We start from the raw sequence: 57,671 nt of genomic DNA on the forward strand, positions 1-57,671 counted from the left end.
AAATATTGGTTTAGCCTATAAGTCCTCGTCACCACAGGTGGCGACTTTCCATAACTTATTATGGTCAATTAGGTGGCTTATAGGTTCTTCATCTCACTAACTAATTTTTATATACTTCAAAAATTTTCTTAGTTTCTATTAGATCAATATATTTTGAATTTTGATGTTCCACTTTTTGAAATACCGACCATGAGATTAAATCTGCAATTTGCAAACCTTTGTAATTTATTGAATCACCATGCAATATGCTTATAGTATGACCTTCAGAGTTATTTAATTTTGATGAAAACAAATCATTAAAACGATTAATGTAATCTTGATTGAATTTGGACTTGTCTACAATGATACAAGTGGGAGAAGTTATCTTTATTTTTTCAGCTAGTTTTGATGCTATTTCATCGTATAATTCATGATGATTGTAGAAATTTGGTATTTTATCCATGTTTTGTTTATCCAAGTATATTGCAAAGGCCTCATATTCACTATTATTGACTTTTTTAAGTATCTTTTGGATGATACGCTTATCTGTTTTGTTTCCTTTTATCTCAGGAGATTTATGCATAAATTTTCTATTATCTCTCCTTACTTTTTTAATAATTTTTTTAAGAGCCCCTGGACTATCCACTGCAATAGCACCCATGACAAAATGCTTAGTACTGGAACGACCCTCTCCCAAATCCCCACTTTCATCTATGTAAATATACTTCATCACAGTAAATATATGCCGACATTATTTAAAAAGGTTTTCAAAATCCCCATTATTAATTCTTAAAACAAAATTGATGCCCATTCATAAAATTAACCTCAATTAAACCCTCCCATACTTATATACTAGAACATGAATTAAAAAATATGGTAATTACTGATACATCACAAACTGAAGAAAGATAAACATTGTGAATAATATCAAAATAATAAAAAATAAATTGAATTAAAATCATGTAACTGACATTAACTCATCATTTGCTTTACAGTTTCTGCGAGTAAACAATAACTTCACCATCAACAATTTCCCAAGCGTATTTATGATAAAGTGAAACATTGCTCATGCATTTTATATAATCCAATTTTAAAACATCAGGATTATCCTTAAAATAGGCTTCCCTTGTTGATCCTTTCCCCCGACCCTGCAAATTATCAATGACATCCATATCCAATAATTCATTTTCCAATGAACCCTGATTCAACATTGACGCATGAAATTTCCTCAACATATGAGTCCTAAAACGCCTATAACCACCAATAGAACCCAAATTTAAAGAATCATTAACTAATGCAAATTTACGACCAATATAATCAACATTATACTTCAACAATGGATTACTTAAATCATAATCTTTTCTTTCAAGCTTGATTTTTGAAATAAACTGCACAGTTTCAGGATTAAGGAACGTATAATATGGCTTATCAGTCTTTGCCCGAATCAGCTTACAAGTACAAATAACATCATCATGACAAGACAAATACTTTAAAGCATCCCTGAAATTATCTTTCTTGTGATAACCATAAGTTCCTCTAAAAAGCATTTCATTAGTCATTGATTTAGATTCACTTCTAGATGAACCACTAGAAATCATTACCAAAATCCACATACGCAAATCATCATCAGCTACGCTGAAAGCCCTTCTAATCTCATCTTTAGATAATAAATCATCATAAGCAATACACTCATTCTTTTTTAAGAATTTATAGTTTAATGGTGGAAAATATGGTAATTCAATACGATTATAGTAATAAAAAGTTTTAATTTTAGTTATATTTGATTTAACACTATTCGCTTTATAATTGTTGATTAAATAATTTCTAAAATCCATAATACGATTAAATAATGATAACTGATTTAAAGGAACAAAATTTTCCTGCTCAAAAACAGCCTCATCCAATAATTGAGTTAAACTCATATTATGAAATCGACGATAACAATTAAAAGCACAAGCATATGCTTTTATTGAATTTTTAGAATGACCCGCATTCAAATGAAAATTATTTATTAAGTCAACATCTTCACAAAACATATTGTAGAAACACTCCTTTTTCAATAAATTTGAAAAAAAGAGTATTTAAAAAAAAGAATTAATAAAAGTAGAGGTTAAAAAACCCTACCCTTATTTTTTAACAGTAATTTTTACTTTTTTACTGGTTGCTTTAAAGTTTTTATTACCTGCAAATTTAATAGTAGCAGTATATTTACCTTTTTTGGTTAATTTGGTAATTTTAAAGGTAGCTTTACCTTTACTATTAGTAGTTGCCTTATAGGTTTTTTTACCTACTTTTAAAGTAACTTTAACTTTTTTAACTGCAGATTTACCAGCTTTTAAAGTAATACTGTATTTTTTAGTTTTCTTTTTAGCTTTAAAAGTAGCTTTTTTAGCAGTGATTTTAGTAGCTTTCTTAGTTACTTTAGCAGTGGTTTTAGTGGTTGTTTTAGCAGGAGTAGATGGAGTAGTATTTGATGCAGCAGGTTTAGTTTCTTCTTTAGGGAAAGTGAATTTTTGTGTAATATTTTTTGGATTGAAAGAATCACCAGCAAAACTTACAAAAATCTCATTATCCCCAACTAAATTAGAAATAACAAAAGAACCATTTTCATCAGTAGTAGCATTAGACTCTACACCATTAACCTTATAAGTAACATTAGCATTAGCAATAACTTCATTTAACTTATTTTTTAAAGTAACAGTAACATTACCATTTTTATCTCCAGTAACATTGTTTAAACTGATAACAACATCTTTAGCAAATTCTTTGTAATCCACATATGTTTCATTGTAAGCAGCACCATAAGATACAGAACGAGATTTCATCGCTTCAGACATAGCTACCCAAGTAAAATGATTTCCTGCCATATCACCATTTTCATAAAAAACAATACCTTCTTCGTTAGTATCAAGATACCAAATGAAACTAGCATCATAACTACTTGTTAATGATATTTTAGCTCCAGAAACAGGATTACCATCAGCATCTTTTAAAGTGAGTTTAAGATGAGTTCTATTAACAACTTCAATAGTTATTGTTGAATCTTCAACCGCAGGTCTAAAAGCATTTACAGTTTCAGGATTATTATTTTCAAATATAGCAATTTCATTTGCATCAATATCTATAACACCATTAATATTAACATTATCAAATTTAGAATTAGATACATTAACCCCATCTTCAGAAAGAGCAGTTTTTATAGATATTATTGAATCTGCAGTTATATTTTCAAAATTACAATTATTAAATTTAATATTATTATTTTCATATGATTCAATATATGCAAATTCAGTTTTATAATTTTTAAAGGTACAATCAATGAAATCAGTTGTATCAGTAACTGTTAATTGAACATTTCCATGATTATCATGAATTCTTTTACCAATTACCATTTTAGTATTATCAAAAGTACAATTAATAAATTTTTTACTACCATCTAATCTAACATCACCTACAATGGTCATATTAATAAAAGTATAGATTTGTTTTTGATTATAAGTACTCCACTCACTATCAAAATTTTTTATTATAACCTTTTCTCTATTTAAACCTATAATTGTAAATCCTGCATCAGGCATTGGAATATACATTTCAGGATTATTATAAGTACCTTCTTTAAGATAAGTTATTTGTCCCATCATCGCATCATCAATTAAAACCCCTTGATTAAATGAATTACTATCATATTCTCCAGATAGAATTTCATTATCAAGAATAGAACAAGATAACAAAGTATTTTCATTTAAAATCGGTGAAACAACATTTACATTATTAACAGAAGACGGAGTACAATTAATAAATCTATTGTTTGTTCCTGTTGCAGCTTGATGACAATTAACGAAGGTATTGTTTGTGAAATTATAAACCCCACTAATAGCTACAGTGTCAGTTGTAGTTGTTTTATTATGATTTTTAAAAGTATTATTAATAATTTGCAAATTAGGAATTCCACTTTCTATATCATCATAAGATGCGCTGTATGCAGCTATTGCTTGACCATATGCAGCATAATTATTAATAAATGTTGAATCATAAACTCTTAAAGCTCCACTATTTTGTGCAGAAATTGCTCCACCAGAACCTTGTGCAGGAGTTTCATTAGTCAAACTACAGTTATTTGTATTATCTTCAAAAGTAGAACCAGTAATGGTAATATCATAATTACCCATCCACCATCTTGAAGCACCAATAGCTCCTCCACCAGCACTTAACATACACCAATTTTTTTTGAAAATGGAATTACTAACTGTCAAAGTACTGTAAGTATATAATGCTCCACCATTCCATCCAGCTCCATTACCTGTGAAATTACAATTATTAATTACAGTATTAGCATTATAATGAGTATGGATTGCACCAGCCCATAATGCTGCATAATTATTAGTAAACTCAGAATCTGTCACAGTTAAAATCCCACAATTATTAATTGCACCAGGTTCTGATGATGCCCTATTATTAACAAATCTACATTTATCCACAGTCATAATAACTGCAGTGTATGAACCAGCTTTATAATTAGTAATTGCACCATAACCAACATTATTATTTGTAAAATTACAACCAACAATAGTCATAGTTCCATCAGTATTATAAACAATAGAATTTTGACCAGTACCAGTTTGAATGTTATTAAAAGTACAATTTTCTATTCTAGAATTACCCGCTAACTGAATAAGATTATTAACAGTCATATCTTTAAAATGAACATTGATAAAACTTATAGACAATGCAGAATTAGTATTTAAAAAAGGAGTTAAACTACTACTTCCACCAGTAATATAACTACTATCAGTACCAATAATAGTAGCATTATTATTAAAGGTTATTTGATAATTAGCAGAATAAGAGTCACCAGTCAATCTAATAATTTGGTCATTTGTTGATCTTGCAGCAGTATAAATACCATACCAATTACTAGCTTCAACTTCTGTTCCAGAACTTTGAAGTTCTTCTTCATTTGTTTCTTCTAAAATTTGTTGTTCCTCATTATCCCCTTGAGATATCACATCATTTGCTTGCACATCTTCAGTGATTATTTCTGAATCAGTGCTTGATGCAATATCTTCTATATCTCCAGTTGCACTTACTGCACTTAAACAACAGATAAGCACTAGGAATAATGATAAAATTAAAAGTTGTTTTTTTAATCTCATCTTATTTTCACCATATTAATTATAAAACTTAATAATCCTCCAATAAGTCGTTTATCATTAGAATAAACGACTTTAACTGTTCATTTTACATGAATTTTTCAAGAATTATTAAAGATGAATAAAAAGTATTTAAAAATTTACTTAGTATATTTAATCTAATTTTTTATCAATACTACTTTATTCATATGATATTTATTAATTTTAAATAATATAAATATGATGTTTATAAAAAAGAATAATATAGATTATTTAATAAAATAATCTATTATTTTAATTTTTGTAATCTTCTTTTTCTTCTTTCCTTCTATAACCTATAATTAATAATATTAATGCAGTTAAAACTAGTAATATTGTTTGAATATAATTTATATCTGAAGGAGATTCAATTTTTTTTGTTACTTCATATGATTTTAAATTAGAATCAGATGTGTCACTACTGCTTCCTCCAGTACCTGAAGATGAAGAAGAACTTGCAATATCTATCCCTGAAGAACCATAATTATAATTTGTTGAATTAATATTTCCACGTTTAGCTTGTGAATAACTGGATTTAGGATTATTTCCAAATAATTTAGTTTTTGTAACTCCATTATTACCACTACCAACTCCAATTACTGAATTTCCATCATTTTGTCCAATAAAGGAATTTCCTTCACCACTAAAACCTTTACCATCACCAGCATTTGGAGGATTGAAAAAATTCTTTAAATGACTGGTATATTCATCAGTACTCATCTTTTTAACTGGAAAAGAACCATCAGTATTATTGATAATAATGTTTTTACGATTTCCAAGACCTGTTATTAAAGCAGCTTTATTTCCACCAGCATGCGCTGTTTTTAAAATGTTATTTGCAATAATGGAATTAGCAACACGAGTGTTTCCTCCCAATAATGCAACTGCATATTGCCCATTAGTAGTTACGTTATTATATTGAACATTATAAGAATGTGAACCCCCAGTTTTTTGAGAATAACTTATTCCATAAATATTGGCTCCAGGAGTAAATTCATTAACTGAATTTACAATAATAGTATTATTCATTATAATGTCGTCTGAATCCTGCACTTCAATTCCACTAACTAGCGACCATGAATGTGAACTTGCATATCCAGTAACATTAATAAAATTACTAATAATTCCAACTTCTGTAGATCCATAATAATTTTGAGAATAAATACCAATATTCGGACCATTACTGATAGAACTTATATTATTAAAAGCTACTTGAATTCCACGAGCAGGGCCTGTTATTTGAACAGGATATGCAGTACCTGCTGCATCTTTACCTCCAGTTGTCTTTAAATGAATATTATTGTGGTAAATCACAACGTAATCAGATAAATACAAATCAAGACCATATAAATAATTAACGGTTCCTTTTGGAGTGATATAATCCTCTTCATATATATCATTATATTGGATAATAGCATTATTACATTCATAGATTAAACAGCTATCAAGAGTTGGTGAACCTCCAGTTCTTTTATTAACAATAGTTCTGATAGAATTATTTGACAATAATAAATTATTACAATTATCTGCTACAAAAGAAGCTACAGAATCCATACTACTTCCAATAAAAATTTCACCACTCCAATCAACATCTCTTAAAGGTAATTGACAATTAATGACATTGCCGGTAACTTTGGCGTTTTCTGTACGGATTAAAACTATTCCATAATTATATCCTTTAGTTGCGAAATTTCCAACATAATTGATAGTATTATTAATTAAATGTACATCAGTTATTTCATCATAACCTTTATTACAAGTAATTCCAAATCCAGTACCTCTTTCAGGAACATTATAATCCATAATTATGTTTTGAACAGTTACATTATTTGCTTTAATAAATATCCCTGAATATTCATTAGTTGGATATGTTTCATTTAAAACGAATTTTAAATTACTCAACATTATTCCATCAGCTTTTAAATTAAAAACAGTATTGTTAAATAATGTATTTCTTCCTGTAATTTTAGTGTTTGCGGAGTTAATGGTAATTGTTCCCTTGTCTGTGAATTCACCATCAAAAGTTATAATTTGACCACCATACTCTTTTTTTAAAACATTATCCTCATCAAAAAACATTTTATAGTTTCTTTGATTAACTACCCAATTTTTAACATCACTACTTAATTCTTCAGTGCTGATATTGGAAGAAGAATAGGGTTCTCCATTATCAACTTCAATACTTAAATTATCATTATTCTTCAAAGTCAAGTTGTCATTATCGACTTTTGAGGCAGAAATTAAACTAATACTAAATAATAATATTAAAAATATTGAAATCAATAATAAATATCTATTTAATTTCAATTTAAATCCCATTCCTTCCTTTTATTAATAATGATGAAGTCGTTTATTCTAATGATAAACAACATAATCATTTAAATTGTAAAGTAAAATTTAATAAAATTTTAACAATACGGAATAGTATTTACTTTAATAAATTATTAATTTACTTTACTATTTATTATATTTATTAATTACATTAATAAATTTTTACCCAAAAATGTTAATTTAATTCAATTAATTTTATTTCTTCAAATTTTTCAAAGAACTTGTCTAATGAAACTACACAATCCAGATTGAAGTATTTTAAAATTACAACACTTGAGCAGTCAATGTAACTTGCTTTATAAGTATTGGAATTATATTTTTTGAATATTGAAAATACTCTGTCGTTGTATCTTTCTATTTCTTGTTCGTTGAGTACTGTGAAGTTATCTACTAGGAAATAGTATGCTTTTTTGGTTATTTCGATGCTTTTGGTTTTCATCATTACGACTGTTATTACTTCCTGAAGGATCCCATTGCTTATGTAGCATTCATTTTCCAGTAGAATATTTTTATTCTTCTGGATTATGTCCCTGTTGGTGTCGTTTCTTTTAAATATTGGTATGATGAATGATGTGTCAAAAAACAGTTTAGCCATCGTAAACCAACTCGTCTATGTCCCAGTCTTCACCATCATCATCGATCATTCCAATTACATCATCCAAAGTTACCTTTTGTCTTGGAGTTAATATGATTTCATCATTTTTTATATCCCATTCAAATATAGTGTTTTCATCTATAGGGAACTCCTTGAATTCTTCTTTTATTATTTTTGGCAAATGTAGTTCATCATTGCCGTATAATTTACTGCTTGCTAAACTCATGAAAAATCACATCCCATAATATTAATATGATTATTAATATTTATTCGGAATAATATATATTTATCGGAAAAAAATTGGATTTTAAAAACTGATAAAATTATAAATCTAACTAAAAAAAATATTACACAGACAAAATCTTAACATGAAAAAAGGCATGTAAACTGATATTAATAAAACTATCTATTCGACTAAGAAAAAATAAAAAAAAGTTGTTGGTTCATAACGTTAGTTAAAACAAGCTTGAGTTTGTACCGACCAACATTTAAAGAAAAATTAATGAGTGCCTTTAATATTTAAAACATGTACTTGTCTTTTTAGAGTAACAGTTATTACAGCTTTGACAGATTGAAACTCCCTCACCATTCTCTTTCCATTCAGCCAAAAAGTCAGCTTGTGCTACAAATGGCTTTGACATTGACATGAAGTCTACTTTTGTATGGTTCAAAACATCATTCATGGATCCCATATCTCTTGAGTTTCCACCTAAAACTACTGGAATGTCAATTTCATCAATCAACTTATCGACATATACCAAAAATGGATTTTTTTCATTTCCATCATATAGATAAGATATTGTACGTGCTGTTAGCTGTATGCTATCTGCACCTGCTTTTTCAAGTTCTTTTGCAATGGCAATACTTTCATCAGCAGTTATTCCTCCTTTTCTAACGTCCCATGGATTTATACGAATGCTTACATGAAAACCTGGCATTGTCTTTTTGATGACCTTGATTATTTCTGATGCAATCCTTACACGATTTTCAGTGCTTCCACCATACTGATCATCCCTTTGATTAAAATATGGATTAATAAATCTTGTCAAATAGAAATTGTTTCCCATGTTGATTTGTATTCCGTCAAAACCTGCAAATGAGAATTTTTTAGCAGCCATTATAACTTCTGCCTGAAGCTTTCTTATTCCTTCAAGTGTCAAGTCATTTGCCTCTGCCTTCTGATTGTCCCCGTCATCATAGTAAAAGAATGCCAATTGTCCTAAAACAGGAACATTATGATTGTGGCAGATATCAGTTATCATTTGATAATCCTTGATAAAACCACGGTAATTGAGGCTTGTTGAATATGGTGCGAACCTGTCTTTTCTGTCAAGCGCAAATATTTCAGATACAATCAAACCGGTTCCTGAACTGGCAATTTTTTCATACCTGTCAAATATTGCTGGTGAGAGAAATCCTCCTTCTTCAGTTTCAGTTTCCCAAGTACCTGTCCTTACAATCCTGCTTTTTAACTTTAAATCTCCAAAATGACATTCATCAAAAATATCTTTCATAACAATCACACATTAACTACTCTTAATACCAATTAAGTTTAAAAAAATATATAAATCAATAAGTAAGTTAAAAATTACTAAAAAAAAGAAAATAGCCGGTAATCTACTTGATTACCATTAAACAATCATCAATACTTATTGCATCACCAGGGCCAATGAAGATTTCCTCCACGGTACCGTCATTTTCAGCCTGAATATCGTTTTCCATTTTCATAGCTTCAATGACACAAATGGTATCTCCTGCATTGACTTTATCTCCAACTTCAACATTGACTTTAATAATCATACCCTGCATAGATGATACAACAGCTCCTTCCTTATTCTTACAGTCGTTTTTAGGTTCTGCTTCGCCAATGTCAATGACTCCTGTAGGCAATATTTTAACCTCAAAAATATCCCCATCAACTTCAACGCTGTATTCATTTGGAATATCAGGAGCAATAATAACTTCCCCATCTGTAGGCATACGTGGACTGAGTTCTTCTTCCACTGCTTCACCTTTAAGGAATTTTGGAGCAATTGGAGGATATAAAGCATAAGTTAAAGCATCCTCATCTGATTTTACAAATCCTGCTTCTTCACCTTCTTTTTTAAACTTGTCAAATTCAGGTTCAAGCAAATCTGCAGGCCTGCAAGTAATTACCTCATCATCACCAATTATCTGTTTTGATATTTCCGGATCAACTGGTGCAGGAGGTTTACCATACATTCCTTTCATATACTCTTTAACTTCATTGGATACTGTTTTATATCTTTCTCCACCTAAAACATTCATTACTGATTGAATTCCAACTATTTGACTTGTTGGTGTTACGAGTGGTGGATATCCCATATCTTTTCTGACTCTTGGCATTTCATCCAATACATCAGTGTATCTGTCAATAGCGTTTTGCTCTTTAAGTTGTGATATGAGGTTTGAAAGCATTCCTCCAGGAATTTGGTATAACAATACATCAGTATCTACACTTTCAGATATAGGATCAAGTATTCCGCCGTATTTAACTTTAATATCTTCAAAGTATTTTTTAATTGCAGTCAATAATTTTAAATCAAGACCTGTGTCAAATTCTGTTCCTTGAAGTGCCGCAACCATACTTTCTGTTGGTGGCTGTGAAGTACCCCAAGCGAGAGGTGAAATAGCAGTGTCAAGAATGTCCACACCTGCCTGACATGCAGCATAATAACTGATTGGAGTCATACCACTTGTACAATGACAATGCAAATCTACAAGCAAACCAGTCTCTTCTTTTAATTTAGTGACAAGCTCATAAGCATCAGAGGGAGTGATTAATCCCGCCATATCCTTGATGGCTACAGAATCACAGTCAAGAGCTTCCAAATCTTTTGCAAGTTCAACAAAATTATCTAATGAATGTACAGGACTGATTGTGTAACTTATTGTTCCTTGAACATGAGCACCTTGATCTTTTGCCACCTTAATTGCTTTTTCCATATTTCTTATATCATTTAAAGCATCAAAGATTCTGAAGACATCCACACCATTTTCATAGGATTTTTCAACAAATTTTGTTACAATATCATCAGGATAATGCTTATAACCGACTAAATTTTGTCCCCTTAAAAGCATCTGTATTGGAGTGTGGTTAAATTCCGCTTTTAATTGTCTTAATCTTTCCCATGGATCTTCGTTTAAATATCTGATACAAGTATCAAAAGTGGCTCCTCCCCAAGCTTCAACAGAGAAATATCCTACTTTATCCATCTCTTCAGCAATAGGAATCATGTCCCTTGTTCTCATCCTAGTTGCAAGTAAAGATTGGTGAGCATCCCGAAGTGCTGTTTCTGTAAATCTAACTTTTGCCATTAATTACACCTCTTTCATATTTTTATTTATAAAGTAATCTTAAATTATCCAACTATAATATATGTTTTTATTATTATATAAATATACAGATTTATTTAAATAACATTTTAAAAAAATAGTTAAAATTCAAAAAAAGTAGTTAAAAATAGATATAATTCAATATCTAATCAAATAGTAAAAAAATAGAAAAAATGGGAAAAATTATCTTTCCAATTCACCGGAAATGAATTTTTCAACATTTTCATATGCTTCGTCATCAGTGTATTGAATCGGAGGATGTTTCATTGTGTATGAGGAAATTGAAGTCAATTGTCCGCCAATGCCTCTTTCCAAACCGATTTTACAACATCTTACTGCATCAATTACACAACCCGCAGAGTTAGGAGAGTCTTCAACACTTAATCTGAGTTCAATGTTCATTGGAACATCACCGAATGTACGACCTTCCATTCTAAGGAAGCATAATTTATTGTCATTTTGCCATGGGACATAATCACTAGGTCCAATGTGGATGTCACGATCATCCATTCTTTCAGTCAATACTGATTGAACAGCTTCGGTTTTGGATTCTTTTTTGGAGTCCAATCTTTCACGGTTGAGCATGTTTAAAAAGTCAGTGTTACCACCAGTATTGATTTGATAGGTTCTGTCTAATTTTACTCCCCTATCCATAAATAAACTAGCTAGTGTTCTGTGTGTGATAGTAGCACCGATTTGAGCCTTGATATCGTCACCTACAATTGGAATTCCTTTAGCCTTGAATTTAGCATCCCATTCATCATCACTTACGATGAATACTGGCATACAGTTTACATATGCAATTTCAGCGTCAAGTGCACATTGTGCATAATATCTTGCAGCCTCTTCTGAACCTACAGGCAAGTAGTTGACCAATATTTCAGCACCACTTTCCTTTAGGACTTCAACAACATCAACAGGTTCTGCATCGCTTACAACAAAAGTGTATTCGTCATCATAATTTGACATGTGTTCTGCTACACCATCCAAGACATGACCCATGCTTACTTTAACGTCATATTTTGGGATGTCTTTCTGGAATATTGTAGTACAGTTTGGTTTTGCAAAAATTGCTTCATCAATTGTTTTTCCAACTTTTCTTGCATCCACATCAAAAGCTGCAACAACTTCAATGTCACTAGGAGCATATCCGCCGATATCCCAGTGCATAAGTCCTATTGCATCTTCCGGTTTTTTACCATCATAATAATGTATTCCCTGAATTAAGGAACTTGCACAATTCCCTAATCCTACAATTGCTATTTTAATTTTATTCAATATAACACCAGCTAATATAATTATTAAATCATACTTTATAAGTTAAACATATTAATATTATTCTATTTAATATGACATATATAATTATTGATTGAAAAACTTATTTAAAAGAATTGTTGACCTTTTTTAAAAAATCAATTGCATTGTCAAAAAAATCATCCATTTCATGTTTTGAGTTGAATTGGGTTTCAATTAATCCCAATGTATCATGATTATAAATCACCTTAGGATAATCCATGTAATTAGGTCCAAACATTCTAGTTAGATGATGATTGCAATCCTTAGGGCATTTGAATTCATGTCCCTCAAATCTGATTGTGGTTAATGGGAATGTCTTATCATAATCAAAAATTCTTATCTTCCAATGAGGCACCCCTTCAATGGTGTCTGAAAACTGTTTTGTCCTTGAATCTGTAAATCCGACTTCTTTTCTAACAGAATCAATTTCATCAAGGAATTTTACCTTATCATTCAACAAATCATTGTGGAATTTATACTGCACGGCAGCAAATTTATCATAAATTTCATCCAATTTGTCATCCTCTATAAAATCAAAAGGAAAAATATCTATTTTGACATAAGGCTTTAGCCAGGCAATTTGGAGAAAATTATATTTTCCGTCAACCAAATCTCTGCCTTGTTTATCCTTAGCATCATAAGCACTCCTGAATTGATTGAAATAATTTTTTCGATTTTCCAAAAGCAAAGTTAATCCACAATATTCATCCAAACCATATTTGACAAGTTCTTCAGGCAAAACTTCTATTAACCTGTTGTAATCCTCTCTTAAAATCACCAAATCAATATCATCATCCCATGGAATAAATCCTCCATGCCTAACAGCTCCTAAAAGTGTGCCGAATCCCAACCAATAGTCAATTTCATGTTTTCTGCAAACATTATCAATAAAAATTAGCAATTCCACATATAATGACCGGAACTTAAGATGAGTGGCGCTAAAATTAAGCTCACCGTCTGATGATGACAATTCTGAAAGATATTCCTCCGTAGAAACTCCTGTGAAATTATTGATTTTATCAGTAATATCAAAACTTAATTTTAAAATTCTTGGATTGAATTTAATAAAATCAGGCAATTTAAGATAATACTTTTCTAAACCCATATTTTCACCAGATATTCAAAAATAGCTTTTTTTAAAAATAAAACTTCAATCATTATTTTTAATTACCTCCATATATAAAAGTATGGAAATATATAATATTAACAACTGAAAGATTAAACAGGAAAAAACTGTGAGATGAAATATGAAAAAAGTTCTTTACATTGCATTTAACTATAATCATGATACTGGAATTGCATCAAAAAGATTAAGGGGAGTTGCAAAATATCTGCCTTCATTTGGATGGCAGCCTATTGTAATCGTGCCCAGAACATCAAATGAAACAGTAGAAATTGATGGAGTAAAAGTCATTGAAACAGACTATCAGGACATGATTTCCAAATTTATGCCCAAATCAAATAGTACAGGCAGAAAGCGTGAAGTAAGCAGTAGAGACCAGACAAACAAGTTTATTTCCAAATCTCTTTCACTGGCAGGAGAAATATTTGCATACCCTGACAGTATGAAATACTGGAAAACCCCTGCAATTGATGCATCCAGCGAGATTATTGAAACCGAAAATATTGATGCAATATTATCCACTTCATCACCTGTCACATCCCATTTAATAGCTCATGAACTAAAAGAAAAATACAATATACCATGGATTGCTGATTTGAGAGACTTATGGAACTTAAACCCTTACATAAACCATAATCCTATTAGAAGATTCTTTGAAAAAAGATTGGAAATGAAAACATTTGAAAATGTAGATATATTAACCACAACAACTGAAATCGCCAAACAGACACTTAAAACAATACATCCTGACAAAAGAATAACACCTGTTGTGTCCGGTTTTGATCCACAAGATTTTGAAAAGACAAAACAAACACTAAAAAGTGAAAAATTGACATTGATGTATGCAGGTTCACTTTATAGTGGAAAAAGAGATCCTTCAATATTATTTGATAGTGTAAATCAGCTAATCAATGAAAACAGGATAAATAAAAATGAAATTGCCATTGATTTTTATGGAGATGAAACAAATTTAGAAGAACTTTCCAAAAAATACAATATCCAAGGCAATATTAATATCCATGGACGAATAACACAAAAAGAGGTTTTAGCTCATCAAATGAACTCGGATATTCTGCTTTTAATCTCATGGATGGACGAATCTGAAAAAATGTTCATACCAGGTAAGGTCTATGACTGCATCGGATGTAGAAAACCGATACTGTCAATCGGATATAGAGAGGGATCGCTTAAAGATTTAATTGAAAAAACAAATATCGGATATCATGTATCAGATGTTGAAGAATGTAAAAAAGCTATTTATGATTATTACACCAAATATAATAACAACAATTTAAAATATTGTGGAAATGAATTTGCAAGCGAATACTCATTAAAAAATACTGCAAAAAGATTTGCACAATTACTCGAGGAAATACAATGAACCCCTATATTGAAATTTTAAGACCAGGAAATGCATTGATGGGTGCAATATCAATTATCCTAGTTGCATTAATTGATAAAACCATAAGCATACCAGTCATACTTGCAATGATGGCCGTATTCTTTGAAACCGCCGCAGGAAATGTCATTAACGATTATTTTGATTATAAAATAGATTTAATCAATAAACCTGAAAGACCAATTCCTTCAGGTAAAATTTCACTTAAAAACGGCAGAAACTATGGATACTTTCTGTTTCTAGCAGGTACCATATGCGGATTTTTAATCAGCTTCATGACAGACAACTGGATTCCGTTTTTCATTGTACTATTCGCTGATGTCGTGCTTTACCTATATGCATATAAATTAAAATCAACACCATTGATTGGTAACCTGGCTGTTGGTTTTATGACAGGTTTTGGATTCGTATTTGGAGGATTCTGTATAAACAATCCAAACATCATAATGACTTCAATATTTTTAGGGTTCTTTGCATTCGTCATGACAACTGCACGTGAAATAATAAAAGACATAGAAGACATTGAAGGAGATAAGGCAGACGGGGCTAAAACATTACCTATAATGATTGGAACCAAAATTCCAGCATTGATTTCAGCCATATTGATTATAGTTGACAGCGCATTATGTCCACTATTATATTTTTATCACATATTTGGAATTCTATACTTAGCAATAATAGCAATTGCAGTCGTATTATTCATATATTGTGCTTTTATAATTCTCAAATCACAGGATGAAAAAACTGCAGCAAAAGCATCCAAATACTTAAAAATCGGAATGTTAATAGCATTTGTTGCATTCGCCATTGGATCATTTTAAAATAAGACAGATAAAATGTTGAAAGAGTTAAATTTAAATAAAAAGGATTATTATTACTTAATCATAATTACAATATTCAGTATTGTTTTAACAATCAATTATATAATATTTAATTCAAATTTAGGAATTTACTGTTCCGACGTTTATGTTTATCTTCTAAATTCACTTTACTATACCGGAACCAATATACGGTCAACAGGAACAATTTATTTATCCCCAGTGATATGCTTTTTAACTTCGATATTCTTCAGAATGGGATTTATTGATAAAATAGCAATATACATTGTAACCGGAGCATTTGCAATATTTGGAAACATTGGATTTTACATATTGCTTAAAAGATATTTTGATGAGACATTAAGCCTTACAGGATGCATAATCTATTCATCACTGACTCTTTATCTAACCTGGCTTGCAAATGGAACACTGGACATACCTGCAGTTTCAATGACAATATGGACAGTGCTGCTTACAATCATTGCAATCAAGGACAATCCCAAATTTTACAAATTTGCTATTTTATTTATCATTTTAGGAGTTTTTACAAGATATACTGTGCTTTTAACATTGCCAGCATTGCTTGTTTACTACATTTTTGAAAAAGGATTTAAAATAGAACGTGACGATTTTAATGAAATCAAAAAAGGAATAATTATTGGAGCGATAATTGTCATCATTACAATGGGCGCCATTTTTATCATGGGAAGTGGTCATTTTGGTGCCAGCGGACAAATATCCAATGGAATCAGCGGAGCACAAGGATCTCAAATTGATCCTGCATATAATGAGGACGTAAGCTATTACATATCCAATTTCGCGAATTTCATTTCAAATTCACATACAGTGATTGATGGAAATCCAATTCTTGAAAATCCGACACCCCTATCATGGGCAGTAATTGGAATTTTAATTGCCGGAATGGGATTATGGATATACTCCAACAGAAGAAAACTTGAAAAAAAAGATTCAATACCTGTTGCATTCTTTTTACTTGCAATTGTGAGTTTTACACACATCAGTTCCATGATAACCACCCTACTTGTTTTAGTTGGCATTTATTTCATGGGAAAAGACAGCAACAACAAAACTGAATATTTTATGTTGGCTTGGATATTTTCAAACCTGATTTTCTTCAGCTATTATACTATAAAAGTAAATCGTTACTTCCTACCCATATTTCCTGCCATAATATATTTTGTTTTGCTTTCAATAGACGCTATCAATGAACATACAAATCTTAACAAAAACATCATTCCATTAATATTGATTGCCCTTTTCATTGTACAGGCATTCACATTCACTTTTACATTTGATGAAACAAGTGAGTTTAAAACAATAGAAGACGTTTCCAATTATATCATCGACAATAATCCCGACTATAAAAACATATCAATTGGTGTTTATAATGTACGGGCATATAACTGGTGGTTAGGAGGAAATCTGCTTGCAATAGAAAGCAATGATACCGAAACGATTGATTCGAGTAATGCCACATACTATATCTCCAATAAAATATTGGATAACATTACAAACTATACAGAAATAAAAAATATTAATGACATACACATATATGAAAAAAGGGTTTAAAAATGAATATTTTACATGTTGTACCATCATTTGCTCCATGCTTTGCACATGGAGGAGTAGTCAATGCATCATACCAGATTGCAAAAAAACAGTTTGAAGCCGGACATAACGTTAGTGTCTACACTACAGACAGTTGCGATGAAAGATTGAAATATAAAGATAACTACAATGTGGATGTTGATGGAATTAAAGTATTCTATTTTAAAAATTTATCAAACACAATTAAAAACAAGATGACGATTGACACTCCGATTTCATCAATCAGATACATTAAAAAAACAATCAACAATTTTGACATAATCCATATCCATGAGCACAGACATTCCCTTGCGATTGCCACACACAGATATGCGAAAAAAAATAACATCCCCTATGTTTTACAGGCACACGGATCCGTGCTTCCATTTTTTCAAAAAGAGAAATTAAAAGACATTTTTGATAAATTATGGGGATTTGATATCCTTCATGATGCTTCTAGAGTTTTTGCCCTAACCGAAATTGAAAAGGAACAATATCTGAAAATGGGCATTTTAAATGAAAAAATTGAGATTGTACCATTAGGAATAAATTTAGATGAATACACCAACCTACCCAACAGAGGAAAATTCAAATCGAAATACAACATCTCTGAAAATGACAAACTAATACTGTTTTTAGGACGCATACATGAAATAAAAGGTCTTGATTTATTGATAAAAAGTTTCAATGAACTTAAAAATGAAAACATAAAATTGGCTATAGTGGGTGGAGATTATGGATTTAAAGAAGAACTTTTAAAGCTGATTGAAAAATATGATCTAACCGATAAAATAATATTTCCAGGAGTGCTGACTGGCAGAGATAAAATCGAAGCCATGGTTGATTGTGACATATTCATTATGCCATCAAGATATGAATCTTTTACCACAAGCGGACTTGAAGCAATGGCCTGCAGAAAGCCGTTGATACTAACAAAAAATAACCACATCCACACATGGGTAAAGGACAATACAGGACTTGTTTGTGAATTTAACGAAAAAGAACTATCAAATTCCATAAATAAATTATTAAATGATGAGGATTTATGTAAAAAATTTGGAAACACTGGAAGAGAACTGATAGAAAATAAATATAACTGGAATACTGTTGAAAAGCAAATTGAATCCATTTATGAAAAATGCATAATCAAATATTAGAAACATATATAATAATAAAAATTAAAAAGTAATATCATAAAAGCAATTTTAAGAGGATATTATGAAAGTTGTATGCTGTAAGAACTGTGGTGCAAAATACCAACTCGATGATGATGACGATATCACAACATTTGAGTGTTCTTCATGTGCTGGAGACTTAGAATACTTAGAAGATTATTCTGATAGTGAAACAGAAAATAAATCCTCATTTATTGACTCATTCAGATATGATAATTCATATATTGTTCAATGCCAAGATTGTGGATTAAAATATAAGATTAAAAGTAGCGACAGCATACTTGATTATGAATGTGACAGTTGTGGAGGATCTTTAAGATATTTAGACGATGAAATGAATAAAGAATTGGACAAATATCTTGAAGAAAGACAAAAAGAACTTGAAACCATTAGACAAGAATCTAAAGTTGAAAAACCAACATCTGAAGAACTGACAAATGAAGAACCCGACCGCTCTTTAAAATCATTTACTAATAAGCTTGGAGACTTTTTCTCTGAAGAAAATATGTTAAAAATTGCAGATGATGAAAAAAGAGAACAAGAAGTTGAAGAAACCAACCTTAAAACTGCACGAACCACAATACCTGATGCAGTATTATCCAAATTTGGAAAAGAATTTGCGGTGCCGAAAACAAATGATTATAATGTTTTAAAGAATTTCCTTAAAAATGAATTTTTCAAAAGCGTCAGCGCATATTATCCAAATGAAGAAAAAGATAAATCATCTAAAAGCATATTTGATAAAATCAGTTTATCAGAACCAGATAATGGTGAAATAATACCTGAAAAAAATTCCATTAAAAATCCCGACCCTGGTTTTGATGCAAGTAGCTTAGATACAAACAACATCATTTTGATTGTGGGAATAGGTATTTTCTTTATTAGTATTATTGAAATATTACTTATAAATAGCGGTGTGGGTATTGTTACAATATTCATTGGAGTAATAATGCTTTGTTATGGACTTTATAAGTCAAGAGATGTTAAACAAACTGAAGAAAGAACAAGAATTATCAGAGAACACTTATTAACTCTTTCTGATGAATATTATGTTTTTTATAATGTTAACACTCCTACATCCTCTTCCGGAATAAACCATGTAGTGGTAGGTCCAACTGGAATTTACGCTCTCTTATCACAAAAATACAATCCGAAACTCAGATTGGAAGCGGAAAATGAGAATTTGAATATGATTGGTTCTGCTGAACTTGATGAGGATAAGATTGAAGAGATTCCGTTTGACGGAAATAAAAGAAGATTTAGATACACAACCAAACAGGCTAAATTTTCACAGGATGATAAAATTAAACAAAAAGCATTGTCTTTAGGTGAAGATTTAATTAACTTCTTAAATGATAATAATATCAGAAATTGCTTTGTTGAACCATTAGTTGGTTTTATCAATAATGAAGTTGTTGTAATAAATATGCCATTGACTGATGAGGATTTATTTATTGAAGAGCTTCTAAATAAAATTAAAACCAGCACTATCAAATTAGATCAAGAAACCATTGACAAATGTGCTGTTTTGCTTAGTAAATATTCTGCAGACTGTTCTGCAGAAATTTAATTTCTTTTTTTTTGATAACATGATTTTAAACGAGATTAAGAAAAAGTTTTATCTACATAGATGCAAGAAGGTTGCAAAAAGCTATGGTGATAACTTCAAGGTAAATGGTGAAAGTTACACTACACCAAAAACCATCTTAGGGAACAATGTTAATTTTAATGGAATGAAAATTCAAGGAAACGGCAATGTAATTATCGGGGACAATTTCCATTCAGGCATCGAATGCATGATAATAACAAGCATCCACAACTACGACAAAGGAAATGCTATACCCTATGACAATACCATAATCTCAAAAGATGTTACAATCGAGGATAACGTATGGTTGGGAAATCGCGTTACAATTCTGCCCGGAGTTAAAATTGGCGAAGGAGCAATCATTCAGGCAGGCAGTGTGATCGTAAAAGATATAGAAAAATATGGCATAGCCGGAGGACACCCTGCAAAAGTCTTTAAATACCGTGACATTGAACACTACGAAAAACTGAAAAAAGAAGGAAAATTCCATTAAACCATACTTTTAATTAAATTAATCTCTTTTTTGTCAATACCTTTTAATAAAATCAATACTGCAAAGTAAATAACAACTGAAAGTGCAACTACAATCACTATACTGACGATGCCAACAGGATTTGCAATCACCACAAAGACACCCATAATAACTGATGCAATTATTATTTTAGCGATAGACTTATAGTCAAACGGCAGGCGAGCATATTTTTTTGAATAAAACAAAGTGACTGCAAAAGCAAAGAAATAACAAAACAGTGTTGCAAGTCCCGCTCCATAAATGCCAATATAAGGCACAGCGATAACATTTAAAACAATGTTTAAAACAGCAACAGCAATCCAAATATGAGCCAAAATAGTTGTTTTTTTCTCCAAAATAATGATATTATTTACAATACCATAGATTCCCATAAACATCGCTCCCAAAGCAACCAATGGAGTAATCATATAACCACTATCTGCAATAACAGTTGTGGTCAAAATATAAAGCAAAGGTTTTGAAAGCAGACTCAAACCGACACATGCAGGAATTGTAATCAGCAAATAATATTTCAGAGAATAAGTTAAAAACGTATCCACCTTATCCATATCACCTTTTTCGTAATATTCCGGTAAAACTGCAGGAAGCAATACTGCAAATGGAGTCAAAAACATTAAAATAAGATTTCCCAACGAATACCCTGGAGAATAGCATCCTACCGCAACAGATCCAAGAAATACTCCGATAACAATCCTGTCACTTGAATCTACAATCCACGAAGACACGTTATTCGGAACTGTTGGAATAGCGAATTTCAATTCATCTTTTAAGCCCTTAAGTTTTGTAGTAAAACCCAATTCCCTGACAATTAGAATAGCCATTGCAACAAATACCAAAAAGAATCCTGACAGACGTCCTAAAACAACGACATCAATAGGCTGATGCATCCAAGTCAATATAATACTGAATACAACACCAATGTATGTTTGCAATACCAAAAATGTGGAATATACAGTGATTTGCTGAAATGTTCTGAAATAGCTCAAAAGCATCAAATCCAGGCATGCAAAAAATGCCATTACAATAACAATATACATTATCTGCATACTTCCATCAAACAAAGCAACTGCTATTTGGTTTGAAAATACCAAAAGCACCACAATCATGACAATAGTAGATGCCAAAACCAACAGCATCATGGAATAGAAAGACTGTCTGATAATCGTTTTGTCCTTTTCTGCAGCTAAAAATCTAACCATAGTATACGGAAGACCTAAATTAACAATATTCGGAACCAAAGAAACAAAAGTATTTACCTGAGACCAAACACCAAAATCCGCAGTGGAAAAACTTTTAGTAATGATTGGAATGAATATCAATCCACTAATGGATATCAGGATATTTGCAATTCCAACTACCCCAATTCTTTTAATGAACTTCACATATTCATCCATTATCAATCACACTCTTTAACAATTTCTTATCAAGATTTTTAAAAAAGAAATTTTTATCATAATATGTCGGTTTAAAACCAAGCAAATTGTTATTTAAATCATCCACATTCTCAATTTTGAAAACATACTCATTTTCAATCAAATCGTCAAGATACTCTACACCAGGAACATCTAAAATGAATGTCTTGCAATTAAACATCAAACCTTCATAAATTGCTGTTGAAAATGCACCCACCTGATAACCAGATTCAGCCAAGAGCTTATACAAAGGAATTTCACTGTTATCGATTACTGTGAAATTATCAAATTTTGAAGCCTCAACCAATTCAGGATAATTTTGTCTCCATGTTTCATACTCTCCGGGATGGAGCTTATAAATTATTCTCAAATCCTTTTGGTTTTTAGCAAATTCAAATGCCAATCCTGAAAGATACTTTCCAATGACTCCCTGAGATATAAATAATACCTGCTTATCAAATGATTCAAGGCCAATAAAATCCTTAGACTGCTTTTGAAAATATGAAAAACCAATTGGAATAATATTTTCTCTGACAATTGGAGAAGTGTCCTCATTCATCCAATAGTCACCAAAAGACAATATCTTATCCGGAAAATAAGGAATTTCACCATTCAACCTTGTTTTTTTAGGATAAGAATACCCTAAATGATAATCCGTTATTGTTCCATGCTGAAGTTCTATAACTTCAATGCCTAATGATTTGGCTGCAGCCACAATAGCATGATTTTCATAAGCCACAACGACAAAAATCATTTTAGGTTTTCTTTTTTTGAATAGCTCCACATACTTTTTGAAATCATATTGGAAATTCAGAATGTGTGTAGTCAGCATCCAGCGAATGTTAAGTTTGATGTTGAAAATTTTTTCAAGCTCGTCTTGAACTTTTAAGATAAGATCCAATTCTTTTTGGCTAAATTTCACCTTATTAAATTTCTTATGAACATATGAACCTAATTGAATTGCATCGGTGTAGCGAACATAATCCTGTTTTTGAGTATAGTGATGATTCAAATAAGGGGATTCAAGAACTTCAAATGAATAATCCTCCTTTAAAAAATCAACTAAAAAGTTACTGTAAATATCACAATATTCCCCGTTAAAAATTACTTTACGAGGATGGTCAAAAATTAAAATATCCCTAGTATATTTACCAGTGAAAGGATTCTTCAATACGGAATTTTTAAAAAAAGGCAAAAATGTCTTAACCTTATCTGCAAGAGATAATGATTTTTGCTGAGGAGCATTGAATATCTGTGTTTTTCGTGTAATGTCATAGTAAAGATGCATTCTAATCAATTGCCAAGCATAACAGCCCTGAATCTGCTGATAATTTAAATTATACTTTTCTTCAAGGTTAAAAAATGCTTCACAGATTTCACGAACACTAACACTCATTAAAACACCAATCATTCTAACATGTCAAAATCAAGCAAAGTATCTTCCAAAATATCAGTTTTAGCAGTTTTTCCGACAATATTATCAATTTCAGAAGGATATATTCCAGTTCCAGGACGTTTAAATGTTAAATCTTCCTCAGTTATTACATCCCCTTTATTGATGTTTCTTGCTGCAACGATTGACCTTCTTGCCTGACGCCTAGAAGAAGACTCGCAAATTAACGGCTGCTTGTTTTTCATCCCATTTATTTTTGATAAAAAGTGAACATTCCATTTAAACTTGATTACATCATCAGGGTCCATTGCATGGTAATGATCATTACCCTGCAAAGTCTTATCCAATGTAAAATGCTTTTCCAAAATAGTTGCACCATAATTGTAAGCAGTAGTCAAAACCGCCATGTTTTCATCAGGTTTAGTGTGGTCGGAATATCCGATTTCATAATCCGGGAAATTTTCAACCAAATCCTTAATCATTAACAGATTGGCATCCTCATATGCAGTAGGATATGACAAAACACAATGCATGATAGCAATGTCAACTGTAGAAACTTCCTCAATGGCATTTACAGCTGCTTTAATCTCATTAATTGTGGATGCACCTGTTGAAAGCAATATTGGCTTGTTTTTACTTGCAATATATTTAATGAATGGAATATTTGTCAAATCAGATGATGAAATCTTATAGATATCCATAAATTCATCCAAATAGTCTACAGACTCAAAATCAAATGGAGTAGATAAGAATTTGATTCCAATCTGTTGGCAATACTCTGCAAGTTCACGATACTCGCCAACACCAAACTTGTCAAATTTTTTAAACAATTCATATTGAGATGTGGTTGGCTCTTCTGACAGGTCCCAATAGGCAGGAGAATTTCTAGAAGCAATAGTTTCTGCCTTGTATGACTGAAACTTGACTGCATCCACACCACATTCCTTTGCCTCATCAATCATGAACTTGGCAGCGGCCATGTCAGACATTCCCTCTTTTTTAGCAATGTCATAAAAGTTAACTCCAATTTCTGCAATAAGATATGGATATTTATTGAATATTTTCATCATATTGCCCCTTTAACTCAAATTTTCTATATTCTTCACGAATTATTGACCAGATATTTTCAAAACCATCTTTCAAATCAACGGATAACATCTTTTGATTCATTTCAATTCTTAATTCGTAGTTGTTAACCAAATCAACAAATTGATCAATTATATCCTGCCTTCCAACATCTGCTCCCAATCCCATGTTTATAAAACCATTTGTGTCATTTGCAAACACGTGAGTGAGTTCCCTTTCGTTTTGACACAAACAGATTGTCGGAACACCAAGTGAGCAGACCTCATACATTGTTCTTCCTGCAGAAGTGAAAATGATATCTGCCTTAAACATGAACTCACTTATGTCGGAGACATTCTGATAAATCTGGATTGACTGATTGGATTCGTATTTATCTATCAATTCGTCCAATCCCTGATATCCCAGTCCTAAAATAACATTAATTCTACCATCATAACTGGTTGATAAAATTGAATCTATGACCTTTTCAGTAAAATTATTCGGATCAGAACCTCCAAAGGTAATCAAAATATTTGATACCTGCTGAGAAATTATTTTTTGAGGTTGGAAATAGAATTCATCTTTTAATATGTAATATTTATGGCCTGTGAAAACGTTTTTTTCACCGATTTCATGCTCGTATAATGCATCAAAAACAACATCCGCCACTTCAGTACCTGTTCCCAAATCCTCGAAATTAACGACAAAATAACCGTCATTTTTTAAGCAGGTAACGTATTCTCTAGAAGTGTTTAAAATATCGTTGATAACCATCTGTGGAGAATATTTCTTTAAAATATTCAACAAATCATCTTCCCCATCATACAATTTAAACGGATAATTGTAATTGTCAACTATATTAATTCCAAGTTCATACTGCTCATCAAGTAAGAACAGCACATCGTGAAAGACCAATTTTGAAGCAATAGACAAACATCTGTAAACATGACCTGTTCCTATTTCATTATAAGCATTTACAACAATTGCGATTTTTTTCTTTTGCAAGTAATTCTCAGCAATCCACCAATCCTCATAATTGTCAATGTCGACACTTTCCTGACGTGAAACTTCTATCAAATCAAGATTTGTCCCCAAACGTGAATCCTCATGGACAAAGTTTCTGCGTGTTGCAAGAATTGCACCGGTTTCTCTAAAGTCCTTAGGCAGGTATTGTCTGTTTTTTCTCTCAATATAATTCGGGAAGTATCTCTGATTGGTCTCATCAAATCCCCAACTCAAATGTCTGTCATCAACAACGGACAATACGCTGTCAACTGCAAAATCTTCAAATTTTTCAATTGCCCTATCCAAAGTGGATGCCTTAAGCAATGGGGAAGTCGGTTGAAGCGTGATTACAATATCATACTCATCAAATGCTAATTTTTCCTTTTGAATCATTGCATCATATACCACAGGGTCTAGCGGAACTTCATCTCCTGCCAGTTCTTCAGAACGTCTTATGACACTTGCCCCGAATTTTTCTGACAATAATGCAATTTCAGAATCATCAGTAGTTACCACAACATCATCAACATATTCAGATGATTTAGCAATATCAATAGAATAAGAAATTAATGGTTTATTATTTAATAAACGAATGTTTTTGCGAGGAATTCCTTTTGAACCCCCTCTTGCAGGAATAACTACTAAAATTTTATTATTGTTAAACATATCTATCCCTTAAAAATTACAATAAAATTTAATTAATACAATTATAATATATTTACAATATAATATTAAATCTTCGGTGTTAAAATGAATATGAAAGATATGTCAAAAAAGTTATTAGATAAAATTAACGAACTAGCCACACCAGTTAAAATAATGCACGTGTGCGGTTCACATGAACACACAATTATGGAGAATGGAATTAGAAGTCTCCTTCCAGAGGAAGTGGAAATCATTGCAGGACCAGGATGCCCTGTATGTGTAGTTCCATCACGTGAAATTGATGAAGCATTGGAATTGATTGATAAGGGAGTTACAATAACCACATTTGGAGACATGTTAAGGGTTCCGGGTTCTGAAAAATCCCTAGCAGATGCAAAAGCAGAAGGAGGAGATGTGAGAGTAGTATACGGAATCAATAGAGCTATTGAAATTGCTGAAAAAGTGGACAATGATGTTGCATTTATCTCAGCAGGATTTGAAACAACCGCTCCAACAACCGCTGCAGAACTGCTTGCAACACCTCCTGAAAACTTTTCAGTGCTTTCATGTCACAGATTAATCCCACCGGCAATCGACTTTTTAATCAACTCCGGTGAAACCAGCTTAAATGCATTAATCCAACCTGGACATGTATGTACCATAATCGGAACAAAACCATTCGAGTACTTCTCAACAGACTACGGAATTCCACAAGCAGTAGCAGGATTCAACCCATTAGACATATTAATGTCAGTCTATATGATTTTAAGACAAATTCACAATGAAACACCGAAAATCGAAAATGAATACAAAAGAGCAGTGCGCGAAGAAGGAAACACCGTAGCAGTAGACATGATGGAACAGGTCTTTGATGTGGAATCAAGAGAATGGAGAGGATTTCCAAAAATACCAAATTCAATTTTAGAAGTTAAAAAAGAATTCAGTGACTTCAATGCACGTGAAAAATATGACATTGAAGTAAAAGACGTTAACGAAGCCCCAAAAGGCTGCATCTGCGGACCTATCTTAAGAGGTCTTGCAAGACCTGAAGACTGCAAGTTATTTAGAAAAGCATGTAATCCTTTACATCCAATCGGAGCATGTATGGTAAGTAAGGAAGGAACCTGTAACATTGCGCACAGATATTCAAGGGGATAAAATGGCAATAGAAGCAATAGCAGTAGATATCGACGGAACAATAACTGACGAAAAAAGACAAATCTGCATATCAGCAATCAAAGCATTAAGAAAAGCAGAAAATGCAGGAATTCCGACAATCATAGTTACAGGAAATGTTGTCAACTACGCCTATGCAACCGAAGTACTTATAGGTTGTAGCGGAGGACTTGTTTGTGAAAATGGAGGAGTCGTTTTCAAGGAAGGTGAAAACAACAATGCCGTTGAAATAATGGTGGATAAGGACTTTGTAGCATCTGCTGAAAAACACCTGAAAGAGAAATTAGGTGAAAAATTCAACAGACATGCATCCCACGACAACATGTACCGATTAACTGAAACAGTATTCTATAAAACAATAAGCAAAGAAGAAATTGCAGAGGCACTTGAAGATTTCAAATATTTGGATGAACTTGAAATCTATGACAGTGGTTTTGCACTCCACATTACAGATAAAAGAGTCAATAAAGGAACCTCACTTAGATACCTGTGTGAAAGAAACGGCATAAACATGGAAAATGTCATGGCAATCGGAGACAGTCAAAACGATGAAGATTTTCTAAAGGAAGTAGGTTATAAAATCGCTGTTGGAAATGCAGAAGACAAATTAAAAGAAATAAGCACATATACCTGTGAAAAATACTTTGGAGACGGCGTAGCAGAGGCTATTGAAAAATTTGCTTTGTAGTGATAATATGATTTATGAAATTGCAGAAGACATTAAAAAAGCAGTTGAAAACAAATGTGACGCTTACGAGATTTATATCGATGAAAACAAAACAATTGAATTGGATTCCCTGAAAGAGGAATTGAACTTTGCAAAAGAAGAGATAGAATTAGGAGTTGGAGTCAGAGTTATTAAAGACAACAAACAGGGTTTTGCATTCACTTCAAATATGGATGAAATTGCAAAAACCGGTCTTAAAGCTATTGACAACACCAAATTAACAAAAGTGGATGAAAACTATGCTTTTGCAGAAGTTGAAAAAGTAACAGAAGTTAAAAATGTTTATGATAAGAAATTCAATGATTTGAGCCTTGATGAAGCAGTTGAATTTTTGAAAAACACAATTTCTGCTGCAAGTGACAGTGGATGTGAAGTAACAGGCTCAGGTTTTAGTGCAAGCGAAGGAAGATCATTGATTGTAAACTCAAATGATGTTTCAATTGAAAACGAAGGCACAGGATTTGGTCTGGGACTGTCTGTAACCATCCAAAAAGACGGTGAAATCGCAACTGCATACAATTCACAATCTTCAAGATTGTTTGAACTTGACGGTGAAAAGTTAGCTAATGAAGTGTGTGACTTGGCAAAAAGCTCACTTAACACAAAACCTGTTGAAACTGGAGATTATGATGTAGTTCTTGATTATTATGCTGCAACTGGACTTCTTCAAACATTCATAAGTGCTTTTAATGGAGAAAACGTGAGCAGAGGAAGATCCATCTTAAAAGATAAAATCGGAACAGAAATAGCAAATCCAACACTATCCATTATTGACAATCCATTGCTTGAAAAAGGACTCTTTACATCAAAATGTGATGATGAAGGAAGCGTTTCACAAAAAACCGATTTGATTAAAAATGGTGTTTTGAATTCATTCATCTATGACATCTACACTGCAAACTCCGAAGGCGTTAAAACAACCTCCAACGGACTTAGAGGGTCTTACCTTTCAACACCTACAATTTCACCGACAAATCTTCAGTTTGAATTCAGCGAAATGAAAGATTTATCTGAAGTTGACAGCGGCGTTTTGACCACAAGCGTTTTAGGAGCACATACTGCCAATCCGATTTCCGGAGACTTTTCAGTTGAGGCAAGCAATGCTTTTAAAATTGAAAATGGTGAGCTGACAGACCCTATTAACAAAGCAATGATTTCCGGAAACATCTTTGAAATCATGAAAAGTGTAGAAGGATTAAAGTCTGAAATAAAACAATACGGTTCCTACATCATTCCTAAATTATTAGTACACAATTTAAGAGTCGTAGGCCAATAGAAAAAAAAGAATTTTTGAGAAAAATTAGATTTTTTTCAATTTTTCTCTATATCTGTCAATTGTGTCGTGTGCAAACTCGATGTCCTTATAATCTTCAAGAGCTTCCTTATTTTCATCGAACAATTTAATTTTATCATTTAAAACCTTATCCATTTCCTTATCTAATCTTTTTAATTGATTAGAATAGGAGTATTCTGTTTTTTGTATTTGAATATTGGTTTTTCGAGCGATTCTTTTTACTTCCTCATCCAAATCAAATTCATCTTTTTTAGCCATGATATCACCTACATTTCAATGATAGGCAATTGGATTTCAGTGATGAAATCATTTTCATCATCACAGTTATGGAAACCTCTTATAAGCACTTCTTTTGGAGATCCGATAATATCATAATGATTAGCCTGCGCGATTTCAACCAATTCAGCATAAGTGTCCATTATATTATCTGTAGACCCGTAATGAGTTCCTGCCAAAACCTTGTTTTCAATCATGTCCACAACACGAATCCTTTCTGTTTCATCAGGATCATCTTTTACAGGAATGCTTACATCATAAACAACATCACCTTCGTTTACTTCATGTCTTGGTGAGAAATAAACAATAAATGGTTCACCATCAGTTTTAATATCTTCTGTATCAACCCAATCCATCAATATGGAAAAAAATACGCCAATATCTGATTTTGGAGTTTTACAATTAATAACCGCTAATTTTTGTTCTGGAATTACTTTTACTTCATAATCCATAATAACACCTACTTAAATTATAATTTTAATTGAATAAATATACTTCTACTTCTTCGCCTTCATCTACAAGTTCAACTAGTTTTGGGATTTTCACATAACCATCAGCAGTGGAAAGGGAGAATATTGCTCCAGAATCCTTGAATATAGGTTGAATATTTTCATCTTCGACTTTTACAAGCTGATATTGCATTCTTCCAACTTGTGAGTGGATTCTTTTAGTTATTCTGCCTTTGACTGTTTTAAGCTCAAAGTTCTTGTCTATTCCTGCAAGTCTTGTTAACGGTTCGGCCACAAATGCATTGAATATCATTAATGCAGATACGGGATTGCCAGGTAATCCTATTACAATTTTTCCATCGATTACTCCAACTATTGTTGGTTTCCCCGGCTGAACTGAGATTCCATGAATGTGAACTTCACCCAATTCATCAAGAACGTGCTTTAACACATCTCCAAGACCTGCGGATGTTCCTCCTGAGCAGAATAGTATATCTACTTCCTCAAGAGATTTTATGATTTTCTCTTTTACTTCATCATAGTTGTCCCTCATTACGCCCAAGAATTTTGCATCTGCACCACAGGAAACGGCATCGTTTTTAATCATTCCGCCGTTTACATCATAGATTTTTCCATATTCCAATTCCTCACCCTGAAGTGTGATTTCATTTCCGGACGAGACTATACCAACACTTGGTTTTTTATACACTTCAATGGTTTCAAAGCCCTGTGACAGCAAAACTCCAATTTTACCAGGGTTTAGGAAATCTCCTTTTTTAAGGATTAAGTTGCCTTCTTCAATGTCTGAACCCTTTTTAGCAACATCCTGAGTTGGAGTGGCAGTGGTTAACAAATTAACTTTTCCATCCAATTTTTCAGCATATTCAACCATTACAACTGCATCTGCACCTTCAGGCATTGCAGCACCAGTACTTATTTCAATGCACTTGCCGACTTCAACAATCTTATCAGTAGTTGCACCGGCTTCGAGAAAATCAATGACTTCCAAAGTATTTGGAGATTCCTCTGATGCTCCAAAACTATCTGATGAAAGAATAGCGAACCCATCCTTTAATGCCTTGTCGAATGGTGGGAAATCCATTCTTGAGTAAACATCTTCAAATAAAACTCTGCCATAAGCTTCAGTGACTAAAATCTCTTCGCTTTCGGCTTTTAAGTTCTCATCAAATAATTCTTGAATAATATCAATAGCTTCATCGCATTCCTTAATTTTTAAAAATTCAGTTCCCATAAAACTCACTTATATAAAATCCAATAAATTAATATATAATATATTAATATAAATATAAATAATTTAATCTTATAGATATATTCTATTATTTTGGAGGAGAGTATTTGTCAAGACCTAATAACAATCAACAACAAGAGTACAGAAGAGTAAGAACTCCTAAAAAAGGAGAAATACCTGGAGTAGTCGAACAAATCATGGGACACGGTAAATTAAAAGTCCGTTGTGCAGATGGAAATATTAGAATGACCAGAATCCCTGGAAAAATGAAAAAACGTATTTGGATTCGTGAAGGAGATGTAATCCTTGTAAAACCATGGGATTTCCAATCTGATGAAAAAGCAGATGTAATTTGGAGATACACAAAAACTGAGTCCAACTGGCTTGAAAGAAAAGGCTACTTAAAAATGTAGTCTCACCCACTTATTTTTTTGATTATATGGATCCTAAAGTAGCCAAAGCAGACAAAAAGCATGCAAAAATTCATTCTGAAAAAAGAAGAAAAGACAATTCCGAGAGAAAAACCGGAAATGAAATTTTTGACAAGATTACTTTAGAGACTTTATACAAATTAGCTAACCAAGGATACATTGATATTTTAAACGGTGCAATAAGTACCGGTAAAGAAGCAAACGTGCTTACAGGCATTACAGATGATGAAAAGTTCGTTGCAGTTAAAATTTACAGGATTGCAACATCTGATTTTAAAAAGATGGATTACTACCTGAAAGGCGATCCGAGATTCAACGTCAAAACCAAAAACAAAAGGAAAATCATATATTCATGGGTTACAAAGGAGTTTAAGAACTTGACCCGTCTTTATGATGCTGGAGTGACTGTTCCAAAACCTATAACAAGTGCAAACAATGTTTTACTTATAGAATTTATCGGCGATGAAGATGGAAACCCCTCACAGCCTGTTAAAAACCAGCCCCCTGAAAATCCGGATGAATTCTGGAACTTATTATTGGTTGAATTGAAAAAATTCGTTAATGAAGCAAAACTGGTTCATGGTGATTTATCCAATTATAATATCCTTAATTTAAATGAAAAACCTGTTATTATTGACGTTTCACAGTCAGTTGTTTTAGACAATCCTATTTCAAAGGAACTGCTTGAAAGAGACATTAACACACTTGTTCGTGAATACACCAAACTCGGCGTTAAAACTAGTTTTGAAGAAGTTTGGGAATATGTTAATCCCAAATTTTAAATAATTTCAGATTAAATAACTATTATTAATTCTAATTAAAGGTGATATTTATGCCCGAAACAGATTATTTAAAAATACCTCAAAACAGAGTTGGGGCTTTAATCGGAAGCAATGGTAAAGTGAAAAAATCCATTGAAAATGCAACTGGAACCATCCTTGATATTGACAGCGATGAAGGTACAGTTTACATTACACCAAGAGATGATATGGAGGATCCATTAGGGGTTTGGAATGCAAACCATATCGTAAAGGCAGTTGCACGTGGATTCAACCCGGAAGTTGCACTTAAACTTGTAAGTGATGAAATTTATCTGGAAGTTATCAGCTTGCCATTATACATTGGAAAATCCAAAAAGGCCCTTGCAAGACATAAAGGTAGAATTATTGGAAAAGACGGAAAAACACGTGAAATAATTATGGAAATGGCTGAAGTCGACATGGCAATTTATGGAAAAACCGTTTCACTCATCGGTGAAATGGACAATATCATGGTTGCAAAAGAAGCCATTGAAATGATTTTAAATGGATCCAGACACAAATCAGTCTACGGATTTTTAGAACATAAAAAAGAAACATTGAAAATGAAGGAATTCAAAGACCTTGTTGGAATTGAAGACGATAAAATCGAATTCAAGGACGGCATAGACTTTGATGAAAAAGACTTTTAGGAGTTTAATACTCCTAAAATACTAATTATTTCTGAACATACTCTAACATTCATATAGAAAGGACATTGCTTCAGGATTAACAATAATTCCTCTTTTGGCAAAAAGTTCTTTAAGTTTATATTTTCCTGTTGGAATATTAGGATTTTTAATTTTATCTTGCACTTTTTTTCTGTATTCTTGAGAAAGTAATTTAGTTTTATTATAACCAGCATCCCTTACTACAAGCACAGGTTCAAATTCATTATTATTACTCATTTATATATCTCCTAACTAATTTAATATTTATAAAATCATTATTTAAATAATCTAGTAGAAAATCACCATAAACCTTGTTAAGATTATCTAAAAACAAATAATCTTTTCAAAATTATTACAGGAATCTTCATAAACTAAATTAAAATAACCGTCAACATTTTTTCGAATTTCTGCAATTGTTTCATCATCAAAAATCATTTCATTTGACTTCAAAATCCATAATTCCTCTTGAGAAGAAATCAATTCAAATTCTTCAAATTCTAAACCTAACATCTGAAAATTTTTGCTAGATGGAGGTGAACAGAATTGTTTCGGATGATTATGAAGAGATGCAATATGCATTGTTTTTAAAAACTCCGGATATACCTCAGATTCAACTTTATCTTCAAAATCATCTGAAAAATTGCATGATATAATATTTCCTGTTTCATAATCAAACAATATCTGCATTCATATGGCAAATCAATTGTTTTTCTTCTGAACATATCAACTGTTTTGACAGCCTGTGGAGAAAATTCATCCGGAAGATCATCTTTTGTTATAGGTGAAATTTCCCAATTAATCTCAAGATGCCTGTATCGTTCATATTCTGGGTCAGTCAGTTTAACAGTAACTGGAATCAAAAAACCTCCTCGTGTATCTTTTCTGCATTCATTCATTGATCTGGCCAAATCATCCAAATGCAACTTATGTACTATTCCTTTTAATGAACTTACAAATATCATACTAATTAAATTTATATCGGGTTTTATATAAAGGTTTACTTTTAAATCAAAGCAATTTTTCAAGGTGAAAACAATTTTTCAAACTCATACAACTTTTTCTTTAATGATAATATAACAAAATATTAAGTCAAATTTTTATTATCAAAGAAATATTACACAATTAAATCAATTTTAATGACACTTTACTGTAAAAATTATATTAATACTTGAAAACTTTTATATACTGTAACAAACATATATAGATAACATAGTGCAAATACTATATTTTCTACATGTTTTTAAATTATTATTTTACCACATATTTAAACAAGCCAGATAGGGTAGGGTATGAATATTACTTTTCAAATGCTCTCTCACTTTATTTAAATATAGTCATTATAATAAAATTAAACATATTAAAAATAAGGAGGAAAAATTTTGGCCGAACAACAACAATTAGGATTGGATTGGGAAGAAGACTTTCAAAGATTAACCCCATCACAATTCTTTAGAAAGAACAAACAGATGTTAGGATTCACAGGTAAAATCCGTTCATTAACTATCGTTTTCCACGAACTGATTACAAACAGTTTTGATGCAGCAGAAGAGTCCGGAATATTACCTGACATTGACATCGAATTAAAACGTGTCGACAAGGAACATTACATCCTAAGACACAAGGATAACGGTCCAGGAATTCCTGAAGACTATGTTATGCAAGTATATTGTATGATGTTTGCAGGATCCAAATTCAGAAACATCCAATCAAGAGGACAACAAGGTTTAGGTTGTAGTGGATGTGTACTGTTATCTCAAATGACTACAGGAAAACCTGCCCGTGTAATTTCCTGTTACAAAGATGGGGACCAAATCAAAGGAGTAAAAATGAAATTCCAGATGGATGTTGAAAACAACCGCGGAATTTTAATGGAAAGAGAAGATTATCCTGCTGAAAGTACCGGAGTATGTATTGAATTACAATTTAAAGACGTATCCTACTCACTTGCAGAACAAGGTGCATTCGAGTACATCAGAAGAACTATGATTGGAAACCCTCATGCAAAAATCACTTTCAGAGACCCGTCAGGACACAAATATATCTTCAAAAGAGCTGCAGATGTTGTTCCAGTGCAACCTAAAGAAGTATTGCCACACCCAAAAGGTGTAAGTGCTGATGACTTAATGACAATGGCTAAAAACACTGACAGTAGAAGATATAAAAGCATGTTAACTTCATCAATGTCCAGAATGTCTGCAAAAAGAGTTGATGAAATTGCAGAAATGACTGGAATAGATATGAACAAACGTCCAAAAGCTATGACATTTGCCGAAGCAGAAGCTATTGTTCACTGCTTTAAGAAAATGAAATTCATGGCCCCTCCAACAGATGGACTTATACCAATCGGATCAGAACAGATTGAAAAAGGTATGAAACAAATTCTTAAACCAGAATTTGTAACAACAATCACAAGAAAACCGGTAACCTATGCTGGAGGTGTTTCATTCATTATTGAAGCAGGTCTTGCTTACGGTGGAGATTCAGGAAGAGTTGTTAATGAGAAAAGAAAATCTGAAATAATGAGGTTTGCAAACAGAGTGCCATTAACATTCGATGCAGGAAGCTGTGCAATTACAGAAGCTCTTAAAAGTATCGACTGGAAACGTTACGGTTTAAAAGATATGGACAACACTCCGTTAACATTATTTGTAAACATTATCTCAACACAGGTTCCTTACCTTTCAACAGGTAAACAAAGTGTATCACCAGAACCTGAAATCGTTCACGAAATAAGACAGGCCACCATGAAATTAGCTCGTCAATTACAAAAACACTTAAGAGCAAAAAGAGCAGCAAAAGAAAAAGAAAAACGTTCAAAAGTATTTGAAGAATACGTACCGGTAATTATTGAAGAAGCTGCTAAACTTGGTGAAACTGGTGTTCCAGAATACCATGAAGTGCTTGCAAAAGTAACTAAAAGAGCTCTTGCAGAGTTACTTGGTGAAAAAGTTGAAGAAGAAGAGGAAGAAGAAGAACTTGATGCAATCATTATGGAAGAAGTTGATGAATACGGACATGCGGTTGAAGATGGTCAATCTGCATTAGACAACTTTGAAGAAGATGATGTTGAGGACGGTTTTGAAGATTAGGTGGTTTAAATGAGTGAATCAAAAGATAAAGTACAATCACATAGAGAAGAAAGAAAAGAATACACTCTTAACAAGCTTACCGGTTTAGGTCAGGAAATTATTGAAAAAATCGAAGAGAACAAAGTTCCAAGTATCAGAGTTCCATCAAGAGGTACAGGAAACATTGTTTACGATGAAGCTAAAAGATATTATGTATTGGGAGATAGATACGGAAAAAGGTCTCTCGGTAATGTTAAACAAATCAGAAAATTAGGTCAGATGGTTTATGTAGGTAATTTCTGTAAAGATTTAGTTGCAAGAGATAAAACCGCAACCATCAGGGAAATGTATTATGTTTCCGAAGGTTGGGGAATCAGTTTTAAAACACAACAGGAATCAAACATTGTTGGGGAAGATTTGGAAGTAACTTTAGGAACACAACGTGAAGAGTTAGGTTTAATGCCTGAAGAAGACGGTGCATCAGTTTACGGAGACATTACTTTATTTGATGATGTTGAATTCAATGCTACAAAAATGGGAAAATCAGGTTATACCATATCACCTACCATTGACCAAGTTGACATCGTAGACTACAATGTAGATAAAGTATTAGCTGTGGAAACCATGGGAATGTTCCACAGGTTAGTTCAAGAGAATGCTCACAAAAGATTCAACTGTCTGATTGTAGGACTTAAAGGACAGGCAGCTCGTGCTACAAGAAGATTCATTAAAAGAATGAATGAAGAAAAAGGATTACCAGTTTACATTTGTAACGACGGAGACCCTTGGGGATTCCACATTGCACAGGTAATTATTTCCGGAAGTGCAAAATTAGCTCACGTTAATGACCAGCTTGCTACTCCTGATGCTAAGTTCATTGGAGTAACAGCATCAGACATTATCAATTATGATTTACCAACTGATAAATTGAAAGATGTTGACGTCATGAGACTTAAAGAGCTTTCCAAAGACCCAAGGTATAAAGATGAATTCTGGCAAACCGAAATTAAAAAGATGCTTAAGATTGGTAAGAAAGCAGAACAGCAATCTTTCTCCAAATATGGGCTTGAATACGTAGTAGACGAATATTTCCCTGCTAAATTTGAAGAAATGGAAAATCAAGCATAGTCTTGATATTTTCCTCCTTATTTTTTTATTTTTTTAAAATGTTTTTATGATAACATTTATATACTAAAAATTTCATATACCCCTATAGGTATAGGTTGTGTTATTTTGAAAGAATGTATGGATAGTGAAAATTTACACAGAAGAATTAAAAAAATCATCGGACAATTAAATGCCATTGATCGTATGATTGATGAAGATATTCCCAGCGAACAGATTTTAATGCATGTCAATGCATCCAAATCAGCATTACATAAGGTCGGACACATTATAGTTGAAGGTCACCTCGAACATTGTGTTAAACAAGCTATTGAAGATAATGATTCAGATGAGGCAATCGGAGATCTTTCATCAATTTTAGAATACTACTCCAGACTTTAATTTTTTTTAAAATAACCTTATACCCTATGGGGTATACCTATACTATTGGGGCTGTTTAATATGAAATTTACAAGAGACGAAAAAATAGATATTTTATGCATAACTATCTCCTCAATAAGTTTAATTGCAAGTTTCGCACTATCTCTCGATTATATTGCTTGGATTGCAGTTATACTTTGTGGAGTACCAATAATTAAAGGATGCATAGAAGCATGGATTACAGAATTTGATATAAAGGCAGATTTACTTGTATCAATGGCAATCATTGCATCCCTTCTGATTGGTGAAGTATTTGCTGCAGGAGAAATTGCAACAATCATGGCGATTGGAGGATTTTTAGAAGAGTACACTGTATCAAAAACCCAAGGAAGAATTGAAGAACTTGTAAATATGACACCACAGGTTGCAACAAGAATTAAAAAGGGTAAAGAGGAACAAATATCTGTCGAAAATGTACAAGTCGGAGATATCTTAAAAGTACTGCCTGGTGAAAGTATTCCAACAGACGGAATAATTATAAATGGCGAAACTTCAATCGACCAGTCAACATTAACCGGAGAATCAGTACCTGTTGATAAAAAAGAATCAGATGAAGTGTTTAGTGGAACCGTTAACCTTTACGGATCATTTACAATGAAAACCACCAAAGTAAGTGATGACAGTTCCCTTCAAAAGTTAATCAGATTAGTTGAATCATCAGCACCTGAAAATGCAAAAATTGTCAGACAAGCAGATAAATGGGCATCATTGATTGTTGTAATTGCATTTACTGCAGCAGTACTAACCTATTTATTCACATTTGAAATTGCAAGGTCAGTTACTATACTTGTAGTATTCTGCCCCTGCGCATTGGTACTTGCAACACCTACCGCAATCATGGCCGCAATCGGAAACCTGACAAGATACGGCATTTTAGTAAAAGATGGTGAATCCATCGAAGAGTTAGCTCACATTGATGAAATAGTATTTGATAAAACCGGAACATTAACATACGGAACACCAGAAGTAGTTGATGTAATTTCTGAAAATCAAAAAGAAATGTTGTATCTGGTTTCATCCCTTGAATCAAAATCCGAACATCCATTAGCAAAGGCAATTGTCAAATATTATAATAAAGATAATTTAGCTGAAGTCACCGACTTTAAGATGCATATGGGAAACGGTGTAAGTGGAACCATAAATGACTCTGAAATACTTGCTGGAAATAAAAATCTCTTAAAACAAAAAGACATTATGTTAAATTATGATAATCCAGCAAAAAATAATGAAATTGAAATTTATGTAGCAAAAGACAGAGAAGTTATTGGAAAAATATTGCTTGCAGATACATTACGTGAAAACTCAAAGGAAACAATTAAACAGCTTAAACGCTTAAGAGTTAGAACAACACTACTTACAGGAGATAATAAAACTACTGCAAATGCAATAGCAAAAGAAGTTAAGGTCAGAAACGTGAAATCAAACTGTCTGCCTGAAGATAAAACAAATTACATCAAACAGGAACAGATTAAAGGAAACAAGGTTGCGATGATTGGAGATGGAGTAAATGATGCACCTTCCCTTAAAAAAGCCAATGTTGGAATTGCAATGGGAAGCATTGGAAGCGATGTCAGTGTTGAAGCTGCAAACATTGCTTTGACTAATGACAACATTGAGCATATCCCCCACTTAATTGGAATGGCCAGAAAAACCATTAAAACAATCAATATCAGTATCGCATTTGCATTAGCCGTAAATTTCATTGCAATGGCAATGGCAATATTAGGGCTTTTAGGACCAATAGCCGGTGCATTAATCCACAATATCGGATCAGTTATAGTAATCATTTATTCATATACTCTTGTCAACTACAAGATATCAAAAAAAGACTGCCGAAAATCAAAAAAATTAGGCATGACTAAAAGTTTAAATAAACCAACAACATAATATTAACTATCAAAAATAAGGTGATTTATTATGGCTGAAAAAGAAATCAAAGTAGTGGGTATGCACTGCAACTCATGTGTAAACGCTGTAGAATTATGTTTAAAAGACGTTGACGGAATTGAAGATGCTAAAGCTGATTTAGATACAGGCATCACAAAACTTACATTATCCGGCGACGTAAGCGATGCTGACATTAACGAAGCTGTTGAAGAAGCAGGCTTCAAAGTAGAATAATTCTACACCCCTTCTTTTTTTACTATTTTTTTCAATTTTCAAATATCAAATTATAAATAACTTAAAAAATAAATTTTAACCCATATAATAACTTTTTTAAATTATTATAAATTAAAAGGGATTAAAATGAAAACTGTTGCAATTAATGGTTATGGAACCATCGGTAAAAGAGTGGCTGATGCTGTAGCTGCTCAAGATGATATGAAAGTAATTGGTGTAAGTAAAACTAGACCAAACTACGAAGCAAGAACTGCTGTTGAAGAAAAAGGATATCCTTTATACATTGGAATTCCTGAAAGAGAACAATTATTCAAAGATGCAGGAATTGAAATTGCAGGAACCGTTGAAGACATGATTCAGGAAGCAGATGTTGTAGTTGACTGTACTCCTGGAAGCATCGGACCGCAAAACCTTGAAATGTATAAAAAAGCTGGAGTTAAAGCAATTTATCAAGGTGGAGAAGACCATGAGCTAACAGGTCTTTCATTTAACGCTATATCCAATTATGATGACTCATACGGAGCAGACTACACCCGTGTAGTTTCATGTAACACTACCGGGCTAACCCGTACATTATCAACTATTGATCCAATAGCAGACATTAAAAAAGTACGTGCAGTAATGGTTAGAAGAGGATCAGACCCATCTGAAATCAAGAAAGGACCAATCAACGCTATTGTTCCAAATCCTCCAAAAGTACCATCTCACCACGGCCCTGACGTAAAAACCGTAATGAACGGCATTGACGTGACCACAATGGCATTGCTCGTACCAACTACATTAATGCACCAACACAACATTATGGTTGAAATCAACAACGATGTTGAAACCGAAGAGATTGTTGAAGCATTGGAAAAACGTTCAAGAGTAATTGTTGTTTCTGCAGAAGAAGGATTAGGTTCAACTGCTGAATTGATGGAATATGCTAAAGAACTTGGAAGAAACAGAAATGACTTGTATGAAATTCCGGTTTGGAGAGAATCCATCAATGTTGTGGGAAATGAACTGTTCTACATGCAGGCAGTGCATCAGGAATCTGACGTAATTCCAGAAAACATTGATGCTATTCGTGCACTTCTTGAAATGGAAAGTGACAACGAAAAATCAATTGCAAAAACCAACAAAGCTATGGGAATATTCTAAATTCCCTCTTTTTTACTATTTTTTAATGATTTTAATGAAACATAAAGTACTTTTTGGACCAGCAGGCAGCCCAATTAATTATAAAGGTGCAGCATATAAGGCTCCAAAATATATTTCTGAAGAAGGTCTTGACTCCTATGAATACCAATCTCCATATGGAGTTAGAATTGGGGAGAAAGCTGCAACTACCCTAAAAGATGAATCTGAAAAGCATGACATTTTAGTGTCAATGCATGCACCATATTACATTAACCTGTGTGCTAAAGAGGAATCAAAACTTGACAAAAGTATCGGTCATTTGATTGCAGCAGCCCGTGCAGGAGAATGGATGGGAGCATATCGTTTAGTGTTCCACCCAGGAGCATACTTAAACAGGAAACCTGAAAAGGCAATGGAAATTTCTAAAAATACAGTCAACAGATTATTTGAAGAGCTTGAAGCGGAAGGAATTGAAGAGTTTACATTTGCTCCTGAAACCACAGGAAAGAGAACACAACTCGGAAATGTGGGAGAAGTTGTTGAGCTATGTGCAACATTTGACCATTTTGAACCTACAATTGATTTTGCACATGTTCATGCCCGTGGAAGAGGCTTCCTAAATAAAAAAGAGGATTACAATTGTATCTTTTCAACTATTGAAGACAATTTAGACATTGATATTCTGCATTGCCACTTTACAACCATTGAATATGGTAAGGGCGGTGAAGTTAAACATCATGTCTTATCTGAAAGCGACGAATACGGTCCTCAAATTGAGGATTTGTTAAGCGTTTTAATTGATAACGGTTGGAGTGCGAATATTATCTGTGAAACTCCATTAAGGGACGAGGATTCACTGAGAATGAAAAAAATATATGAAGAAATGATTTAATAGTCTTTAACGGAATCTATCAAATCATCCATATCCTTAAAAAGACTATTTATATCATCATCTTCATTATTGGAACTTAACTGAATCACCAGTTCATTGATTAATTCTTCCATTTTATCAACGAAAATGTTTAAAGTGATGATTTTGCTTTTAAGCTCCCTTTCAATGATTTCATTGTTTCCATCATCCAATTCAATCATTTTACGAGTGACAGCCAACTGATTGTCAAACAAACCGTTGGACTTTTTGATTGTCTGAGTGAATTTCTGATAAGACATATGAGTTGGATCAAAAAGCTTTTCAACCAATTCAATAGCTCTAGACTGTTTAATATTATACATTTGAGCTATTTTTTCAACATCATCAACATATTTAGATGGCTGTTGAATTGGCTGTGGCTCAGGGTCATGATAAACTTCATTACCGCATTGAGAACAAAAGTGTTGATTTGGAACTAATTTTGCACCACAATAAATGCAAAAATGATTATGATTATCTTCAGACATAACTATACCTTAAAAACTCATTTAATTAAAAATTTTACTCTTCTATATATTTTAAAAAACTTCTTCCCTTTTCAGTTAATTGATAATACCTATACTTGCGTTTATGCTCATTAACACATACAGCAAGGCCTCTATCTTTGAACTCTCTTAAAATTTTGGATACATGAAACACTCTATCATCCACATCATTTGATATTTGCGTAGGTGTTTTATTTTCATCTTTCAGAGAAATTAATATTTTACGCCTATAAGGAGAAACTTTAAGAAAGGATAGCAAATTCAATGTTTCTTCATCCATAATAATACTTCCCAATATACTATTTGAACTACTCAACTTATAGAAGTTGAAGATTCATAAGTTTATAATATTTTGTCGGTTATTTGATATTAATCTTATGATATTTTCCCTCATCCAAATGTTCGGACAATATAACATTTTAATGTTTTTTAACTTGCAAATAATAGAAAAAAGTTTTTATTGATATTGTCATTACAATCAAGTATTTATGGCATTGAATCTATTTAACGTCCATCTGAAAGCATTTAAAATGAAATATCCCTTTTGCAATTCATCCCTAACTTATGGAAGCAAGTATTTAAATAAAAAATATTTTAAATTCAACAATTCATCACCTCTTAAACCAACCGGTTCAATCAACAAGTATTTAAATAATCAAAACTAATGTTTCAATGTATATAAAACCTATGGAGGTGATTATTTTGAAAAGTGACAATAAACAATTGGAAATAAAAACAACCAATACGAAACCCTCAAAAATTGAAAACGAAAATAAAGATTATGCTGAATTAGTTGTAATCAAACCTGTTGGTTATCCATTTGATTTTGCATTAATGGATGAAAATATTGAGATTACAAACACTAACCTATTTGAAGAATATGCACGTGAACAATGGTTGGGTCTGGTTGTATGTGAAAAATCACATTTGTTTGACCAAAAAATAATCCCTGATTATGGTTTTGAAATTGTAACTGCAAAACCAAACAATTCAATAATTTCTGACAATACCCGAATTAAAATTATAACAGATGAAATTAACAAAAATCAAGAAACTAATGTTAAATCAAACATCACAATGGCAGATATTGTTGGCCAAGATAATGCTAAATCCAAAGTGAAAGTAATAAGTAAATTTTTAGAAAATCCGGAAAGCTTTGGCCCTTGGGCTCCTAAAAACATTTTGTTTTATGGCCTTCCAGGTACTGGTAAAACAATGCTTGTCAAAGCTTTATCAAACGAGCTTGATACACAATTGTTTCTAATCAAGGCAACATCATTAATCGGAGAGCATGTTGGAGATTCATCATCCAAAATTCATGACTTATACAAAAAGGCATCGGAAAATGCACCATCAATAATATTCATCGATGAGATTGATGCCATTGCCCTTCACAGATCATTTCAATCATTAAGAGGAGATGTGTCTGAAATTGTTAACTCCCTTTTAACTGAAATGGATGGGATTGATGAAAACCAATCAGTAATAACTATTGGTGCAACAAATAATCCGAGCAGCCTAGATTTGGCTGTGAGAAGCAGATTTGAAGAAGAAATTGAATTTAAATTACCTAACGAAGAAGAAAGATTGCAAATTTTAGAAAATAATCTAAAAACAATGCCATTAGAACATGCCTTGGATTTAAAAAGAATAGTGAAGATTACCAAAGGACTGTCCGGCAGAGACATAAAAGAAAAAATCTTAAAAACTGCACTTCACAATGCAATATCAAATGATGATGAAATAATCACCATGAATCATATTGATTATGCATTAAAATCAAGTAAAACTAAAAATACTGAAGTTAAAGGAATGTTTGAATAAAATTATTCCTTAAAATTAAATATATACTCAGCTGCATCAAGAATTTCTTTTTTATCATGCCTTGCAGCTGTCTTTAAATTTTTTGAAATGTCATGAAATATCTTATTTACCAAAGAATTTGTCAAATTATTCAATATTTTTGCACTGCCATCTACATCAGACAACTTAACAGTTGCTTTTTGAGTTTCACGTTGTCTTATATTTTCCATAGATGCTCTTAAATTACCAAGCATCTCGTCAAGTTCCATTATTTTAATCGATTCTTTGAGTAAAATGAACTCTTCATTGATGATATTTTCTGCTTCACCAAATTCCTTAATACGAAGATTAGTATTTTCATCAGCAATTTCACGTAAATCATCAATATTAAAAGATTTAACCCCTAATTCACTAACATCATCAGAAATATCCCTAGGATTAGCAATATCAACCATCATCACATTTTCATAATCCATATCAATATCTAAAAGACGTTTTTTATTAATGATAGGGTGAGGAGCACTAGTTGCACTAATTACCAAATCAGCAGTAGCCAGATACTTCTCCAATTCTTTAAACATTATAGCTTGACCACCTAAATCCTCAGCCAATTCAACCGCAACATAATAAGTCCTATTAGCTACAAAAATAGCATTCAAATCTTTTTCCGCCAGAGCTTTTGCAACCAACCTTCCCATTTTTCCAGCACCAATAACTAAAACAGACTTATTATCCAAGCATCCAATATGCTTTTCAGCAAGATCAATTGCAGCAGAACCTATAGAAACTGAACCCTTATTGATGTTTGTCTTGTTTCTAACAACCTGGCCAACATGAATTGCTTTTGTAAAAATAATATCTAGGAATTTTCCACAATGATGATTTTTTGAAGCCTTATGCTTAGCATCCTTAACCTGACCTAAAATCTGATCTTCACCAACAATCATGGATTCCAAACCAGAAGTCATCCTAAGCAAATGCATCACTGCAGACTGACCATAATCAATAATAATATTCTGATTTTCATGAGACAACAGCTCATCGTCCTCATGAATATACTCATTATTGATATAATACTCTTTACGGTTACAAGTTGAAATTTCAATATATTCCACAATTGAATACTTTTCCTGCAATTTAACAAACAGATCATCAATTTCAACTGCAATATTTTCCATTGATTGAATATCCGCTATTTTATGGTCAACTCTTAAATTAAGTATCAATTTAATCCCCTTATTAAATTATCAATATGATTTTTTGCCTCGTCAAATTCCCCGTCCTTAATAAACTGATTGACAGATTCATCCCCCAATATCTGATAAAGATATTTTCTGCGCTCCTTTTGGTCGGCCAAAACCTCTTTAAGTTTACTTCTGGCATAATCCTGAAGCTCTATTTCCATTATATCCTCATCAGTAATTATTGATTGAATTTTTTTTCTTAACTGGCGTGCCATCAATGGACTTTTGCCATTTGTAAAAATAGATATTTCAATATCACCTATGCTAAAACTGGTCGGAACGATAATCTCTCCCTCATAGGGGAAATCAGCCCGATTTATGAGTTTACCATCAGCAATACTGCAAACATAATCAGACAACTCTTTATCCCCACTGGCAACAACAACCAAATCTGCCCATTCAACAAGTTCATCGACATCATCAGTCAAACAGAGTTCAGCACCTTTTTTCTTCAAATCTGAAGAAATACTGCTTCCTGCCAATTTGACATTGGCTCCATGGTCCAAAAATTTGTTTGCCCGCCTTGTTGCAACTTCACCAGTGCCTAAAATAAAAACATTTAAATCAGATGTTTTAAGATAAATAGAAGTCCAATCCATTTTAATCAGAATTTTCTAATGATTTTGAGTGTAAAACTTTTACAGCAGCCCTTAAATCATTATTACATTCGGTTAAAACATTCATTGCTTCAAGTTTAGTTATATTGAATGTTTCAGCCAATGCTTCAGCTTTTTTATCAGGATTTGGTTTTTTTACACCAACCAATCTTTCAGATAATTCTTTTTTTAAGTCCAAATATTCCTCATGACTCATTCCCATATTTCTTAAAGTCATATCCCTTAACGGACAAGGTTTTGATGGTTTGCAACACCAAACAAGAGAACCGAAACAGGTTCCTGCGCCTTCACCTAATCTAGTTTCCTTTCCGAATTGAACTTTAATATCCACAAATTCCTGTGGTGTTAAATTAACTTCCTGTAACGCATTTAAAACTGGGCATGGTTTTACTGGAGGACAACAAAAAGCAAGTCCTCTTACATCCCCTCCCCTACAAATATGAGATGGTGCATCTTCCCAAGTCATGATAAGCCTCCAAAATAATTTTCATTCCTCATTAAATAAGTATAATATAATAATATAATTTATTAAAACTATCAATATATAACCTTTTTGTGAAAAATTTATAAACTTCAAATTCATTAATTAATTAAAGATACAAAAAAGGAGGTTTGAAATGAGACTTTGGAACCCTGCCGCTTTTTTCATAAGTTTGATGATGAGTATGATTATGGCAATAATCTTCGGGATGTTTGTACCATATCTTTTAAATATTCCAGGTCTTGAATGGGATTTATGTCTGATATTATGGCCAGTCAGATGGGTAACCGCATATCTACTAATCAATATCATAATTTATCCGATAGGATTCGGATTAGCAGAGATAGTATTCCATTTTAATCCAGACCGTGATGGAATGGGATTGTGGAATCCTGCTGCATTTTTCATAAGTTTTATGATGAGTTTTATCATGGCAGTAATATTCGGCCTTCCAATGGGAATGCCTGTGGATTTGTTGTTCTACTTATGGCCTGTAAGATGGGTTGTGGCTTATCTTTTAATCAACACAATCATTTACCCAATCGGATTCGGACTTGCTAAAAAAGTATTCGGATTCGATCCTATGGCACAATAAGGTTATTAAACCTTATTGACTAATTTTTAAACATGAAAGAAAAAATTTTAATCGAAGATTTAACCATCACATTATATCGCAAAAACATTAAAAACATGTATCTTCGAGTTGTACCTCCAAACGGTGAAATTAAAGTGTCTGCACCATTATTTGTTTCAGACAATGATATCATTGATTTTATCAAATCCCGCAAGGAGTGGATTTTGCAAAAACAGAAATATATTCTTGATAATGAAATAAAAGCACCCTTAAAATACACCAACGGCGAAACACATTATCTTTGGGGAGAAAAGTATACATTACAATTGATTAAAAACGATACCGTAAAGCATGTTTTAGTCGATAAAGAAAAATCAATACTTTATTTGCCAGTTCCTAAAAGAAGCACTATTGAAAAGAGAAAAAACATTTTAGATGAATTCTATCGCCAGAAATTAAAAAATGAGATACCGCAAGTATTGGATAAATGCACCCGGATTGTTGGGCGAAGTCCAAAAAGCATTAATGTAAGGAAAATGAAAAATTGGGGAAACTGCAAACAGGATGGTAGAATTACACTAAATTTAAATCTGGCAAAAAAAGATCCAATATGTCTGGAATATGTTATGATACATGAATTATGTCATTTGATTGAATTCAACCATGGTAAAAATTTTAAAAAATTAATGGACAAATACTGCCCTAATTGGAAAAAAATAAAAAAAATATTGAATGCATAAAGACTATCTGTCTTTAAGCATGTCTTCTTTTTCATCAGGAGTTAACTGATCTACAATTTCTTCAGGAGTACCAACATCTAAAAGTTTTCCTCCCCTCATTAAAGCAGCTCTATCACAAACATCCAATACAAAGTCCATATCGTGAGAAACGATTATAAATGTTTGTTCTAATTCATTACGAGCTTTTAAAATTGAGTCAGTAACATTTACACGAGTAATAGGATCCATTGTACCTGTAGGCTCATCTAAAACGATGAGTTGAGGCTCTTTGATTAAAACTTGTGCTAATGCAACCCTATGCTTTTCCCCTACACTCAATTGGTCAGGATATTTTTCTAGAATCAATGCAGATTCATGTTCATCAAAACCTACAGTGGTTAATGCATGAATTGCCTTAATTTTACCGAATTCAGCAGGCAAATTCAAACTGATAGCATCAGTTAAGTTACCTAAAATAGTTCTGTGAGGATATAAAGAATATTCTTGATGCAATAATCCTAAATATGGAACAATACGTCCACGATTGAGAGGTCCTCCTTCGGTCATGTCAATCCACTCATCACCAAGTTTAATTTTAATTTCACCACTACTTGGTTCAGTTAATCCGATTAACATTCTTGTAGTGGTTGTTTTACCTGAACCACTTAATCCTACAAGACCGAAAATCTCTTCCTTGTGAATTTCTAAGTCAATTCCATCAACCGCTTTAACTACACCACGTTCAATGGAATAATAATGTTTTTTAACATCTTTTAAAATAACTTCTTTTTCTCCGAATTCTGGAATTTCAGGTTTTTTAGGAACAGGAACTGTTTCTAAGAAATGATCAACAACTTCATGAGGATCCCCTTCCTCTTTGATTTGACCATTTTCTAACCAAATTACATTATCAGCTAATTCAATCATTACTTCCGGCCAATGTGAAGTAATTAACATGGTGATTCCTTCATCTTTAACACCTTCTTTTAAGGTATTGTGAAGTTTTACTGCAGTTTGAGGATCTAAAGTACCTGTTGGTTCATCTGCTAAAAACATCATTGGGTTTTTAGCTAATTGTCTTGCAAGAACTACTCTCTGTTTTTCCCCACCACTTAAATCACGAGCAATGTGGGTTATCCTATGGTTCATTTGAACCATTTCCAATAATTCTAAAGCAGCATATAAACCTTCTTCATATTCAACATTGTCAGGCATTGCCCTCATTACATTCTCAATTACTGATTCTTCATCATATAATGCGAAATTACGTTGTAACATGATGGAAATTCTTCTTTTAATACTTGCAAATAATTTTCTCTCAGCATTAAAGAAATCCACTTCTTTTGCCTCATATTTAGCACCACATTCACATGTCTCACCAACATGAGAAGGTGATTCTACAGCCAAACAATCCGGACAAACAGCAAGATTCATTATAATGTTACCTGAATCTGGAGTGTATTCCTTTGTTCCTCTGAGCATGTTAATTAAAACAGATTTTCCACTTCCACTACGTCCCAATATACCTAAAGTCTCTCCTTCATTAATCTTCAAATTAATATCTTTAAGAACATCAACACCATCAAAATTTTTAGTAATATTCTTAAGAGTAATAAAATCCATGAAATCACCTATTAAATAATTGTTTATATTAAACTATTAATAATACTTTCTAATAACAATTGTTTTAAATTTTTTAAAAATTAGTTATATTAAAATCTAAATTGCCAGAAATAACTGAACGAGCAATTGAAAAACCATCAACTCCAGTTTCAATCATTCTTTGAAGATTTTCCTGACTGTTTACAGAATTATTCCCGATAACCTTAATATCAACATTATTGGAAATTTTAGTTAATAAATCCCAGTCCGCTTCAAAAACGCCTTTTTTCATAGCATCAATATGCAAATAATCGGCACCTGCATCTTCTATTAAACCTGCCAATTGTAAAGTATCTGTTCCATCAACATTTGCCCTTATCTTAACTGAAACTTCACTTTCCACATTATCAACTATCTGTGAAATAAAATCAGATAAATCTGGACGATTTAACATTTCTTGTCCACAACCAATATCTAAAATTTCATTTTGGCGACAATGACAGTTTATTTCAACAATATCTAAATTTTTGATATTCCCCACTTCAATAATTGGTTGAGGAGTTGTTGATCTCACATTAGCAGATACTTTAACATCACCATGAACATTTTTAATTGAGTTCACTTCATTTTCAATATGTGTAAAAATTTCATCTAAAGAAAAATCAAATTCTTTTCTTCCTCTTTCGATGATTTTTTTACTTGCTTCAATAGTTGCTGAATCCAAACTATATCCGCCCAAAGTAGCTACATTAAAACCATAAGGAATAACCTTATTTAAAAAATCAGAATCAGTTATTCCTGCCATTGGTGCAACTACTTTAATCATAATATTCCCTTAATATTCTTTTTCGATTACCCAAGTCCACATTTCATTATTATGTGCTCTAATCTCTTCAAGACCAATATCTGCCATGTAAGCAGCATCTTCAGCATTTTTTCCTCTTCCAATACCAGCTTTGAGTTTAATACCTATTTCTTCATCGATTTCAACCATGATTTCCTCAATGTCTTTTTCAGACAAACCGTTACATGGAGACATGAAATTATCTCCACCAATGAAGAATAATAATGCTCCTTTTTTAATTAATTTTGTCATTAAATAATGTTGAGCCTTATTAACCATGAAACTTGTATCAAAAGCGGACTCAATATCAGTTAAGGTTTCTGTTACACTGTTAATATCAATATGGGCTGCTTGAACAAAACTGTCCTCTTCAGAAACTAAACTGTCAATTGCTAAAATTTCTTTTCTTTCACCAGATTGTGCACTACCTGCTTTTTGAAGAGCAATTGTTGCTAATTTTTGAGCTTCATGAGGAGTTTCAGCTGCCCCAACACCCATACTAACTGTTATTGGGTATCTGTTTCTAATTGATCTTTGAATTCTTAAATGATCTTCTTCATCCAATCCATTAGAAATAGCAAGTAAGTTGTCAAATCTTGTAAAGAATACTAATCCTTTCTTATTTCCAAAATGATTATTTAAATCTGCAAATAAATTTGCTTGTAGCATTTGTAAGTCTGATTCAGTTCTTGGTCTTGGAGTTACAGTCCAAGGCCCATAATTGTCAATTTGTATTAATGTCATTTGTATCATTTGATAATCGCCTCTTTCATTAAGGAATACTATCTATAATAATTTGTGCTAAATTTTTTTTAACACCCAAACTATTCATTATAGTATTTGTAATTGTTACCTTATTAACTATTTGATTTAATTGTGATTTTAGATTTGAATCTTCATTATCTATAACAATATTATCCAAGAAATCATGGTATAAATTTGCCACACCAATTGATGAAACATCAACTCCTAAAGCTTTCATGAATTTACTTGCAGGACCTGAAACAGCATCAGAACCAATAATTGGTGAAACTGCTACAACATATGTATCTTTTAAAGCATCACGAACTCCATCAAGTGACAATATTGGTAAAATTGAAGTGATTGGATTGGACGGTCCAATAATTACTGCTTCAGAATTTCTTATTGCTTCAATGATTCCATCACTTGGAGCCACTTTAGAAAATTTAACATCCAAAACTTCCGGTTTTGATTGATGTTTAATAAGAAAATCATGAAATTCCAACTCGCCAATATCAGTTACAATACTGATATCTGAATTTTGCTCACTCATTGGAATAATCTTAGATTTAATTCCCATGCCCTTTGCCTGAATTTCACATGCCTTTAAAAGACCATATCTCTGCATCAATTGAGTCTTTTGTATTTTAGTTGCACGGTCAATGTCTCCAATTCTGAGCAATTCAGTACAACCCAACTCATTTAACCTATCATGAGTGATAAAAGTGTCATCCTTAACACCATACCACAATTCATCATTAATCATGTCAGACATTGTGTATAATACTGTATCAATGTCTGCTGAGACATAAACCCCCGAAAAATATTCATTTTCCAAAGTATTTACAATAATTGTCAAATCAATTGGATCAACGATTTCCTTAAGTCCTTGTAATAATTTTGGAGTACCGGTTCCTCCAGATAAAACAGTAATCATAATATCATTTTCTGAAAACATCTGCTTTTTTAGGCATTAAAACAGATTTAATATTTGAATTAGTATCCCTTAATGTATCAAAACTATTGAAACCACGTACAATAACTACCGGAAGTCCTTCATCTGCTTGACCCATAATTAAAGATGCTGCAGATGCCAATTCATCACATGTTGCAATTTCAGTTGTTTCCAATTCTCTACCATATAAATCCTTTTCACCAACACGCTTCCAGATAGGTGAGATACCAGAACAACCAATTGCAGTACCAATTGCACCAAATCTAAATGCTCTTCCTTGAGTGTCTGTGATTATAACAGCAATCTCTTCACCAAATTGTTCCTCTAAAAATTCACGAATTTCACAAGCAGATTTATCCGCATCCTTTGGCATTGGAGTGGCCAAACCATCTCCAACATTTGACTCATCAATTCCTGCATTGGCACATACAAAACCATGTTTTGTTTCAGTTATGATAAAATTAGGTCCAATACGAACAACTTCCTCAGATTCATTTAATATAGCTTCAACCAATCTAGGATCTTTTCCGGATTCATTCGCAAGCCTAATTGCAAATTCTGAAGGAATTAAATCATCTAATTTAATGAAATTTTCTTCAGCCTTTGAGATTAATGTTTCAGCAATCAGAACAATATCTCCATGATTTAATCCGCAACCCTGTTCATCAATAGCTTGCTTAATAATTTGAGAAATATCACTATTCCCATCAATAATAGGAATATTTTCTAAACCAAATAATTCAATACTCATAATAATCATCTAAAATAATTAAAAAAAAGAAAAAATTATGGATTATAGACATCAATAGTCCATTCCCCATCAAAAACAGCAGCACAGGAAGTTACTGGTTTTTTATAGTTAGCAAAAACCCCCTCATCAAAAATGTATTTTGCAGCTTCTTCAGAAGTTTTAGCTTCAAAATCAACTTTATCCTGTACCTGACTACCATAAGTTGAAATAAACACTGCTTCACCATATGGTACTTCTTCAACCAATATTTTCTTATCGTTAGCTATACCAACATAACAGCCATATTCTTCTTTTTTGTTTGTTGATGTGACAACAGCCGCAATTCTTGGAGTATTATAATCATCTTTTTCATAATCCATAGTTAGTAATGAATAAGCAATAGCATCTTTAATATTCATTCCTAAACCTATCTTATCGGCTATAACATCAGTATGAGAACCATTAGATACAATTGCCATATCTCTAACAATACGAATACTATTGTATGTAATGTAAGTATTCTCATATATATCCTTTTCAAAACCTTCTTTTGGAACGATAGCTGCACGATTATCAAATTTTAAGCAGCGTCGATTCGGAAATGACCTACTTGATACTCTGTATGCCACAAAAGGTTTACCATCACAATTCATTCCAGTTGATAAAATTCTCCCCGTATACATTTTAATCCCTCTTTTAAAGTTCTGGACGTTGAACAGCTTTTTCTGGTGATACTCCAGGAGGAGTGGTAATTACAATTTCACCAGGTTTAATAGTAACCTGTCCTTCATCAATAACATTAGCTTGTACACCCACGGCACTACCTGCAATTGCATCCGAGCGGTCTTGACCATTGACAGTAACTTTATGCAAATTAGCTACAGGCATAATATAATATTCCTGGTCTCCAGAAACATCAGTTACATTAGGCTTTCCACCAGCATCTTCAATATCATCTGCGGTATCCGCTTGAACATCAGTAGCTGAAAAATTACTTGTAACCACCAAGAAAATCATTATAGTGAAAAGAATATCAATGAATGGAACTAAATTAATACTTGGTTTTTGATCTAAAAATTTCTTTTTGTGTTTTTTTACATCAATCGCCATCTAATCACCTATTGTCTTAGTTTACTTTCAGTAATTTCAGCATTAACATTACATTTCTCTAAAATAATATTTGCAATACTTTTATCCAACATACTTGGTTTAAAAGAAACTTTAATATTAGCGTAAGGATCTGAAATTAATCTTGTATTAACAACACCTTCAGCTTCTTGCAAAGCTTCAAGTGCACATTCAACATTAGAATCTACTCTGACTTTTACTACTGCATATCCCCAATTTGTCATTTTTGTTGCAAGTTCAATTTTATCCATTTCAGCTTCAATAAGTCCTTGTATATAAGTATATACAGGCAATAAAACAATAGCAACCAAAAGACCCATAATAGTAGTAGTTAATGCAACATAAATACCTTCTGCCATAGCAGCAGTATCCGGATGAACCCCTAAAGCTTTAAATGTCATCCATATACCAATAACAGTACCAATCAAACCTAAAAAAGGAGCGAGTTCGGTAATTGTCTTGATAGTGCTTAAACCTTTAGTCATTTTTGCAACTTCCACAATGAAAATTTGCTCCATACTTTCTTCAACTTCAGTCTTATTTTTATAACCAATTTTTAAAGTTTCAGAAATAATTCTGGAAATAGGATTTTTAAAACCATTAATTTGTTTTAAAGCTTCCACAGCACCTCCTCTTTCCATGGATGCAGTTACAACACCGAAAATTTCAGTTGTATCAACTTTACTAATTTTTCTAAGATATGCAATTTTCCTCAATGCAATAATAAGACCATAAATTCCAACAAAAAGAATTATATAAGTAATAATTCCCCCTTGAGTGAAAATATCCATTATTCCATCAATGAAAGGCATAATATACTCAATAATCATATTTATCCTCTATATAGAAAATCGTTTATAAGAATAGTATATTATTTCATATACTTAAATATTATTTAAAAAAGAGTTAAAATTATTTCAATTTAGCAACAGTATTCCATGACCTTCTTACAAAATCAGGCATTTCATCATAAGTATAATTTGTTAGGAATTTTTTGGTTGTAGGATCAGATGGATAACCAGACCCAATTCCCCCTTGTTTGATGAATTCTTTGTTAATTTCAGCAATTTGAGCATCTCTTTCGGCTTTTGCAATAATGGATGCTGCACTTACCTGAATATAGTTATCATCAGCTTTGTGTTCTGCAATAACATCAAATCCAGTATCGTTTTGAAGATTTTCCTGAAATCTTTCCGCCTTAACATCTACCGCATCAACAATTGCTTTTTCTGGTTTTAATCTTAAAATAAGTTCTTCCATAGCATTTTTTTCAATTTCATTGAGATTAATGCCATCTGCCCTCATTTCATCAATTTCACGGGCAGTAATTATAACTACATCATATTCAAACATTTTTTTCAATTTACGGGACAGAATAGTACGCCTGTTTGGAGTTAATCTTTTAGAATCCTTAACACCCATTCTTTCAAGAACTTTTTCCATCTTTTCAGGTACAATTACTCCAGCAATTACCATAGGCCCTAGAACAGAACCTCTCCCCGCTTCATCAATGCCTAAAATATCCATAAAAATCAAAAATAATAAAAAAAGAAAAGAAATAAAATAAATTTATTTCATAGCCCTAAGACGGACTTCAGGTTCCAGTGCAAGAGGTTCAGCAGCAACAATTGCAGTACCTTTTGCCACTACAGTCATTGGATCTTCAGAAATTTCTATTGGTATGGAAATCTCATCAAATATTCTTTCTTTTAATCCGCGAAGTCTTGAACTTCCACCAACAGCAACAGAGTTATTATATACACCCATCATTAATTCTGGAGATAATCTTTCGAGAATAACATTTAAACCATCAACAATTTGTTGCATATAAGGTTCAACAGCATCTGCAACGAGCATTGAATCGATAACCACTTTTTTAGGCCTGTTAGTTTCTAAGGATTTACCAATAACTTCTACACTTAAGTTTTCAAGTTGTTCTGAACAATGTACCATTCCAACTTCAATTTTAGCGGATTCTGCATCATGAATACCAATAGCTACATCATATTTCTCTGCTACAAGCTCCACTATTCTGTTATCAATGTCATCTCCACCACATCTAACGGTTTCAATATCATTAATACCACCTAATGAAATGATTACAATATCAGTTGAACCTGCACCAATATCCACAACCATAGTACCATTTGGTTCTGCAATTGGCAAACCTGCACCAATAGCTGCAGCTAATCCTTCACTAATTACCAAAATGTTTTGAGCACCAGCTTTTCTACCAATTTCTTCAGCAGCATTTTTTTCTACTTCAGATGCATCTCCAGGAATACCAATTACGATTCTTCCTACAGTTTCACCTTCGTTAATACCTATTTGCATTGCTTTTATAAGTAATGCTTGTGCTTGAACAACATTTTCTATTACTCCTTTTTTCAAAGGTCTTACTGCAAGAATATCTTCAGGAGTTCTACCGAGCATTTTTTTAGCTTCTTCACCAACTGCTAAAACTTCTGCAGGATCATCTTTTTTTACAGCAACGACAGATGGAATTTGATATAAATCAAATTTATCACCTGAAGGTTTAGCAATTACAGTGTTTAAAGTTCCTAAATCAATTCCTAAACTGTTACTAATGACTTTAGTGTTTTCAGTTTGTGGTTCTTCTTCTTCATTTCCAAAAATATTCATGATTAATCCTCCGTTACAATATCTCTAAAATCAATAACGAAAACTCTATTAGATGTAGCTATACTCTGAACTTTATTAACATCACTTTCTTTATCAATTGAAATTAGAATTGTTGATAAAACTACTTCATTTGCATTATAAAATGGTTTTAGAAATGATTTAATAAAGTTTGGTAATTTGACCTCATTATTTAAATCAATATCAATGAATCCGGTAGTTTGAGATTCCTGCAATATTGCACATTGAATTTTTGATTTCTCAATTATAGATACAATGTTTCTAATTACATCATCCGGCGCTACTAAAACCATTAAATTTGGTTCTTTAGTTAAATGACCTTTAGAAACTTGAACATAAGCTCCACCACGTTGTTTGGTTTCATTTTTAAATTCATTTAATACCAATGCATTACCATGCAACATGATAAAATCAAATTTTTTATCAATTTTCCCTTCATTTAATATAACATGTTCCCTAAACAAAATTTTTACTTTATGATTGGATGCAATAGCCTTGTAAGCCATATCATCAACCAAATCCACATTCCCTGCAATGATGCACCAATCCTTTTCAATTCTATAACCATTATTTGATGAAACCCTTGCAGCTTGCCTGAGAATACGTATATTATCTTCAATCATTTAACTACTCGCAATTCATTAATATAATTTATCCAAACATAAAAAAACCCCATTAAATAGTATTAAATTTTATAAAAATTCATTACTTGAATAAAGAAATTTATTGATGTTTGATAAA

General features: G+C 32.3%; 59 protein-coding genes. 23 read left to right on the forward strand and 36 right to left on the reverse strand.

Annotation, left to right across the window (positions count from 1 at the left end; all coding sequences use genetic code 11):
* Positions 1 to 100: 100 nt before the first annotated feature.
* From IJ258_RS00750 to IJ258_RS00795, 10 genes are all read right to left on the reverse strand, one after another.
* Positions 101 to 709, reverse strand: a complete 609-nt coding sequence (locus IJ258_RS00750) for a DUF3800 domain-containing protein (RefSeq protein WP_292801650.1) — start codon at positions 707 to 709, stop codon at positions 101 to 103.
* A gap of 259 nt (positions 710 to 968) precedes the next feature.
* Positions 969 to 2,015, reverse strand: a complete 1,047-nt coding sequence (locus tag IJ258_RS00755) for a hypothetical protein (RefSeq protein WP_292801652.1) — start codon at positions 2,013 to 2,015, stop codon at positions 969 to 971.
* A 90-nt stretch (positions 2,016 to 2,105) separates the two neighbouring features.
* Positions 2,106 to 5,132, reverse strand: coding sequence for a carboxypeptidase-like regulatory domain-containing protein (locus tag IJ258_RS00760; RefSeq protein WP_292801654.1), 3,027 nt, complete (start codon positions 5,130 to 5,132; stop codon positions 2,106 to 2,108).
* A 270-nt stretch (positions 5,133 to 5,402) separates the two neighbouring features.
* Positions 5,403 to 7,454, reverse strand: a complete 2,052-nt coding sequence (locus IJ258_RS00765; protein WP_292801656.1) for a hypothetical protein — start codon at positions 7,452 to 7,454, stop codon at positions 5,403 to 5,405.
* 199 nt (positions 7,455 to 7,653) lie between these two features.
* Positions 7,654 to 8,073 (reverse strand): PIN domain-containing protein, encoded by a 420-nt coding sequence (locus IJ258_RS00770; RefSeq protein WP_292801658.1) that lies wholly within the window; start codon positions 8,071 to 8,073, stop codon positions 7,654 to 7,656.
* Entirely contained in the window at positions 8,066 to 8,299 is a 234-nt protein-coding gene (locus tag IJ258_RS00775) for a hypothetical protein (RefSeq protein WP_292801660.1), read from the reverse strand. Before IJ258_RS00775 ends, IJ258_RS00770 begins: the two co-directional genes overlap by 8 nt.
* 286 nt (positions 8,300 to 8,585) lie before the next feature.
* Entirely contained in the window at positions 8,586 to 9,587 is a 1,002-nt protein-coding gene (locus IJ258_RS00780) for a tRNA-dihydrouridine synthase (protein WP_292801662.1), read from the reverse strand.
* 103 nt (positions 9,588 to 9,690) lie between these two features.
* The gene (gene oadA, locus IJ258_RS00785) at positions 9,691 to 11,412 is read right to left on the reverse strand and encodes a sodium-extruding oxaloacetate decarboxylase subunit alpha (RefSeq protein WP_292801664.1); all 1,722 of its coding nucleotides are present in this window, start codon (positions 11,410 to 11,412) and stop codon (positions 9,691 to 9,693) included.
* Between the two features lie 201 nt (positions 11,413 to 11,613).
* A complete protein-coding gene (locus tag IJ258_RS00790) occupies positions 11,614 to 12,708 on the reverse strand; it encodes an inositol-3-phosphate synthase (RefSeq protein WP_292801666.1) in 1,095 nt (364 codons plus the stop codon).
* A 100-nt stretch (positions 12,709 to 12,808) separates the two neighbouring features.
* Positions 12,809 to 13,831 carry a phosphorylcholine transferase LicD gene (locus IJ258_RS00795; protein WP_292801668.1) on the reverse strand — a complete coding sequence of 341 codons (1,023 nt, stop codon included), beginning with the start codon at positions 13,829 to 13,831 and terminating at the stop codon, positions 12,809 to 12,811.
* Between the two features lie 142 nt (positions 13,832 to 13,973).
* Between IJ258_RS00795 and IJ258_RS00800 the strand changes: the two genes are divergently transcribed.
* The 6 genes from IJ258_RS00800 (at position 13,974) to IJ258_RS00825 (ending at position 20,930) form a co-directional block, all read left to right on the forward strand.
* Positions 13,974 to 15,230, forward strand: a complete 1,257-nt coding sequence (locus IJ258_RS00800; protein ID WP_292801670.1) for a glycosyl transferase GT4 family protein — start codon at positions 13,974 to 13,976, stop codon at positions 15,228 to 15,230.
* Positions 15,227 to 16,069: a UbiA family prenyltransferase gene (locus IJ258_RS00805; RefSeq protein ID WP_292801672.1), complete on the forward strand. Its 843-nt coding sequence runs from the start codon at positions 15,227 to 15,229 to the stop codon at positions 16,067 to 16,069. Before IJ258_RS00800 ends, IJ258_RS00805 begins: the two co-directional genes overlap by 4 nt.
* Positions 16,070 to 16,084: 15 nt before the next feature.
* The gene (locus IJ258_RS00810) at positions 16,085 to 17,656 is read left to right on the forward strand and encodes a glycosyltransferase family 39 protein (RefSeq protein ID WP_292801674.1); all 1,572 of its coding nucleotides are present in this window, start codon (positions 16,085 to 16,087) and stop codon (positions 17,654 to 17,656) included.
* A gap of 2 nt (positions 17,657 to 17,658) precedes the next feature.
* On the forward strand, positions 17,659 to 18,831 hold the full coding sequence (locus IJ258_RS00815) for a glycosyltransferase (protein WP_292801676.1): 1,173 nt from the start codon (positions 17,659 to 17,661) through the stop codon (positions 18,829 to 18,831).
* A gap of 61 nt (positions 18,832 to 18,892) precedes the next feature.
* Entirely contained in the window at positions 18,893 to 20,419 is a 1,527-nt protein-coding gene (locus IJ258_RS00820) for an NERD domain-containing protein (protein WP_292801678.1), read from the forward strand.
* 19 nt (positions 20,420 to 20,438) lie between these two features.
* A complete protein-coding gene (locus IJ258_RS00825) occupies positions 20,439 to 20,930 on the forward strand; it encodes a DapH/DapD/GlmU-related protein (RefSeq protein ID WP_292801680.1) in 492 nt (163 codons plus the stop codon).
* Here IJ258_RS00825 and IJ258_RS00830 read toward each other — a convergent pair.
* The 4 genes from IJ258_RS00830 to IJ258_RS00845 are packed head-to-tail and all read right to left on the reverse strand — an operon-like array spanning position 20,927 to position 26,510.
* Positions 20,927 to 22,363 (reverse strand): flippase, encoded by a 1,437-nt coding sequence (locus IJ258_RS00830; protein ID WP_292801682.1) that lies wholly within the window; start codon positions 22,361 to 22,363, stop codon positions 20,927 to 20,929. The genes IJ258_RS00825 and IJ258_RS00830 overlap by 4 nt on opposite strands.
* The gene (locus tag IJ258_RS00835) at positions 22,356 to 23,777 is read right to left on the reverse strand and encodes a sialyltransferase (protein WP_292801684.1); all 1,422 of its coding nucleotides are present in this window, start codon (positions 23,775 to 23,777) and stop codon (positions 22,356 to 22,358) included. The genes IJ258_RS00830 and IJ258_RS00835 overlap by 8 nt, the downstream gene beginning before the upstream one ends.
* An 11-nt stretch (positions 23,778 to 23,788) precedes the next feature.
* Positions 23,789 to 24,844, reverse strand: coding sequence for an N-acetylneuraminate synthase family protein (locus IJ258_RS00840; RefSeq protein WP_292801686.1), 1,056 nt, complete (start codon positions 24,842 to 24,844; stop codon positions 23,789 to 23,791).
* Complete coding sequence (locus IJ258_RS00845; protein WP_292801688.1) at positions 24,825 to 26,510, reverse strand: cytidylyltransferase domain-containing protein; 1,686 nt, start codon at positions 26,508 to 26,510, stop codon at positions 24,825 to 24,827. Before IJ258_RS00845 ends, IJ258_RS00840 begins: the two co-directional genes overlap by 20 nt.
* A gap of 90 nt (positions 26,511 to 26,600) precedes the next feature.
* Between IJ258_RS00845 and hypD the strand changes: the two genes are divergently transcribed.
* Genes hypD through IJ258_RS00860 form a run of 3 tightly spaced genes read left to right on the forward strand, consistent with a single transcriptional unit; the run spans position 26,601 to position 29,668 of the window.
* On the forward strand, positions 26,601 to 27,647 hold the full coding sequence (gene hypD / locus IJ258_RS00850; RefSeq protein ID WP_292801787.1) for a hydrogenase formation protein HypD: 1,047 nt from the start codon (positions 26,601 to 26,603) through the stop codon (positions 27,645 to 27,647).
* 1 nt (position 27,648) lies between these two features.
* A complete protein-coding gene (locus IJ258_RS00855) occupies positions 27,649 to 28,353 on the forward strand; it encodes a phosphoglycolate phosphatase (protein ID WP_292801690.1) in 705 nt (234 codons plus the stop codon).
* Between the two features lie 7 nt (positions 28,354 to 28,360).
* A complete protein-coding gene (locus IJ258_RS00860; protein WP_292801692.1) occupies positions 28,361 to 29,668 on the forward strand; it encodes a TldD/PmbA family protein in 1,308 nt (435 codons plus the stop codon).
* Positions 29,669 to 29,692: 24 nt separating this feature from the next.
* Here the strand turns inward: IJ258_RS00860 and IJ258_RS00865 are convergent, their stop codons facing one another.
* Genes IJ258_RS00865 through glp form a run of 3 tightly spaced genes read right to left on the reverse strand, consistent with a single transcriptional unit; the run spans position 29,693 to position 31,663 of the window.
* Entirely contained in the window at positions 29,693 to 29,944 is a 252-nt protein-coding gene (locus IJ258_RS00865; protein ID WP_292801694.1) for a hypothetical protein, read from the reverse strand.
* A gap of 8 nt (positions 29,945 to 29,952) precedes the next feature.
* Positions 29,953 to 30,414, reverse strand: coding sequence for a GyrI-like domain-containing protein (locus tag IJ258_RS00870; RefSeq protein WP_292801696.1), 462 nt, complete (start codon positions 30,412 to 30,414; stop codon positions 29,953 to 29,955).
* Between the two features lie 25 nt (positions 30,415 to 30,439).
* A complete protein-coding gene (glp, locus tag IJ258_RS00875; RefSeq protein ID WP_292801698.1) occupies positions 30,440 to 31,663 on the reverse strand; it encodes a gephyrin-like molybdotransferase Glp in 1,224 nt (407 codons plus the stop codon).
* A gap of 104 nt (positions 31,664 to 31,767) precedes the next feature.
* Between glp and eif1A the strand changes: the two genes are divergently transcribed.
* Genes eif1A through IJ258_RS00890 form a run of 3 tightly spaced genes read left to right on the forward strand, consistent with a single transcriptional unit; the run spans position 31,768 to position 33,541 of the window.
* Complete coding sequence (gene eif1A / locus IJ258_RS00880) at positions 31,768 to 32,073, forward strand: translation initiation factor eIF-1A (RefSeq protein WP_292801700.1); 306 nt, start codon at positions 31,768 to 31,770, stop codon at positions 32,071 to 32,073.
* 26 nt (positions 32,074 to 32,099) lie between these two features.
* Positions 32,100 to 32,873 carry a serine protein kinase RIO gene (locus IJ258_RS00885; RefSeq protein WP_292801702.1) on the forward strand — a complete coding sequence of 258 codons (774 nt, stop codon included), beginning with the start codon at positions 32,100 to 32,102 and terminating at the stop codon, positions 32,871 to 32,873.
* 50 nt (positions 32,874 to 32,923) lie between these two features.
* Entirely contained in the window at positions 32,924 to 33,541 is a 618-nt protein-coding gene (locus IJ258_RS00890; protein ID WP_292801704.1) for a KH domain-containing protein, read from the forward strand.
* 42 nt (positions 33,542 to 33,583) lie between these two features.
* On the opposite strand, the gene IJ258_RS00895 is transcribed toward IJ258_RS00890, so the two are convergent.
* The 3 genes from IJ258_RS00895 to IJ258_RS00905 all read right to left on the reverse strand — a co-directional run bounded on the left by IJ258_RS00895 (position 33,584) and on the right by IJ258_RS00905 (position 34,521).
* A complete protein-coding gene (locus tag IJ258_RS00895) occupies positions 33,584 to 33,796 on the reverse strand; it encodes a hypothetical protein (protein WP_292801706.1) in 213 nt (70 codons plus the stop codon).
* A gap of 87 nt (positions 33,797 to 33,883) precedes the next feature.
* A complete protein-coding gene (locus IJ258_RS00900; protein WP_292801708.1) occupies positions 33,884 to 34,138 on the reverse strand; it encodes a hypothetical protein in 255 nt (84 codons plus the stop codon).
* A gap of 5 nt (positions 34,139 to 34,143) precedes the next feature.
* A complete protein-coding gene (locus tag IJ258_RS00905) occupies positions 34,144 to 34,521 on the reverse strand; it encodes a hypothetical protein (protein WP_292801710.1) in 378 nt (125 codons plus the stop codon).
* 417 nt (positions 34,522 to 34,938) lie between these two features.
* Between IJ258_RS00905 and top6B the strand changes: the two genes are divergently transcribed.
* The 7 genes from top6B (at position 34,939) to IJ258_RS00940 (ending at position 42,307) form a co-directional block, all read left to right on the forward strand.
* Entirely contained in the window at positions 34,939 to 36,648 is a 1,710-nt protein-coding gene (top6B, locus tag IJ258_RS00910) for a DNA topoisomerase VI subunit B (protein WP_292801712.1), read from the forward strand.
* A gap of 9 nt (positions 36,649 to 36,657) precedes the next feature.
* On the forward strand, positions 36,658 to 37,755 hold the full coding sequence (locus IJ258_RS00915) for a DNA topoisomerase IV subunit A (RefSeq protein WP_292801714.1): 1,098 nt from the start codon (positions 36,658 to 36,660) through the stop codon (positions 37,753 to 37,755).
* A 105-nt stretch (positions 37,756 to 37,860) separates the two neighbouring features.
* Positions 37,861 to 38,133, forward strand: coding sequence for a metal-sensing transcriptional repressor (locus IJ258_RS00920; protein WP_292801716.1), 273 nt, complete (start codon positions 37,861 to 37,863; stop codon positions 38,131 to 38,133).
* A gap of 60 nt (positions 38,134 to 38,193) precedes the next feature.
* Positions 38,194 to 40,059: a cation-translocating P-type ATPase gene (locus tag IJ258_RS00925; protein ID WP_292801718.1), complete on the forward strand. Its 1,866-nt coding sequence runs from the start codon at positions 38,194 to 38,196 to the stop codon at positions 40,057 to 40,059.
* Positions 40,060 to 40,089: 30 nt separating this feature from the next.
* The gene (locus IJ258_RS00930; protein WP_292801720.1) at positions 40,090 to 40,293 is read left to right on the forward strand and encodes a heavy-metal-associated domain-containing protein; all 204 of its coding nucleotides are present in this window, start codon (positions 40,090 to 40,092) and stop codon (positions 40,291 to 40,293) included.
* A 126-nt stretch (positions 40,294 to 40,419) separates the two neighbouring features.
* The gene (locus tag IJ258_RS00935) at positions 40,420 to 41,436 is read left to right on the forward strand and encodes a phosphorylating glyceraldehyde-3-phosphate dehydrogenase (RefSeq protein ID WP_292801722.1); all 1,017 of its coding nucleotides are present in this window, start codon (positions 40,420 to 40,422) and stop codon (positions 41,434 to 41,436) included.
* A 34-nt stretch (positions 41,437 to 41,470) separates the two neighbouring features.
* Positions 41,471 to 42,307 (forward strand): TIM barrel protein, encoded by an 837-nt coding sequence (locus IJ258_RS00940; RefSeq protein ID WP_292801724.1) that lies wholly within the window; start codon positions 41,471 to 41,473, stop codon positions 42,305 to 42,307.
* Here IJ258_RS00940 and IJ258_RS00945 read toward each other — a convergent pair.
* Together IJ258_RS00945 and IJ258_RS00950 are read right to left on the reverse strand one after the other, a co-directional pair.
* Positions 42,304 to 42,813: a zinc ribbon domain-containing protein gene (locus tag IJ258_RS00945; RefSeq protein WP_292801726.1), complete on the reverse strand. Its 510-nt coding sequence runs from the start codon at positions 42,811 to 42,813 to the stop codon at positions 42,304 to 42,306. The two genes, IJ258_RS00940 and IJ258_RS00945, sit on opposite strands and share 4 nt — an antisense overlap.
* 34 nt (positions 42,814 to 42,847) lie before the next feature.
* Complete coding sequence (locus IJ258_RS00950) at positions 42,848 to 43,111, reverse strand: winged helix-turn-helix domain-containing protein (protein WP_292801728.1); 264 nt, start codon at positions 43,109 to 43,111, stop codon at positions 42,848 to 42,850.
* A 208-nt stretch (positions 43,112 to 43,319) separates the two neighbouring features.
* Here IJ258_RS00950 and IJ258_RS00955 point away from each other — a divergent pair, with 208 nt between their 5' ends.
* Both IJ258_RS00955 and IJ258_RS00960 read left to right on the forward strand, forming a co-directional pair.
* Positions 43,320 to 43,496 carry a hypothetical protein gene (locus tag IJ258_RS00955; RefSeq protein WP_292801730.1) on the forward strand — a complete coding sequence of 59 codons (177 nt, stop codon included), beginning with the start codon at positions 43,320 to 43,322 and terminating at the stop codon, positions 43,494 to 43,496.
* Between the two features lie 37 nt (positions 43,497 to 43,533).
* Positions 43,534 to 44,655, forward strand: a complete 1,122-nt coding sequence (locus tag IJ258_RS00960; RefSeq protein ID WP_366514552.1) for an AAA family ATPase — start codon at positions 43,534 to 43,536, stop codon at positions 44,653 to 44,655.
* A gap of 2 nt (positions 44,656 to 44,657) precedes the next feature.
* Here the strand turns inward: IJ258_RS00960 and hemA are convergent, their stop codons facing one another.
* The 3 genes from hemA to IJ258_RS00975 are packed head-to-tail and all read right to left on the reverse strand — an operon-like array spanning position 44,658 to position 46,961.
* Positions 44,658 to 45,860 carry a glutamyl-tRNA reductase gene (gene hemA, locus IJ258_RS00965; RefSeq protein ID WP_292801734.1) on the reverse strand — a complete coding sequence of 401 codons (1,203 nt, stop codon included), beginning with the start codon at positions 45,858 to 45,860 and terminating at the stop codon, positions 44,658 to 44,660.
* Positions 45,857 to 46,477, reverse strand: coding sequence for a bifunctional precorrin-2 dehydrogenase/sirohydrochlorin ferrochelatase (locus tag IJ258_RS00970; RefSeq protein WP_292801736.1), 621 nt, complete (start codon positions 46,475 to 46,477; stop codon positions 45,857 to 45,859). The genes hemA and IJ258_RS00970 overlap by 4 nt, the downstream gene beginning before the upstream one ends.
* A 1-nt stretch (position 46,478) precedes the next feature.
* On the reverse strand, positions 46,479 to 46,961 hold the full coding sequence (locus IJ258_RS00975; RefSeq protein WP_292801738.1) for a methanogenesis marker 9 domain-containing protein: 483 nt from the start codon (positions 46,959 to 46,961) through the stop codon (positions 46,479 to 46,481).
* Between the two features lie 151 nt (positions 46,962 to 47,112).
* On the opposite strand from IJ258_RS00975, the gene IJ258_RS00980 reads away from it, so the two are divergent.
* Both IJ258_RS00980 and IJ258_RS00985 read left to right on the forward strand, forming a co-directional pair.
* The gene (locus IJ258_RS00980) at positions 47,113 to 47,571 is read left to right on the forward strand and encodes a hypothetical protein (RefSeq protein ID WP_292801740.1); all 459 of its coding nucleotides are present in this window, start codon (positions 47,113 to 47,115) and stop codon (positions 47,569 to 47,571) included.
* A gap of 32 nt (positions 47,572 to 47,603) precedes the next feature.
* Positions 47,604 to 48,290: a M48 family metallopeptidase gene (locus tag IJ258_RS00985; RefSeq protein ID WP_292801742.1), complete on the forward strand. Its 687-nt coding sequence runs from the start codon at positions 47,604 to 47,606 to the stop codon at positions 48,288 to 48,290.
* 3 nt (positions 48,291 to 48,293) lie between these two features.
* Here IJ258_RS00985 and atwA read toward each other — a convergent pair whose 3' ends face one another.
* The 11 genes from atwA to IJ258_RS01040 all read right to left on the reverse strand — a co-directional run bounded on the left by atwA (position 48,294) and on the right by IJ258_RS01040 (position 57,553).
* Positions 48,294 to 49,892, reverse strand: coding sequence for a methyl coenzyme M reductase system, component A2 (atwA, locus tag IJ258_RS00990; protein WP_292801744.1), 1,599 nt, complete (start codon positions 49,890 to 49,892; stop codon positions 48,294 to 48,296).
* A gap of 73 nt (positions 49,893 to 49,965) precedes the next feature.
* Positions 49,966 to 50,676, reverse strand: coding sequence for an MJ0144 family RNA dihydrouridine synthase-like protein (locus tag IJ258_RS00995; RefSeq protein WP_366514553.1), 711 nt, complete (start codon positions 50,674 to 50,676; stop codon positions 49,966 to 49,968).
* A gap of 30 nt (positions 50,677 to 50,706) precedes the next feature.
* On the reverse strand, positions 50,707 to 51,468 hold the full coding sequence (locus tag IJ258_RS01000; protein ID WP_292801747.1) for a GTP cyclohydrolase III: 762 nt from the start codon (positions 51,466 to 51,468) through the stop codon (positions 50,707 to 50,709).
* A 19-nt stretch (positions 51,469 to 51,487) separates the two neighbouring features.
* Positions 51,488 to 52,393 carry a 2-phospho-L-lactate transferase gene (gene cofD, locus IJ258_RS01005; protein WP_292801789.1) on the reverse strand — a complete coding sequence of 302 codons (906 nt, stop codon included), beginning with the start codon at positions 52,391 to 52,393 and terminating at the stop codon, positions 51,488 to 51,490.
* Positions 52,394 to 52,397: 4 nt separating this feature from the next.
* The gene (locus IJ258_RS01010) at positions 52,398 to 53,171 is read right to left on the reverse strand and encodes a coenzyme F420-0:L-glutamate ligase (protein ID WP_292801748.1); all 774 of its coding nucleotides are present in this window, start codon (positions 53,169 to 53,171) and stop codon (positions 52,398 to 52,400) included.
* Between the two features lie 26 nt (positions 53,172 to 53,197).
* Positions 53,198 to 53,824, reverse strand: a complete 627-nt coding sequence (locus IJ258_RS01015) for an IMP cyclohydrolase (protein ID WP_292801750.1) — start codon at positions 53,822 to 53,824, stop codon at positions 53,198 to 53,200.
* Positions 53,825 to 53,837: 13 nt separating this feature from the next.
* Positions 53,838 to 54,251, reverse strand: coding sequence for a biopolymer transporter ExbD (locus tag IJ258_RS01020; protein ID WP_292801751.1), 414 nt, complete (start codon positions 54,249 to 54,251; stop codon positions 53,838 to 53,840).
* Positions 54,252 to 54,259: 8 nt separating this feature from the next.
* Positions 54,260 to 55,099, reverse strand: a complete 840-nt coding sequence (locus tag IJ258_RS01025) for a MotA/TolQ/ExbB proton channel family protein (protein WP_292801753.1) — start codon at positions 55,097 to 55,099, stop codon at positions 54,260 to 54,262.
* Between the two features lie 82 nt (positions 55,100 to 55,181).
* A complete protein-coding gene (gene rnhB / locus IJ258_RS01030) occupies positions 55,182 to 55,796 on the reverse strand; it encodes a ribonuclease HII (RefSeq protein WP_292801791.1) in 615 nt (204 codons plus the stop codon).
* A gap of 42 nt (positions 55,797 to 55,838) precedes the next feature.
* Positions 55,839 to 56,912 (reverse strand): rod shape-determining protein, encoded by a 1,074-nt coding sequence (locus IJ258_RS01035; RefSeq protein WP_292801755.1) that lies wholly within the window; start codon positions 56,910 to 56,912, stop codon positions 55,839 to 55,841.
* 2 nt (positions 56,913 to 56,914) lie between these two features.
* A complete protein-coding gene (locus tag IJ258_RS01040; RefSeq protein ID WP_292801757.1) occupies positions 56,915 to 57,553 on the reverse strand; it encodes a hypothetical protein in 639 nt (212 codons plus the stop codon).
* Positions 57,554 to 57,671: the final 118 nt, after the last annotated feature.

The organism is Methanobrevibacter sp., assembly GCF_017468685.1.
GTDB lineage: Archaea > Methanobacteriota > Methanobacteria > Methanobacteriales > Methanobacteriaceae > Methanocatella.

Bases quoted from the DNA above. Each gene is read 5' to 3' on its own strand.
- IJ258_RS00750 (WP_292801650.1), bottom strand. From the start codon at position 709: ATGAAGTATATTTACATAGATGAAAGTGGGGATTTGGGAGAGGGTCGT.
- IJ258_RS00755 (WP_292801652.1), bottom strand. From the start codon at position 2,015: ATGTTTTGTGAAGATGTTGACTTAATAAATAATTTTCATTTGAATGCG.
- IJ258_RS00760 (WP_292801654.1), bottom strand. From the start codon at position 5,132: ATGAGATTAAAAAAACAACTTTTAATTTTATCATTATTCCTAGTGCTT.
- IJ258_RS00770 (WP_292801658.1), bottom strand. From the start codon at position 8,073: ATGGCTAAACTGTTTTTTGACACATCATTCATCATACCAATATTTAAA.
- IJ258_RS00775 (WP_292801660.1), bottom strand. From the start codon at position 8,299: ATGAGTTTAGCAAGCAGTAAATTATACGGCAATGATGAACTACATTTG.
- IJ258_RS00780 (WP_292801662.1), bottom strand. From the start codon at position 9,587: ATGAAAGATATTTTTGATGAATGTCATTTTGGAGATTTAAAGTTAAAA.
- oadA (WP_292801664.1), bottom strand. From the start codon at position 11,412: ATGGCAAAAGTTAGATTTACAGAAACAGCACTTCGGGATGCTCACCAA.
- IJ258_RS00795 (WP_292801668.1), bottom strand. From the start codon at position 13,831: ATGGGTTTAGAAAAGTATTATCTTAAATTGCCTGATTTTATTAAATTC.
- IJ258_RS00800 (WP_292801670.1), top strand. From the start codon at position 13,974: ATGAAAAAAGTTCTTTACATTGCATTTAACTATAATCATGATACTGGA.
- IJ258_RS00805 (WP_292801672.1), top strand. From the start codon at position 15,227: ATGAACCCCTATATTGAAATTTTAAGACCAGGAAATGCATTGATGGGT.
- IJ258_RS00810 (WP_292801674.1), top strand. From the start codon at position 16,085: ATGTTGAAAGAGTTAAATTTAAATAAAAAGGATTATTATTACTTAATC.
- IJ258_RS00815 (WP_292801676.1), top strand. From the start codon at position 17,659: ATGAATATTTTACATGTTGTACCATCATTTGCTCCATGCTTTGCACAT.
- IJ258_RS00820 (WP_292801678.1), top strand. From the start codon at position 18,893: ATGAAAGTTGTATGCTGTAAGAACTGTGGTGCAAAATACCAACTCGAT.
- IJ258_RS00825 (WP_292801680.1), top strand. From the start codon at position 20,439: ATGATTTTAAACGAGATTAAGAAAAAGTTTTATCTACATAGATGCAAG.
- IJ258_RS00830 (WP_292801682.1), bottom strand. From the start codon at position 22,363: ATGGATGAATATGTGAAGTTCATTAAAAGAATTGGGGTAGTTGGAATT.
- IJ258_RS00835 (WP_292801684.1), bottom strand. From the start codon at position 23,777: ATGAGTGTTAGTGTTCGTGAAATCTGTGAAGCATTTTTTAACCTTGAA.
- IJ258_RS00840 (WP_292801686.1), bottom strand. From the start codon at position 24,844: ATGATGAAAATATTCAATAAATATCCATATCTTATTGCAGAAATTGGA.
- IJ258_RS00845 (WP_292801688.1), bottom strand. From the start codon at position 26,510: ATGTTTAACAATAATAAAATTTTAGTAGTTATTCCTGCAAGAGGGGGT.
- hypD (WP_292801787.1), top strand. From the start codon at position 26,601: ATGAAAGATATGTCAAAAAAGTTATTAGATAAAATTAACGAACTAGCC.
- IJ258_RS00855 (WP_292801690.1), top strand. From the start codon at position 27,649: ATGGCAATAGAAGCAATAGCAGTAGATATCGACGGAACAATAACTGAC.
- IJ258_RS00860 (WP_292801692.1), top strand. From the start codon at position 28,361: ATGATTTATGAAATTGCAGAAGACATTAAAAAAGCAGTTGAAAACAAA.
- IJ258_RS00865 (WP_292801694.1), bottom strand. From the start codon at position 29,944: ATGGCTAAAAAAGATGAATTTGATTTGGATGAGGAAGTAAAAAGAATC.
- IJ258_RS00870 (WP_292801696.1), bottom strand. From the start codon at position 30,414: ATGGATTATGAAGTAAAAGTAATTCCAGAACAAAAATTAGCGGTTATT.
- glp (WP_292801698.1), bottom strand. From the start codon at position 31,663: ATGGGAACTGAATTTTTAAAAATTAAGGAATGCGATGAAGCTATTGAT.
- IJ258_RS00885 (WP_292801702.1), top strand. From the start codon at position 32,100: ATGGATCCTAAAGTAGCCAAAGCAGACAAAAAGCATGCAAAAATTCAT.
- IJ258_RS00890 (WP_292801704.1), top strand. From the start codon at position 32,924: ATGCCCGAAACAGATTATTTAAAAATACCTCAAAACAGAGTTGGGGCT.
- IJ258_RS00895 (WP_292801706.1), bottom strand. From the start codon at position 33,796: ATGAGTAATAATAATGAATTTGAACCTGTGCTTGTAGTAAGGGATGCT.
- IJ258_RS00900 (WP_292801708.1), bottom strand. From the start codon at position 34,138: ATGCATATTGCATCTCTTCATAATCATCCGAAACAATTCTGTTCACCT.
- IJ258_RS00905 (WP_292801710.1), bottom strand. From the start codon at position 34,521: ATGATATTTGTAAGTTCATTAAAAGGAATAGTACATAAGTTGCATTTG.
- IJ258_RS00915 (WP_292801714.1), top strand. From the start codon at position 36,658: ATGAGTGAATCAAAAGATAAAGTACAATCACATAGAGAAGAAAGAAAA.
- IJ258_RS00925 (WP_292801718.1), top strand. From the start codon at position 38,194: ATGAAATTTACAAGAGACGAAAAAATAGATATTTTATGCATAACTATC.
- IJ258_RS00930 (WP_292801720.1), top strand. From the start codon at position 40,090: ATGGCTGAAAAAGAAATCAAAGTAGTGGGTATGCACTGCAACTCATGT.
- IJ258_RS00935 (WP_292801722.1), top strand. From the start codon at position 40,420: ATGAAAACTGTTGCAATTAATGGTTATGGAACCATCGGTAAAAGAGTG.
- IJ258_RS00940 (WP_292801724.1), top strand. From the start codon at position 41,471: ATGAAACATAAAGTACTTTTTGGACCAGCAGGCAGCCCAATTAATTAT.
- IJ258_RS00945 (WP_292801726.1), bottom strand. From the start codon at position 42,813: ATGTCTGAAGATAATCATAATCATTTTTGCATTTATTGTGGTGCAAAA.
- IJ258_RS00950 (WP_292801728.1), bottom strand. From the start codon at position 43,111: ATGGATGAAGAAACATTGAATTTGCTATCCTTTCTTAAAGTTTCTCCT.
- IJ258_RS00955 (WP_292801730.1), top strand. From the start codon at position 43,320: ATGGCATTGAATCTATTTAACGTCCATCTGAAAGCATTTAAAATGAAA.
- IJ258_RS00970 (WP_292801736.1), bottom strand. From the start codon at position 46,477: ATGGATTGGACTTCTATTTATCTTAAAACATCTGATTTAAATGTTTTT.
- IJ258_RS00975 (WP_292801738.1), bottom strand. From the start codon at position 46,961: ATGACTTGGGAAGATGCACCATCTCATATTTGTAGGGGAGGGGATGTA.
- IJ258_RS00980 (WP_292801740.1), top strand. From the start codon at position 47,113: ATGAGACTTTGGAACCCTGCCGCTTTTTTCATAAGTTTGATGATGAGT.
- IJ258_RS00985 (WP_292801742.1), top strand. From the start codon at position 47,604: ATGAAAGAAAAAATTTTAATCGAAGATTTAACCATCACATTATATCGC.
- atwA (WP_292801744.1), bottom strand. From the start codon at position 49,892: ATGGATTTTATTACTCTTAAGAATATTACTAAAAATTTTGATGGTGTT.
- IJ258_RS00995 (WP_366514553.1), bottom strand. From the start codon at position 50,676: ATGGCAGGAATAACTGATTCTGATTTTTTAAATAAGGTTATTCCTTAT.
- IJ258_RS01000 (WP_292801747.1), bottom strand. From the start codon at position 51,468: ATGATACAAATGACATTAATACAAATTGACAATTATGGGCCTTGGACT.
- cofD (WP_292801789.1), bottom strand. From the start codon at position 52,393: ATGATTACTGTTTTATCTGGAGGAACCGGTACTCCAAAATTATTACAA.
- IJ258_RS01010 (WP_292801748.1), bottom strand. From the start codon at position 53,171: ATGATTATTATGAGTATTGAATTATTTGGTTTAGAAAATATTCCTATT.
- IJ258_RS01015 (WP_292801750.1), bottom strand. From the start codon at position 53,824: ATGTATACGGGGAGAATTTTATCAACTGGAATGAATTGTGATGGTAAA.
- IJ258_RS01020 (WP_292801751.1), bottom strand. From the start codon at position 54,251: ATGGCGATTGATGTAAAAAAACACAAAAAGAAATTTTTAGATCAAAAA.
- IJ258_RS01025 (WP_292801753.1), bottom strand. From the start codon at position 55,099: ATGATTATTGAGTATATTATGCCTTTCATTGATGGAATAATGGATATT.
- rnhB (WP_292801791.1), bottom strand. From the start codon at position 55,796: ATGGATATTTTAGGCATTGATGAAGCGGGGAGAGGTTCTGTTCTAGGG.
- IJ258_RS01035 (WP_292801755.1), bottom strand. From the start codon at position 56,912: ATGAATATTTTTGGAAATGAAGAAGAAGAACCACAAACTGAAAACACT.
- IJ258_RS01040 (WP_292801757.1), bottom strand. From the start codon at position 57,553: ATGATTGAAGATAATATACGTATTCTCAGGCAAGCTGCAAGGGTTTCA.